Raw genomic sequence first — 57,671 nt, 5'->3', positions numbered from 1 at the left:
TTGGGATTAACCAGTACCTTGAGGGGTTCCTTCCGGAGGAGAACGTCAGGTTCCGCGCATACGCCGTGGCGTTTGAAACCCGGGCGCACACCGCCGCAACCAACCGGGAGGTGCTGCTTGAGTTTCCGGCGATGACCAAACGGTTCGGCCGGTTCTCGCTCACGGTTGAGGGCGGGGAGATCCGCAAAGGGGAGGTCCTGGGAGTGCTCGGGGCAAACGGTATAGGGAAGAGCACGTTTGCAGGGCTCCTGGCCGGGGTGATCGAGCCCGACACCGGGGCGATGGACAAAAGGGTGCGGATATCCTACAAGCCGCAGTACCTGAAGGGGGATACGGAGGCGACGGTCGAGGAGATCCTCCGCCAGACGACGACGAAGTTTGATACATCCTACTACCAGCACGAGATTCTGGAGCCGCTCTCCCTCTCGCAACTGCTCCAGGCGCCGGTGAACACCCTCTCCGGCGGCGAACTCCAGCGGGTGGCGATAGCAGTCTGCCTCTCCCGCGACGCTGACCTATACATACTTGACGAACCGAGCGCCCACCTGGACGTGGAGCAGCGGGTGAGGATCTCCCGGATGATCCGTAAGCACGCCGAGGTCCGGGAGGCGAGCACGCTCGTGATCGATCACGACATCTACGTCATCGATATGATCAGCGACAGGATCCTGGTCTTTGAAGGCAACCCCGGGGCGGAGGGCAGGGCCGCCGGGCCGTTTGATATGGCGCCGGGCATGAACAGGTTCCTTAAGGCGCTCGGGATCACGTTCCGCCGGGATAAGAGCGGGAGGCCGCGGATCAACAAGCCGGGATCGTTCCTTGACCGCGAGCAGGTCGCTGCTGGTGAGTATTACTACACCGAGATATCAAAATAGTGCGTAGAGGGGCGCTCAGGCGTCTCTCGCCAGGATACGGCGGTCTGTGAAGGGGTGCGGCCGGGCGCATTGGGGAATGAGGGAAGGAGTTCTGGATCGAGGATGGAGGGGGATCTACCGATCGGTGATCGCGGGTCTGTAGTTTGTGATTATGACCTCGTTGATCTCCCCGCGCCGGTCAGCATTGGAGTTGATCATGCGCCGGGCGGGCACCCTCTCGATGCAATATCCGGCGTAAAGTTCGTCAAAGAAGTTATCCGAGGGATCCTGATTTTTCGGGTCGGAGTTGCTGAGCATCAGCATCGCCCCCCTGGCGTCCAGGTCACGGAAGAACGCGGCAAGACGCCGCTGTTCATCGTCACCAAACCCGCCTTTTGAGTATGATGTAAAACTCGATGACCGGTTCAGGGGGCGGTACGGCGGGTCGAAGTAGACGAAGGTCTTCTCATCGACAAAGGGGGCACACGATGAGAAGTCGCCATGGTGTATTCCTGTGTTTTCAAGCAGTTCAGAATCGCTTCGCAGCAGTTCCTCGTGCAGTATCTTCGGGTTCCTGTAGCGGCCGGCCGGAACATTGAAGGAGCCTTCTGAGTTGACCCTGAATAGTCCGTTAAAACAGGTTCTGTTGAGGAATATGAGGTCTGCAGCCCTCTGGACCCATGCTTTGCTGTAGTTGTTCAACTGAATTGAGGATCTCTCTTTGTTGTACTCGCGGCGGACGGTGTAATAAAACTCCTCTCGCTTTTTGGCGTCTAAATTCAGGTATGTGGTCTCCATACCCCTCAACACCTCAATCAGGTCGTCAACGTCATTCCTGACAACCGTGTAGGCCAGGATGAGATCCTCGTTGGTATCAAAGATGTGACACTCGTCAAAAGCGTATTTACTGGTGATATGGAAGTAAACGGCCCCTCCGCCTGCAAACGGCTCAACGTATGCAGAGGCGCGGCCCTCTCTCACCGCCCGCGGAAGCCGCGCCTCAAACTCGCCCAGGAGTTGGCCTTTTCCGCCAGCCCACTTCAAAAACGGCCTTGGATCGCAGACCCTCATACTGTTAAGCCTCCGCGGCAGCGCCGAATCCTGACACCGCCTGATTCATCCCTCTATAGTTCTCGGCGTTCAAGGGCTAAAAAGGATACGAAGGTTTTCAGGAGCCGCGGGAGGCAAACGGGATTTTATTTCAATCCACGCACCCGTGAAGGGTGCGACGTCCGGTGTATTGATGCCAGCGATGTTACTGATGAATTTCAATCCACGCACCCGTGAAGGGTGCGACATAATTTGCACACTTCTCTGCGATGTTGATGGTATTTCAATCCACGCACCCGTGAAGGGTGCAACTACAGTGACCAGTCGTCAAGGCACAGGCCTCCTGATTTCAATCCACGCACCCGTGAAGGGTGCGACCTTCCAGGCTCGATTACGTGGAAATTCAAAACTCTATTTCAATCCACGCACCCGTGAAGGGTGCGACCTCGATACCTTGTAATATTGGGGATAGAAATAAAGATTTCAATCCACGCACCCGTGAAGGGTGCGACCCGATTGTTCAACGGAAATTGCCGTTTCACCTAATTTCAATCCACGCACCCGTGAAGGGTGCGACTCTGTGCGACTATTGGTACGCGCCAACCGGAGACAATTTCAATCCACGCACCCGTGAAGGGTGCGACTCTGTGCGACTATTGGTACGCGCCAACCGGAGACAATTTCAATCCACGCACCCGTGAAGGGTGCGACATTGGTAAGCGATAGTGTTCTCGACCTCGTCGATAAATTTCAATCCACGCACCCGTGAAGGGTGCGACTTAACGTGGGTTTCCGGGTGTATTCGTTCATCAAATTTCAATCCACGCACCCGTGAAGGGTGCGACTCTGTGCGACTATTGGTACGCGCCAACCGGAGACAATTTCAATCCACGCACCCGTGAAGGGTGCGACAACTTTGTAATGTCTTGCAGCGATAGTCCATCAAATTTCAATCCACGCACCCGTGAAGGGTGCGACTTGCATGTTGCTGCCGTCCATCCGCCCGTTTTGCAGATTTCAATCCACGCACCCGTGAAGGGTGCGACTGTGATGGTGCTCTTGTACCTTCTACCCAGGCAAATTTCAATCCACGCACCCGTGAAGGGTGCGACTGCCCTTGGGATAGGACATCCCGTGCCGGTAGCGATTTCAATCCACGCACCCGTGAAGGGTGCGACTTATACGCCAGAATTCCTCTGGCTCCAATTCAAAGATTTCAATCCACGCACCCGTGAAGGGTGCGACACAATATTACTTGTTATAAAACTTGTATGTTATTATTTCAATCCACGCACCCGTGAAGGGTGCGACGTGCTCTATATCGCTAATATGTGGCTCTAATGAATTTCAATCCACGCACCCGTGAAGGGTGCGACTGTCTGGTTCAGCAACGATTTTATGCGCTTTAGAATTTCAATCCACGCACCCGTGAAGGGTGCGACGTCCTATACCTCATGAGCGACCACACGGTCATGTTTATTTCAATCCACGCACCCGTGAAGGGTGCGACTTAAAGAAAAAGATAACGACAAGTTTTGGTATAATTTCAATCCACGCACCCGTGAAGGGTGCGACGTTTTCGCTTTGGAATTTTATAATAGAGTTAAAAATTTCAATCCACGCACCCGTGAAGGGTGCGACTATATTAAAGGTAAAATGGCAAAATAACAATTTAATTTCAATCCACGCACCCGTGAAGGGTGCGACTTTATTGAATTGCGCTTTTAAAAATGAGATTAAAATTTCAATCCACGCACCCGTGAAGGGTGCGACTTGGGCGCAAAATGTAGAGAATATCAGATATATAATTTCAATCCACGCACCCGTGAAGGGTGCGACTACCTTGGGAGTTTTTATCCTGGCGGAAATGCTGGGATTTCAATCCACGCACCCGTGAAGGGTGCGACACGTCTACACCATTATAGCCGTAAACATTTTCACAATTTCAATCCACGCACCCGTGAAGGGTGCGACTAATAAAAAAGTAATTAGCGTTCTTTCCATCTTATTTCAATCCACGCACCCGTGAAGGGTGCGACAATGGTTCCTTGTTCAGGTGTCGAAAATGTGGTTTTATTTCAATCCACGCACCCGTGAAGGGTGCGACTTATTGTTATTATCATTTTTACCCCCACCTTGGGATTTCAATCCACGCACCCGTGAAGGGTGCGACTATGTTGTGGGCCCGGGTTCGGTTCATCCGAACGATTTCAATCCACGCACCCGTGAAGGGTGCGACTCCAATTTCAATTCCATCAGGATATAATATAATTGATTTCAATCCACGCACCCGTGAAGGGTGCGACTTTTTCAAGAAAAGACCATAATCTAAAGAGATTTTTATTTCAATCCACGCACCCGTGAAGGGTGCGACGGTCGCCCCGGTAGTGGAGATGTCGATCTCCGGATTTCAATCCACGCACCCGTGAAGGGTGCGACGATGTCGTTCTGATACTGGAGCGCAAACGTTACCATTTCAATCCACGCACCCGTGAAGGGTGCGACTCACGAGATCAGTATCTTTAATTCCTCCTTTTTTAATTTCAATCCACGCACCCGTGAAGGGTGCGACCTACAGGACATTACAAAGTTCCTGGGCGAATTGTCATTTCAATCCACGCACCCGTGAAGGGTGCGACGAATTCTTCGAACCATCCCTCCTGTAGTGGCGGGGATTTCAATCCACGCACCCGTGAAGGGTGCGACGTGATGAGAGATTATCCGCCGTTGTGATATCTGTATTTCAATCCACGCACCCGTGAAGGGTGCGACGGGTATCGTTGAGGCCTGTGTTCGCCGCCAGCGCTATTTCAATCCACGCACCCGTGAAGGGTGCGACTTTCCGCGGCGGCCCAAAGGGTGGCGGCCGTTAGAAATTTCAATCCACGCACCCGTGAAGGGTGCGACGTTGTGCCTGCGTCACGGCGGCGGTCTCACCAGATTTCAATCCACGCACCCGTGAAGGGTGCGACATCCCGAAGGTTGTCTGGAGATGATGAGCCACCGATTTCAATCCACGCACCCGTGAAGGGTGCGACATCCTCCTGGGGTGTCCAGTCCCGACGTATCCCCGATTTCAATCCACGCACCCGTGAAGGGTGCGACGCCGCACCAAAAGGCCGCCTCGGCGTGTTCCTCTGATTTCAATCCACGCACCCGTGAAGGGTGCGACTCGGAACTATCGGCTCGCCCTTCCCCCACAAGACATTTCAATCCACGCACCCGTGAAGGGTGCGACGTTTGCCTGCAATTTCCGACATCCAATATTCGCGATTTCAATCCACGCACCCGTGAAGGGTGCGACTTCAACGTGAAACGGGGGACGGCGGCTCTCTGTGGTATTTCAATCCACGCACCCGTGAAGGGTGCGACATGTGCATACACCTATTATATCATGTAACACTTGATTTCAATCCACGCACCCGTGAAGGGTGCGACCCTGCACGTGCCTGTAAGGTGCATCCACGAGGTCCATTTCAATCCACGCACCCGTGAAGGGTGCGACCAGAGATGCACCGCGTGGCCGGCCGGTCACAATTTATTTCAATCCACGCACCCGTGAAGGGTGCGACTGTGGGTTTTCCTCTGCCCACACGATCTGGTCACGAATTTCAATCCACGCACCCGTGAAGGGTGCGACACTACCCCCGTACGGTGGAGATCTCTCGGGTCACGGCATTTCAATCCACGCACCCGTGAAGGGTGCGACATGCACCGTGTGCTTTGATACATACTTGAAGCCAAGATTTCAATCCACGCACCCGTGAAGGGTGCGACCCAGGTGCCACTACTCACCAAGCAGGAGGTCGGATTTCAATCCACGCACCCGTGAAGGGTGCGACGTTTGGGCTGGTTAAAAACTCGGTAGTGGTAGACGAATTTCAATCCACGCACCCGTGAAGGGTGCGACGCGGCCAGGTTCTCATCGAATCAAAAGACGAAATATTTCAATCCACGCACCCGTGAAGGGTGCGACCCTCGTCGACGATCACAAGGATGTGCACCTCGTGATTTCAATCCACGCACCCGTGAAGGGTGCGACGCAGAGAGAGTCGAACGTTGACGGGTTGGAATTATTTCAATCCACGCACCCGTGAAGGGTGCGACGTGAGGACGGTTTTAACCATTACAACCCTCCACTATTTCAATCCACGCACCCGTGAAGGGTGCGACTTCTTTGAGATTGGTTCACCTTCTCGACTCATGCAAATTTCAATCCACGCACCCGTGAAGGGTGCGACTTATACAAAGTTGGTATGCTAAACCATATGAAAATTTCAATCCACGCACCCGTGAAGGGTGCGACTACTACTCAGAGAGCTCAAATATCATCAAGTCTTGATTTCAATCCACGCACCCGTGAAGGGTGCGACCGAACTGCAAAATATTTTGTAGACAATAATGACGATTTCAATCCACGCACCCGTGAAGGGTGCGACATATGTTCTCTCTCTTAATTATACACCAAAAATTATTTCAATCCACGCACCCGTGAAGGGTGCGACCTGCAAACTGTGCACCGCCCCCAGCAACGTTCCCGATTTCAATCCACGCACCCGTGAAGGGTGCGACTATGACGTTTAAGTTATTTTATATGGCATTACAATTTCAATCCACGCACCCGTGAAGGGTGCGACTTTAGGTAAGGAGATTTTGGGCAGGGAGATTTTAGATTTCAATCCACGCACCCGTGAAGGGTGCGACTTCAAGCACAGCGGTTTTTGGTGGAGAGAAAGAGTAATTTCAATCCACGCACCCGTGAAGGGTGCGACCGAACGTCCCGATGATCATGGGGAGTGCGATCGTGAGATTTCAATCCACGCACCCGTGAAGGGTGCGACCCGTCTATGCCAGAGTGCGATCGCAGTAGGAGCATTTCAATCCACGCACCCGTGAAGGGTGCGACTAGGATCGACGGTCCTCCCTGGTGTGGCGATGCTATTTCAATCCACGCACCCGTGAAGGGTGCGACGTGATTGTTCCAGTATATCGCATTTTTTCACCTCAATTTCAATCCACGCACCCGTGAAGGGTGCGACGTCTCAGTCACAGGGTCGATGATCAGGACGCTCCCAATTTCAATCCACGCACCCGTGAAGGGTGCGACGGGGGGGTCTTTGTGGATCGGCCTGCCTTCCGATTTCAATCCACGCACCCGTGAAGGGTGCGACGATAGTGCCAAAGAGCATCATTCAGGAACGGTTTTATTTCAATCCACGCACCCGTGAAGGGTGCGACTATCGTGGTTGTGACAATATACAACCGGCGCAAGAAATTTCAATCCACGCACCCGTGAAGGGTGCGACATCTCCCTTCCTAAACCTCCGGTGATCTCACTCCCATTTCAATCCACGCACCCGTGAAGGGTGCGACGCCACAACCGATCCATCATTGCAGAGTGCAAGAATTTCAATCCACGCACCCGTGAAGGGTGCGACGCACTGAAAGCAGGCAAGGTCGCAGGTGCAATAGATTTCAATCCACGCACCCGTGAAGGGTGCGACTTTTTGAGACACTTTCATAGAGAGTATTGTATAGAATTTCAATCCACGCACCCGTGAAGGGTGCGACAAAATGAGTGCGTACCTACTGAGTACGGTTACAGATTTCAATCCACGCACCCGTGAAGGGTGCGACGGAGAGTACTATTCCAGGCGGTGAGCAGGTGGTAATTTCAATCCACGCACCCGTGAAGGGTGCGACCATAACAACCGACGCTAATAACGTGCGTATCTGGATTTCAATCCACGCACCCGTGAAGGGTGCGACGGTTTGATGTGCTTGAATACAACCACAGATCTGGAATTTCAATCCACGCACCCGTGAAGGGTGCGACGCAGGCATTGCCTATCTCGTCGGGCGGAGGCGGTATTTCAATCCACGCACCCGTGAAGGGTGCGACAGTGCGTACGGCGGTCGGTACGCGCGGATCTGTGATTTCAATCCACGCACCCGTGAAGGGTGCGACATCTTCATGAGGCTGATATAATCCATCCTTGGGGATTTCAATCCACGCACCCGTGAAGGGTGCGACTTCCGGTACTGGATTCTCAATCGTGATGGTTCCGGATTTCAATCCACGCACCCGTGAAGGGTGCGACCCGCCCGGAATTATCAGATGCCGGATACCCCATCATCAATTTCAATCCACGCACCCGTGAAGGGTGCGACCTTGTTTCGGGCTTTTAGTTCGCTATCCGACCACATATTTCAATCCACGCACCCGTGAAGGGTGCGACACAACAAAATGGTTAGGGATGACATCAGAGCCGATTTCAATCCACGCACCCGTGAAGGGTGCGACACGACCCTGACAACTTCCTTCCCGTTTTTGACTAATTTCAATCCACGCACCCGTGAAGGGTGCGACTATATAATGCTGGCACCGCAGCGTGTGTTTCACATTTCAATCCACGCACCCGTGAAGGGTGCGACCGTTAACGCGGCTGCCTTAAAAAGATGCGCCGTCTATTTCAATCCACGCACCCGTGAAGGGTGCGACAATGCAATTCATTAATCAAATCACCATATCGATTATTTCAATCCACGCACCCGTGAAGGGTGCGACCGGATAATACTACTCACTACTGATATACTACTCATGATTTCAATCCACGCACCCGTGAAGGGTGCGACCTTTACAATTCTTTTTCTAAAATCGTCTAAATTTATTTCAATCCACGCACCCGTGAAGGGTGCGACCGACCGAGCCAGACCACATGGTAATCATCCCTATCGATTTCAATCCACGCACCCGTGAAGGGTGCGACTCGATAAGACCGAGCCGATCCTCGCCTCCCCTCCGATTTCAATCCACGCACCCGTGAAGGGTGCGACATTCGCGATTAATTGTGAGTTTCGCACCTGTGAATTTCAATCCACGCACCCGTGAAGGGTGCGACCATCGGCAAGTTTTCGATTTTGGAGTTCGGCATCTCATTTCAATCCACGCACCCGTGAAGGGTGCGACGCGCCGATAATTGGATATGGCACCTCCACCTCGCCATTTCAATCCACGCACCCGTGAAGGGTGCGACTTGGAAGCCCATATAGAGTACTTGGAGTACCTGCCTATTTCAATCCACGCACCCGTGAAGGGTGCGACTTGGGACTGCAATTGGTGGTGCAGCAATTGCTTCTATTTCAATCCACGCACCCGTGAAGGGTGCGACAAGAGTGGTTTGATCTCTGGGCATGGGCGCACATATTTCAATCCACGCACCCGTGAAGGGTGCGACATAAACTCGTTTCCCAATCAGATGTGAGATGTCTTATTTCAATCCACGCACCCGTGAAGGGTGCGACCCACCTCACCGGTGGTTGACATCGTATCTCTCTGCATTTCAATCCACGCACCCGTGAAGGGTGCGACACCTATTCATCGGCACCTCATGGGACATCCACGATATTTCAATCCACGCACCCGTGAAGGGTGCGACCAGGATCAAAGGTGTTGCGGCCGATACGCCAGGTATTTCAATCCACGCACCCGTGAAGGGTGCGACTCGTCGTGGGTGGTCTGGGTGGCAACACCTGATGATTTCAATCCACGCACCCGTGAAGGGTGCGACGCAGATCTTACATGGAAATTACTCGACAAATGGGAATTTCAATCCACGCACCCGTGAAGGGTGCGACGGGGCACGGTCTACACAGCCCCACCAACTGAAGAGATTTCAATCCACGCACCCGTGAAGGGTGCGACATCGGCACCCGCCGAACCTCTTCCTCGCCCTGGAATTTCAATCCACGCACCCGTGAAGGGTGCGACCAGCCCGGAGCCGGGCACACGCCAAGTCCTTGAGATTTCAATCCACGCACCCGTGAAGGGTGCGACTCGCGGATGGTCGTGAGGAGATCGACCGTCTCGTTATTTCAATCCACGCACCCGTGAAGGGTGCGACTCGAACCCCGCTGTATTGAGGTGGGGGGTGAATGGATTTCAATCCACGCACCCGTGAAGGGTGCGACTGTAGAGGTCGAGCCGCGCCTCGCCTGCGGGGCGATTTCAATCCACGCACCCGTGAAGGGTGCGACGCTCACGTCAGACCAGTCCCGGCTCCTGATGATCGGATTTCAATCCACGCACCCGTGAAGGGTGCGACCGAAGAGCTCCGTCCGCCGCATCCGCACCACCGAATTTCAATCCACGCACCCGTGAAGGGTGCGACATCCCGGCAGACCCGCACCAGCGCAGCGGCCCGGTATTTCAATCCACGCACCCGTGAAGGGTGCGACCCGATGCGGGCCGGGGACCAGAAAGTGGTTTGAATTTCAATCCACGCACCCGTGAAGGGTGCGACGCCCCGATCACCGCGCCGATGCGGGCCGGGGACCAATTTCAATCCACGCACCCGTGAAGGGTGCGACGTGCGGCACCCACTCCCGTGGTATCGCGATCGACTATTTCAATCCACGCACCCGTGAAGGGTGCGACGCGGTGGGCGATCGCGAGGTAGCCATCCCTACCGCAATTTCAATCCACGCACCCGTGAAGGGTGCGACCTCCACGATACATTTTCATATATTCATCAAAACACATTTCAATCCACGCACCCGTGAAGGGTGCGACCGCCGGGCTCGAAGATGCCCCCGCCCGAACCCATCATTTCAATCCACGCACCCGTGAAGGGTGCGACTCGATCGCCGGCTTGTCCCGGGCCTTGACCATAATATTTCAATCCACGCACCCGTGAAGGGTGCGACTCGTGGTTGTGACGATATACAACCGGCGCAAGAAATTTCAATCCACGCACCCGTGAAGGGTGCGACTGCAAACAACCCAGATCAACGTTCAACCATTTCATGGAATATGGTCTGACGCTAGATCATTTGATAATGAATCTAGAGGGTGATAAATGTTGTTCCCGCTAAAATCGGATAGATCAAAATATATCCCTTATTGAAAATATTTATATCGAGATATTACTTGACAGTGCTTCATCAATCAAGATCAAGAACTCACCTCCGACAGGGAAGTGACCACCCCCATAAAGGTAATATAGGACATGAAGGAAAATCCCGCGAACCTCCCGGGGGATCCGCTGTTCACCAGAGGTTCGCAAACTCATGTAATCAATAAGCCTTCCGGATCGTATCCCTCCTTCGCACCGAAGTGCTCCACCCGGTTTTTCCAGTTCTTCCCCAGGTAGTAAAACCGGAGACTATCCTTCTCCATATCAATCAATTCACAGAGAGAACACTTAAGCCTGGCAAACTGTGCGGGGTCAACGAGACACTCAAACACAGAGTTCTGCACACGCTGCCCATAATTCACACATTCTGCCGCCACCTTGCGTAGCCGTTTCTTTCCCTCTGGAGTCTCTGTGTTGACATCATAAGTTACCAGAACCATCATACAGGCACCTCAATTCATAAAGAACGGCGGATAACCATCAATATCACCCCGGAGAAAACGGGCCATCAGCATTGCCTGCACATAAGGGAGCAGACCTATAGGGATCTTCTCGTTCAGGTAAGGATGCGTGATCATATCCTGCTTCCTCTTCTGCCATGCGGCTATCACCGTTTTCCGTCCGTCATCTTTCATAATAACCCCTCCATTCTCTTTTTTATAAAAATCGTCCCCGTTGACCTGATTTAAATTTACAAGATTCAGCGCAAGACGATCTGCCATATACGGCCTCAGTTCCTCCATCATATCCAGCGCCAGCCCGGGCCGCCCGGGACGATCGGTGTGAAAAAATCCAACATATGGATCAAGCCCGACCGTCTCCAGTGCGGACTCAACATCGTGAGCAAGAAGCGTGTACAAAAAAGAGAGGAGTGTGTTCATATTATCCAGTGGCGGCCTCCGATTCCGTTCATGCATGTAAAAAACGTCCTTCTGCCTGAGGATCAGATCATCAAGTGCAACGAAATAGAATTTTGCGCAATTCCCTTCAATCCCACGCAGCGTATCCGCAGAATCGCAATCCTCGATCTTCAGGAGGTTCTCGATCAACAGGGCATCCACCCCCCTGACCCGATCGCAATCGATTACAGCACTGTGATCGCGGATACCCCTTCCGAGGATAGTTCTACAGTTTACGATCTTGCCTATAATAAAAGACTTTGATATCTCCAGCGACTCCAGACGATTGTCCGCCTTCCGGTACTGTGTCCGCCGCAACAGAACGTTGCCGCGGACGCGCCCGCTAACCCGGGCCAGAAACTTCCCGGACGGCGTTAAAAAGGATAGGCCCACATTATTTTCAGAACAAAGCCTCATCAGATGAGGGCTCGCACCCATGTAGCCGAAACACACGACCCCCTCGAGGTTGTGGATCGGAATACGGAATTTCTCCTCGTTACCAACCCTTACCACCAAGTTCTCCCCATCGCGGGCCAGGTAAGCATCCGGTGTTGTCACGTAAAGGGTATTCAGCAACTTCCTCATTTAAAGACCATTCCTGGATACAGAGTTCCTTTCCAGGTAGCGCAGCCCCTGAGACGTCTTAAACAGTCAAACATCCTCCACACAGGCCTCTTTAATGTGTTTGCGCACATATCTGCGAACGGAAAGATTCTTCCTGGTTATTTTTGGCATGCAGACATCCTGGAGAGAACATAGATTACACTTACGAGAGGGATCTGCAGGCGGCGTGACACCCTCTTTGAAGAGAACATGCATCTCTTCTGATAACGAGCAGACCTTGTCCCTCAATTCAGCAGAGAACAAAAGAGGCACTCTTTTCCGGATCTCATTATAGTAAAACTCACCACGGTCGATATAGATCTCAAACATCTCCTCAAGACACATCGCCTGTGCACAGAGTTGAACCTCATCACGCTCATCAATCTTCGGTTTCCCCCGCTTGTACTCCACCGGCCTTATCGCCCAGAGTCCCTCGCGACCAGAAAGAGCAATACCATCCTCAGAACGGACGTACTCAACCACATCCGCCACACCGTACAGACCAAGAACGTATGAAACCAGAGGGAACGCACGTGAAATTACCACATCGCCACGGCTCTCGGCGAAAAATGGATCGTTCACCCGCTTGTGTACCGCCTCCCCTTCCACGGTCCGCAGGTTATCCTCCCACTGGCGCTCGATGTGAATAAGCGCCCACTGTCGGCGACAAAAACAGAAATGCTGAATACCCGACAGCGCCAGCAATTCGTCGTCGGTGTATCGCATCTCCCTCATAAGAACTCGATTACCTCTACGCCAGCAGGCACATCTCTGTCAACGGCGACCTTGTAATCTCCAATGGAGCGTGGAGGTCGATCACCGGAAACTCTCTCCACTTTGACCTTATCAAACAGGATATGGGACTGACAGCATCCAAGCGGGGTATCGTGCTTGAATACGATAAGTTTCCTGGCGGACAACTTTCCCCTTGAGGCCGAATGATCGTGTTCGAACATGTTGACCAGGCTCTCCCAGAAAAGTTTCAGATCGTCCTCCGAGAACCCCGTCGTCTTCTGGGCCAGGTGAGCGGAGATGTACCCCTCAGCACGATACAGGGCGTATGGGACAATCTGTTTCTTCCCCATTGTCTGCCCCTTCTCGGCATCCCTTTCGTTCGCAACCGCCTGCCGGGTAATTGTAACCTCCTGCTGAAATATCGGATCAATGCTTCGGGCGAAGTTCAACTGCACCGGTCCACGAACCTGCCCACAGTTCACGTCTGTGGTCATCACGGCCCCGAACGTCCGAATATCAAAGAAATTATCGCACATAAACTTCGTCAGTCTACTATCCTTCGGCTTTTTGCTGCTTGGTTCGATGCCAAGGTAATCATACGCCTTCTTGTGCTGATCGTTCAGAACCACACCAGATTTGACGTAGATCATATAGCCCGGTGCATCACCCTTTACCATTTCAACGTAATCCCGAACCTTCCTCTTGAGACAGACATCGGTAACGATGCCATGTCCGGTCTGGGGATCGACCCGCGGCATATTCCCCATATCCGGGTCGCCGTTCGGATTACCGTTCTCTACATCGAACAACAGTACAAACTCATACCGATTTTTAATAGGTTCGCTCATATTTACGCCTCCTCGCTCACAACATCCTCTTTTTTGGTGAAACTCGCCTTCCTCTGATGGTAATAACCAAGCATAAACATCCCCTGCTCCTCAAGACTCAGATATGCGGGGAACTCATCCACGCCATCCAACACTTCCTCAATATCCCTGGCGGTCTTGAACCCCCAGTCAGACTTGGCTATATGATGCTGTGCAAGTTTCAGCAGAACCGGGAAGACCACAGCTGGCGTCGTCGACGCACTGCTGAAGTACTTGCTGCTGATCGTGCTCTTTACATCTTTGTTTGCATCAGTCTGTGCCTTCTCGAGTATGGCAAACAGCCGCCCGAGGCGATACGGCACATTCTGATTATCTTTTTTAAGGCTCACGCTAATCAAATCCTCCTTTAAATTCGTCAAACCGGCTCTCGAAAGCCGCAGCAGGTAGGCCTTAATGAAGCCCGCCCTGACAGAGTTGATCGACCGCTCAACCTTCACCCTGCTGAGAATCGCACCATACATCTGAACAGGATACGGTGTACCGTTCAGGATCGACCTCATAACAAGGCCTCCAAGAAGCGGTGCGGGGGTCTTATTCTCAGCACTCTGTGCTACAGTCTCCCGCAGAAGGCGGTACAGCGACACGTATCGTGGATCGCGACCCCCTCTAACGATCTCCATATCAAGGTGATGACGCGCTGCTTTTGTGACGAAATTGCCAAAACTGTCCACATGCCAGAACCGCACTGCAAGTCTCGCATTGTTGGGTGCCAGACCAAGTATGTAGAAATTCGTCTCCGGGTCAGCCCCGATATCATCAAGATTGATCTTCCGACCATTCCTGACCTTATCGAGGATGTCCCGGATCAACTCGATCTTCTGCCAGTCCTGAACCCTCTCCGTGTCCTGATCCTGCCCTCCCGTATCGCCCTCAAAGACATCCGGTGGATCGAAGAGGAGATTGGCAACCTCTTCACAGGCTGTTCCACTCGTCTCCGCCCAGAAAACGACAGTTGTGTCGGCAATTCGTATACGGTAGTCCTGATGTGCAAGCAGGTGGTTAAGAGCGGTGGTGTATTTAAACATCGCCGATTTACTGATAGGAGCGTTAAAACTCTGCTCTTTTCCGTAAGAGCAGAATGAGACATCGTTGAACGTGACGAGCGACGCACCTGCCTGATGCGCACCAACAACTCCAGCGATTTTGTTGTGCACTCGCGCAACAGGAGCAGTCTTGCCGGTTACAAGGCATTGGGTAGTAAAAACCTCATCATCCCCCTCCTGGGTGAGGTGATTCTCCCAGATCTCCATCACGGCTGGTTTCGTGTGCAGAAATACCTCCTCACACTCAAAGACACAATTCCCACCACCAAGGAGTTCGTCCATGTATTCCACAATCTTCGGGTGCCGGGCGAACTCCTCGGGGTTCCAGGTGTCCAGAAAGGTCAGGAGAGCCCTGATACCCCGATCGTCCAGAGAGTCAAACAGCCTGTGATGAAGGTTCTTGAAGGCTTCAAATGAATCGCGTGACCGCTGGTTAACCAGAACCACCTCTTTCTCCGTCTCAGCAAGGATCCTGTAATCAGACGACGCGCCCTTTCCGGAAGACTTCACGAACTTCTTTTCGAACTCACTTCGTTTGAGCTTCTCAACACCAAAGATGTATTTCGCGTTATCGCAGAGAACGTTGGGTGCTATTCCCGCGGAGCGAACCCCCTGCTGGGGGACATCCATAGCCCTTGGCCGCTTTCTCTTGTTGTCATCAATCCTGAGATCGACTATATAAGATAACTCACCCTCCGGGCTGAGGACAAGCGCAAACGACACATTCCCCTTGCTGTACCCCGGCCTGGAGATCCCTGCATCCTCATCCTCCGCCAGAATATCATAATACCGGCAGAGGGACTGTATGATCATGACACGCCTCCATACCCAAGGCACCGCTCCACGTCGATAATGCCGTCCACCATGACCGCCCGGTAAAAAATTGGCTTCATGCCGTTGGAGAAATCGATATCGTACAGCATAAACCCGAGATCTTTCTCTCCGCCGTTCTCTCCGGTGTAGTACGACTTTGGCATCTCCCCTTCAACGAGTTCGAATCTAACGGGGAACTCACGGCAGCCAAAGTAAGGCTGGTAGAAGCATTGACCTTTCCGCATCCTGCGGAGCGCAATGCTGTAGTGCTTCTCGACGCTATCTTCAGGACCTGCCTCGCCGGTCAGTTCAAAATGCGCTTCAATGCCGTAGCAGACATCGCGCAGCACCAGTGACGCCCGTTGGACGGCGTCATCTGACGCATCCTGAAAAAGTCTCACATCCCCGCCGCGGAGCGCAGTCTTAACTTTGGCTGCGGGGATCTTGCCGGATCTCTCGTTTCGGCGGATGTTATCAAACTTGATCGGGTTGAGGACATGAATTTTGTCGATCTTCCACCGGATGGCAGGCTTCCAGTGGATTGCCTCGAGAATCCCACGAGCAGCTGACGGGGTCATGACATCATAGCTCACCCGTTCCGTCTTCATCTCCGGGCGGGTGAAGCAGGCGTAATCGCCCCAGACCTTCAGTCTTACTCCATACCCAATTGCTCTCACCTCCCCTAAACAATCAGTAGTGACCTTTCCTCTTCAATACCTTTTCTGTTTATAAGTCCAATCTCCTCGGAGTATTTGCTCATGTCATTGAGCACATAGAACCTCTCATCCAGCAGATCGATTAGATCTGCCCGTTCAAGTTCCTTGAACTCGTCGGGGTAGATACCGATCGTATACCCCTGGAGACGTCGTGCATACTTCCATGGATTCTCACCGGTCCTGAGGTCATTGAGGAGTGATCTCCCCTCTTCACCGTAGGGGATGATGAGATCCTTTGTAGCCTGTTCGATGATGCTGAACTCCCACCCCACATCCTCAAACGGAAATGCGAGGTCACGAGCCCTCTTCTCAAATGAGAATATTATCTTTTTCTTATCGAGTCCGTCCTCACCCTCATACGAGTAAAGCTTCTGGAAGTATGCCTCAACGGTCTGAAGAGAGAGCGGATCTTCATGGGTGTCGATGACCATCCGGCCAATCTCCGCAGTCAGGCGCTGCCAGCTGGTGGTAGCCTGACCGTAGCGCTCGGTTGACCGGAAGATATAGACATCCCCCCTCTCGTTCTTTCCCTCACGGTTGCACCGGCCGGCTGCCTGGGCAATGGAGTCAACACCGGCTATCGCGCGGTAGACCACTGGAAAATCTATATCCACACCGGCCTCTATCAACTGGGTTGAGACGACACGGCAGTCAGCACCTTCCCTGAGCAGTCTCCTGATCTCGCCGAGCTGCTTTCTCCTGTGAACCGGGCACATCCGGGCGCTCAGGTGGAAACACTTCTCATGTTTCGAGAGTTCAGCATGCAGGTTCTGTGCATGGGCTCTGGTATTGACAATACACAGGACCTGGCGATGCTCTTTCAGCCTCGCGGAGAGTTCTTCGTCGCTCAAGGATCCAAGATCGGTTACACGCACCCGGCGGAAAGCCTCATAGAGTTCTTCAGGCGAATGCATGATCTCAACGGGCCTGAGTTCCCTGTCCAGAAGATCGCCAAGTTTCGGCTGGGTTGCCGTGCAGATGAGAACCGTAGAGCCATAGTTCCGGACGAGTTCGGAGAGAGCCTGCAGGCAGGGCATTAAGTATTCCGTTGGTAACATCTGGGCTTCGTCGAGTATGATGACACTCCGGGCTAAATTGTGGATCTTCCTGCATCTTGACCGCCTGTTAGAGAAAAGAGATTCAAAAAACTGGACGTTTGTAGTTACAACTATTGGCATGTCCCAGTTCTCGGCTGAGAGTTTCAGAAAGTGCTCCACCGAGCCAACATCGTCGTCGACTATCGCCGCGGGGTCGAAGTTGCTGTGATGTTCCAGCACGTTCCGGCCTCCGAAGACCTTCCTGAACGTCGCAGCGTTCTGTTCGATGATGCTGGTATATGGGATTACATAAACGATCCTATCCAAGCCATGATATTTCAGGTGGTCAAGCGCAAACGCCATCGATGAGAGAGTCTTCCCCCCGCCGGTCGGAACGGTCAGGGAAAAGAACTGTGGCGGGAGAGTGGCCATTGCTCTGCACCGTTCATAAATCTCTCTTCTGTACCTGTTGATCGCGGTGTCCTCTGCTTTTGAGTGGAGGGAGACCATGTAGTCATCTAATTTCTTCGAAAGGTTTTCGAACGATTCATACTGCCCACGAGCACGGGCCGACCGGGGATCTGCAAAAGATTCTGTGTCGAGGGAATCTGCATCGACAAGGCACGAGTAAAGCATTCGTGTGAAGAAAGATACCGAAAAGCCCTTCTTTTTCCTGATAGGACGCAATTTGATGCGGAAATTTGTTAGATCAGGGACCGAGATCTCCTCACGGTATGCCGAATAATCCGGCAGATATTTGTTTGCCAGGCGCTCCTCAAGCCCGCTCTCGCTGCTGCCGTAATTTAAGAGCCCTCCGTGGTGCCCCGTGATGATGTACTCCAGTAAACGGCTTAACTGCCAGTTGTACAGCGCCCGGGCCTCCCGCGCACCGGCGGTTGAATGGTCAACCCGAATACTGGCACCCTCCAGACGCCGCTGAAATTCAATCGAATACTTCCCGATGTCGTGCAATAGACCCGCCGCATAGGCGAGATCACCGGCATCGAAACGATCGGCAAACGTCGAGGCGATGTCAGCCACATTCTTGAGGTGAACCCCAAGCAACTGCCAGCATCTCTTGTCGGGGCTGTCCGTAGAGTGTGCATAATACATGACGCTGGTCACTGAATCAAAATGTTCAATGTAGATAAGATAAACATAGCTCTTTTCATCGTATTCCAGAAACTCTCGATCCCCCTTTCCCTTTTGCCACCTTCGCGAACTCAAGCCCTCGAGGGACGCCCCCACCGGGGCCGCAATCCGCAGCCGGCAGACCGCCCATGGCGGCGGCTCCGGCTTAGAGCCGGACGCTTGCGATTGCCGCAGGGCCGGGAAGAGGTTACAGCAGATACAGGATACAGTCCCACACCGCCTTCGGGGCGGGTGAGATACGGGATGTTGCTATGGCATCGATCGCCGACACGATCGGAGGGCTTATGGTCACCCTCATAGAATACCCATGATCAGGCGGGTTGCTCTGAGGTGTGAATATGAAAACAGCAGTTATTGCCCCACTGGGCATGAGCCCTCCGGTTGTCAGCACCTTCATTGACGGATTGGGCGAACCTGTATCGGATCTTGTCCTGCTCACAACAAACAACGCGAGCGTTCGTGCCGGGGCCCGCCTGCTTACAACAGGGCTTGCACGCCGCTACCCTTGGCTGCGGGTTCATACCGAAATGCTCCCCTGGGACGATATCGCAACAAAGGAGCAGAATTTCAAATTTATGTCAATAGCGGCGAAAATTTTCCGGAAAGAACGGGATATCCACCACTGCGATGCCATCTATCTCAACGTCTCCGGCGGACGGAAAAATATGTGCATGACTCTATCGCTCATCGGACAGATCCTGCAGGCAGACGGTGTATACCATATCGTCAACCGTGACATCAGCGTGATAAACGAACGCCTGGAACGGTTCAGGAGCGAGATCATGGGTTTTGCTGACGTGGATGACCCGCAGGAGATCGAGAGACTCTATGAGATGCATGAAGCGGACTTTGACCACCTCCTCTTCCCCGACCGGCGGACGTACGAGATCATCCGTATCCCTACGCTCCCCTACCCGGTGGACTACCTCCAGTACCTTGTCGAGGGGATGCTCGAGCGGGGTGCCGGGCTCACCGCGGAGGACAGGGATCTCCTGGTTCGGCATGGCATCTTTGAGCGAGTCGGCAGTTCTGTGACGCTCACCCCTCACGGAGAGGCGTTGCTGGAGGTGATTCTGGGGCGATGAAGTGCCTCTCGTTTGTCGGGAGCGGCAACCTCCACGAGACCAACTACTGCTGGGAGGGGGAGTGCTGCCGGACAAGCATCGTCCAGGAGGCCCTCTTCCAGTTCTTCCCCGTGGATGAAGTTGTCCTCTTCACCACAGAGGGGGCCGCAGCAACGAACTACCCCATGGTTGCCGGGAGGGTGCCAGGGTGCCGGAAGGTCGGTATCCCGGATGGGAGGGACGAGGAGGAGCTCTGGGAGATCTTCCGGATCATCTGCGACGAGGTTCAGCCCGGTGATGAGATCCTCTTTGATATCACACACGGGTTCAGGTCGCTTCCGTTTGTCGCCTTCCTGACGATGGCGTACCTGAAAGATACGAAAAAGGTGAGGATCTGCAGGGTGGTCTACGGTGCATACGAGGCCAGGGATGAGACCGGCACCCCCATCTTCGACCTGACGGGCTTCGTCAGCATCCTTGACTGGTTTGCGGCTGTTCGGTCGTTTGTTGAGCACGTTGATGCAACCTATCTCCGCGACCTTCTCGCGGGCATCCAGGCAGAGGAACACCGGCAGAGGGGCGATGGGGCGCCGCCAACGCACCTTGCAGGCTGGTCAAAGCGGCTGCAGAACTTCACCGCCGCCGTCAGGCTATCGAGGCCGGTTGATGCCCTGTCTGCCGCGAGAGACATCTTCAGCGGTCTTGATTCTGTCGGGGAGGAGATCGCAGCCTTTGTCCCGGCGCTTGACCCTGTGATGGACCGGATCAGCGATCTGAACCGGCTCGCTGCGGCTCCCCCTGATCCGCAGCGAGGTCCGGACTGGGGCCACGTGGAGCGTCAGCTGCGGTTGATCGAGTACCAGGTGGAGAAGGGTCTCTACCTCCAGGCTGCCACCCTTGCCCGGGAGTGGATGGTGACAACCCTGATCGTCAGGTTCGGTGACGCCGCCGACTGGCTCGATCGGGAGTGCCGTTCTGTTGTTGAGCGGACGCTTGCTGGTGGGGCGAAAAAGCAGCGGATGGAGTGTTTCGAACCGACAGAACTCTCCAGCCGGTTCGAGATGCTGGAGGGGTGGGAGGAGATGGCCGCAACCTGGGACTGGGTAACTGGGCTTCGAAACGATCTCGCTCACTGTGGCATGAGCCGGGAGGCCAGCAGAGTCACAAGTCTCGAACGGCGGGCGAAGGGACTGCCGAAACGCTTACAGAAGTTCTTTACGGCAAACGCCCCGCCTGACCACGGAGCGGAGTGACCTTATAAAGGGATCACGAAAAGTGGCTCACTCTCTTTAAATAGGGATGATCATTGGAGCCATATGGAAAGGTATTTATCGAATCGGAGCAAATTTTCTGCTGTTGCATACGACCTTCCAGCAAAACAAGGACTGCAACGTATCTTTTCGCGTCGGGATACCACAGAGCTTTTCGCAGTTGCATACGACCTTCCAGCAAAACAAGGACTGCAACTCTCTCCTGAGAGGATTTTACCGTTCTGGCTCCATGATGTTGCATACGACCTTCCAGCAAAACAAGGACTGCAACCCATTTTGCTACTGTATTACGAGAGACACCTAACTCTCTGTTGCATACGACCTTCCAGCAAAACAAGGACTGCAACGTCTCGCAGAGGCGGACCGTGTTAGGGCCGAGCAGGATCAGTTGCATACGACCTTCCAGCAAAACAAGGACTGCAACAAAACTGGGGGATAGTCGCTAAACTACCTAAAAAATCGTTGCATACGACCTTCCAGCAAAACAAGGACTGCAACGTTGTAATTTCGCCACTGTGTTTCACCGCCACTGATTCGGGTTGCATACGACCTTCCAGCAAAACAAGGACTGCAACACGGAAACTATCAAAGTGGCAGACGTCGTCGAGATACTGGGTTGCATACGACCTTCCAGCAAAACAAGGACTGCAACCGGACACGGAGCGTCTCCAGCCGGGACCCGGCCATCCCGGCCAGGTTGCATACGACCTTCCAGCAAAACAAGGACTGCAACACCAGGGAGTACCCATTTGTCCGGCTCTTGTCGATCCGTTGCATACGACCTTCCAGCAAAACAAGGACTGCAACGTGAATGTGATCCGGTACTTGATCGCCTCAAACATCATGAAGTTGCATACGACCTTCCAGCAAAACAAGGACTGCAACCTCATTTTCTGAGAACACTTCGTCCGCTGTCATCCACGTTGCATACGACCTTCCAGCAAAACAAGGACTGCAACTCCTCCGCGATTGTGCAGAGCGGTCGCCCGCTTGCGTTGCATACGACCTTCCAGCAAAACAAGGACTGCAACCCGTCCACCCGCACGGCGGACTGTATGGAGCACAATGTTGCATACGACCTTCCAGCAAAACAAGGACTGCAACCATGATACTGGAACAATCTACGATGTAGAGCGGTTATATAGTTGCATACGACCTTCCAGCAAAACAAGGACTGCAACTAATCCTCATAATCCAAGTCAATCATTTCACCATCGCGTTGCATACGACCTTCCAGCAAAACAAGGACTGCAACCGCGTTTGGGGGTATGGAGTTGATTGCAACACACTTAAGTTGCATACGACCTTCCAGCAAAACAAGGACTGCAACGCTTCATGTACCTCTTCCACCTCGTACACAGGGGTTATCCGTTGCATACGACCTCCCAGCAAAACAAGGACTGCAACCGTAGTCTGCTTTGATGTCTAATAATCCGCACCAGAGAGTTGCATACGACCTTCCAGCAAAACAAGGACTGCAACTTGTGCAGAGCGGCCGTCCGGCCGAGCAGACCAGCTCCCGTTGCATACGACCTTCCAGCAAAACAAGGACTGCAACTTTCCTCTAGGTTCTCTACCTTTTCGGCACTCTTACCGTTTCATACGACCTTCCAGCAAAACAAGGACTGCAACAAAATCGCTCCTGAGGAAAAATTTTTTCAAGTCTTTCCGTTGCATACGACCTTCCAGCAAAACAAGGACTGCAACTCCCATTCCCCGTCCTGAGCAGCCTCCGCGTGCTCTTCCGGTTGCATACGACCTTCCAGCAAAACAAGGACTGCAACTCATTCCGGAACTTTCCGTTATCGTGATTTACAACAAGTTGCATACGACCTTCCAGCAAAACAAGGACTGCAACTCATTCCGGAACTTTCCGTTATCGTGATTTACAACAAGTTGCATACGACCTTCCAGCAAAACAAGGACTGCAACTCATTCCGGAACTTTCCGTTATCGTGATTTACAACAAGTTGCATACGACCTTCCAGCAAAACAAGGACTGCAATCAGATAGTAACAAGGTAAAGCGCACTTTAATTAGTGAGTTGCATACAACCCTCCCCCAAAACAGAGCCCTCAGACCAGGTATCAGTGATTCAAAATCCGGGCCAGCCACGTGGATGCTGCACCTGCACCCCCGGCAGAGCAACCCGCACTCGATTACGCCGAAGAACTTCGCGACCGTCTGACTGGAGGGTTATCCCGCCTCAGCCGCGGCGGGCGAAGAGACTGCGGCTGCCACCCCCAGTTCCCGGGGAAAACCGGCCACACCATGGACTAAACCTTGTTTTGCCGCCGTATTAGAGTTAAACTGCACCGTTGATCAACAGCCGCGGAAAAAAATCTTTCAAAAGACATATATAGCAATAGATAAATGTTGCAGTGTGGATGAGACAGAAATTCGTGGGCTGGTGATCGCAGCCCTGCTCCACGACATCGGCAAATTTATGCAGCGAACAGGTGTTCCCCACGACCCGCGATACGACCGCCTGACAGGGGAGGACTACGGCCAGCACGGCGCCCACGCCAAATGGGGAGCCAGTTTTGTCTCTTCATGCCTGCCAGACCCATACATCGAAGACCTCATACTCTACCATCACAACCCCCCACGTTCATCTCACCCCGTCCAGGCAAAGATCATCCAGGACGCAGACCACCTCTCCTCAGCGATGGACAGAAGAACACGCGAATCGAAAGGGAAAGTTGCAGAAGAACCGTTAGAGAGCATCTTCCCGAGCATATCGTTTACCAGGGAAAGGAGCGAGAAAACACCCCCGCCAGAGCGGGTCTACCCGCTGAAACCGCTCAGCATCTCCAGAGATGCGTTCCCCGTCTCACGCCGGGAGATCGACCTCTGGAAACTGACACCTGCCTATCGCACCCTCTGGGAAGACTTCGCGTCCAGCTGCAACCGTCTCGACAACCCCCCGCCGATCGGCACACTGCTTGCGCTGCTGAAGAAGTACACCTCGGCCATACCGTCGGCGGTCTATGTAAACAGGCCCGACATCCCCCTCTACGATCACGCCAAGACCACAGCGGCCATCGCCCACTGTCTCGCCGCCTCAACCGAGGAGAACCCCTTCCTCCTCATCCAGGGCGACCTATCCGGGATCCAGAACTTCATCTACGGAATCGTCACCCCCGAAGACGCCCGAAAACGGATGGCAAAACGGCTCCGGGGGAGATCATACTGGCTCTCGCTGCTGATGGACGCGGTGGCGCAGGAGATCAGCCGCGAATTCGGCCTCTTCGAGCCCTCCGTGCTCTGGAACACCGGTGGGAACTTCGCAATCCTAGCGCCGAACACGCCCACAAACAGGGATAGCGTCGAGACCATCGCACGCCGGGTCAACCAGCGCCTCCTCGAGCGTTACGGGGGAAGGCTCTTCCTCGCCGTCGGTATGCTGACCTGTAGCCGGAGCGAGATCGAGTCGTTCTCGGATACACTCGAGCGGCTCTCCCACAAAACAGGAATAGCAAAAACCCAGAAGTTCATCGACTGCGAGATCTCCTTTGAGCCCCGGGGTGAGAATTGGCCGATCGAGGGTTGCTGCCCCTCCTGCGGAGAGAGGCTTGAACCTGAGACCGGCCGGTGTCAGGTCTGTGACCTCCACGAGAGGATTGGTCAGAAGATCGCCCGTGCACGATACCAGGTTCGGGGCAGCGGGCTGCCGATAGCATTTGAAGACCTCGGCCTGAGAACCAGTTACGACCTGACGCCGGATATCCCCGCCACCCGCGGCCTGACCGCCGCCCTCTCGATCAACAGCACGGACTTCCCCATCGAAGGAGATCTCACGCACGGGTTCATATTCCTCGGAAACACCGTGCCGACGGTGGGCGACCGCGTTCTCTCTTTCGGTGAGATGGCCCGGTTTGCCCGAGGTTCACAGCGTCTCGGCGTGATCAAGGCGGACGTCGACAACCTGGGCCGAATCTTTGCCTTCGGCCTGCCCGAAGAGCAGAGAACCATCTCGAGAATACACACTCTCAGCACAAAACTTGAGTTCTTCTTCTCAGGTTACCTGAACTCCATCTGCCGGGAGTTCCTCCTATACCACGATCTCTGCGCAGGCTGCAGGGAGCGGGCGACCCGCAAGATCAGCGTCACCACGACCGACGACGAAGGGATCGAGAGGAAGGAGACCTACTACGAGATCGAGAGACCCTGTGACGAGTGCGCACGAAAGAGTCTCTCTCCCTTCTACATCACCTACTCCGGAGGAGACGACCTCCTGATAATCGGCCCCTGGGACGCAGCGATCCTCCTCGCGGGACGGATCAACGACGAGTTCCGCCGGTTCACCTGCAACAACCCCGATATCACCCTCTCTGCCGGCGTCGCCGTGGCAACCCCCCGCCTGCCCGTCGGTAGGGCGGTTGCAAAGGCAGACCGGCTTCTCGAGAGAGCCAAAGAGAGCGGCAAGAACCGCATCGTCCTCTTCGACGAATGCCTGATCTGGGACGATACAGGGTATGCCGAGAGGGGTTACAACACCCTGATCACGACCGCCAGGGAGATCGAGCAGGCAACCTCCAGCAAGAAGATCTCAAAGAGTTTCGTCTACACACTCCTCGTCCTCTGGAACCAGACCTTTGACGACCTGAAATCGTGCAGCATCGAGGAGGAAACAAAAGAGCGGATCCGGCGGAAACGCTTCGTGCCGTATCTCAAGTATGTCATGAAACGGCACGCAAAGACCCGTGATGACCTTGAAAGCCTCGAGCGCCTCGTCCAGCCGGTATTCCCCTGGATCAGGTTCCCGGTCTACTGGACAAGCCTGCGGTTGAGAGAAGAGAGACGCTGATCAAAAGGAAAGAACAGGTGAAAATGACCATGGCAAGACCAAATTACTCCCCATCCTCTTATGATGGGACGACCCGGCGGAGAGAGGGTGGCGGAAAAACTCAGGATACTATTAAACAGATCGCTTAGTGAAGGAGAGGGTGTAACATGGATAAAGGTGGCGGAAAAACTCAGGATACTATTAAACAGATCGCGCAGTTGAAAAACCTTGCCGACCTGGATATCGAAGAGATTACAAAGGAAAACGGGATCGCTGAATCGTTTGTTCGGGAGCTAAGTGGCCAGTTAAAACCAACTCAGCTTCGGAAGTTCTTCGATACCATCGTTCGCAACCAGGAACAGATCCGGGAGAAGGGCTGGGTTGCAGCACGGGCCGAGTTCCACATGATCCGGCCAAGCCTTGCATACGCGAAGGGCCGAAAGCTCATCCCAAACGAGTTCTTCGACCTCGTAGACACCTGCATGAAAAAGATCCCGGCGGGGACCGAAGACCAGACAATAAAGAACTACGACCGGTTTGTAGACCTGATGAAAGCGATCGTGGCATACGCAAAATATTACGGAAAAGGATAGGTGGTGATGATGAAATTTGAGCGCAATTACCGTATTTGCGGTGTGATCGAGTGTCTGACCGGGCTGCACATCGGCGGGATTGCTGAGGAACTCAAGATCGGGGGTACCGATTCGCCGGTGATCATGGACGGTGTCCTGAACCTGCCCTACATCCCTGGCTCCTCGCTGAAGGGGAAGATGCGATCGCTCCTTGAGGTTCGTCACTCAGACAAGTGGCTCATGAACGGCGGCGATGTCCACACCTGCAAGGAGCCATCTTGCGACCTCTGTGTCACGTTCGGCAGGTCAGCAGCCGAGAAGATCGAGGGAGGGCCAACACGCATAATCGTCCGCGACTCCTACCCCGACCAGAAGACCCGGGCGCTCTGGGACTCAACCGAGGACATCCTGCACGGGACAGAGGTGAAGGGTGAGAACTTCCTCAACCGGATCACCTCGATGGCAACACCCAGGTTTATCGAGCGTGTCCCTGCCGGGTCTTCCTTCGATCTCGAGATCATATTCTCGCAATACGGTGTGGATGATGGAAGACGCCTGAAACTGGTCCTTGAGGCGATGACCCTCCTTGAGGACAACTACCTTGGAGCCTCGGGCAGCCGTGGATACGGGAAGATACGGTTCACCGATCTCGCTCTGATGGAGAAGACGGTAGAGGATTACCGGAGTGGAGCAGACTGGAGACCCCATGAAAAGACCAATGGGGCGACGACCGCACGCGAGATCCTCGGACTGCTCAGCGCGGAGTGAGCAGACACCATGCGAGCAGTCTATCTCACACCGCATTCGACCTTTCCATCAGTCTTTCCCTCAAACACATTGTTTGGGGCGATCTGCACCGGACTGTTTGACCTTGATTACGATCTCGATGATCTGATCGAGCGTTACCCTGAGGATCCAGCGTTCATTCTCTCCTCCGCCTTCCCGTACCTCAACGCGGGAGGGGCGATCCACCATCTCCTCCCATCACCGCTGCTGCCGCCGCCGAAGATCCGGCTTGAGGAGGACTTTGATAAAGCCAAAGCGTTCAAGAAGGTCAGGTATATCCACGAAGCAGTCTTCCACGACCTGGCCGGCGGCAAACTCCAACGCGAGGACATCATAGGCGATCTAGACAATTACGCCGTCGAAAGCGGGATGCTGGCCAGAAAAAGAGAGTATCTCCCGCTGGACAGGGCCGAGATGGAGATCCCTCACAACCGGATCAACCGCATCACTTCCGAGTCGGAGGAGTTTTACCACACCTATGGCTCGATTTTCAGGAGAGGCGGCAGATACTTCCTGATCCGGTTTTACGACAGGGCCTGGGAGGCTCCGGTTGAAGCGGCCCTCCGGCTCCTGGAGGATCGGGGCGTCGGCCCGAGAACCTCCGGAGGACAGGGGCAGTTCTCGCTCTCGTTCGGCGAGATGGAGATCCCTGAGGATGCGGGAGCACCATACCTGATGAGCCTCTCGCGGTTTGCTCCGGAGTCGCTTGCAGCCTTCGAAGGGCGTGTGTGGTATGATCTGGTCTCTATCCGTGGACGGAGCGGTGACGGCGTCATGAAGAAGAGTGTCAGAATGCTTTCCGAGGGTTCGGTCTTTGCAAACCTGCACCGCCCCTCATACGGCACGATGGCGACAGTCAGGGACTCGCCCAGGGTTGTCGAGTACGGGATGGCGTTTCCCGTCGGGATACGGTGGTCGGGATGAGGATCACGCTGAAAGCGCTCTCGCCGGTACATATCGGAACCGGGATCGAGTACTCGCCGCTTGAGTTTGTTCTGAATACGGATAAGGGTAATAGGGACTGGCTCTGGAGGATCGACCCGTCACGGTTCCTCTCCTCGCTCAGCGAAGAGAGACGAGACCAGTTTGTTGCGGCGGTGAACAACACGAACTTCGATCTCAAAAGGTTTGCGCAGGGCATGGATCTTCGGCCGATGCGCCGTTATATCGTGAGGAACTTCACAGGGAAGTCACACATCCCTGCTGTTAGGGAGTGCATCAAGACGGCCGACCGCGCCTACATCCCGGGGTCGAGCCTGAAAGGGGCTTTCAGGACCGCTCTGCTCTGGTCGGTTGCAAAGGACGATGAGAGGTTTGTAAGCGCCATAAGAGAGGAGGCACGGGTGACGGTGAATAAGGGAACGATCGGGAAGCGTTACGAGGAGTCTGTCTTCAACTGCAGTAATAAAAAATACAACCCGACGTATGACCTTCTCAAGTTCCTGGCTGTATCCGACTTCATGCCGAAAGCCGTTAACAAGATCCGTCTCGACAAGGTGCGGACGCTCTCACTCAGGCGAGATGGGGAGCTGAAGGAGAAAAAGTTTGAGATCTTTGTCGAGGCGGTGAGCGGGTCGTTTGAGGGAACGATCGGGGTCTCTGAACAGATCGCAGCGGCCATCCGTCACCCTGAATACGGGTATCTTGGGCAGAAACTGGCGATCCTCGGGATGGACAGCCCTGACGATACCGACGCGGTCATCCCCCACCTGAAAAAGGTTATGCGGGAGTTCAACCTCCGCTGTTTGGAGAAGGAACGAAGGTTGATCGAAGAGGCCCATGACGAGGGTATCGAAAAGAAGATGAAAGGTATAGAGAATCGACTTGGCAAGAGTGACCTCATCAGGGTTGGGTTCGGCGTCGGGACAACCTACCAGACGCTCTTTGGACTGATCGAGGAGAAGGATCCAGAACTTGCGGCAGAGATCGCGAGCAAAATCGGGCGATACCGGGGGACGGTCAGCCCTGAGGGTTGCCTTGAACCGCCATACCCCAAGACCATCGAGATGACGGCTGCGGGATATTTTCTCGGCTGGCTTGAGTGGCTGAACTCGGACGATTCCAACCTCCACAGTGCATGAAGCGATGAAGGTACGCACGCTTTATATGGTCCTGCAGACCGACAGGCCGATGCAGGAAGACGCGACCAGACTGCGTGGGTATATTGGAAACCGGTTTGCGGGCTACCCCCTCCTTCACCACCATGCCGAAACCCCGCTCTTCACCTATCCCCGGGTGCAGTACAAGGTGCTGGAGGGCACCCCTGCCATCCTGGGTCTTGATGAAGGGGCAGCGCTCCTGAAGGAGATCTCGGACGAGATAACCGAGATTGCCCTGCACACACGCACCTACCGTGTGACCGGAAAGGTGATGTACGAACATATGGTTGAGATTGAGGCGACCCGGAGGCCGCTGCAATACCGGTTTCTCTCCCCCTGGCTTGCCCTGAACTCACGAAACTACGAGGAGTTCCAGTCCATCGCAGACTGGAGCGAGAAGAAGCAATTCCTCAACAACATCCTCATCGGGAACATCCTGAGTCTGGCAAAAGGGCTCGGGATTGTCATCGATCGGCGGTTGTATGTCCATTCACGGCTGGATGCGATGCGGGCACGCTACAAGGGGATCGAGATGACGGGGTTTCTGGGGGAGTTCAGGGTCAACGCCCGTCTGCCGGACTACATCGGGATCGGGAAAGGTGTCTCCCAGGGGTTTGGGACGCTATACCGCGTGAAAAATCCGGATATAGATGTCGAGGAGACCTGAAGGGGATGCCAGAGTGTAATGCCCGGGGCATTCCTCTGAGTCTCCGGCAGGGTCTGGTAGGGTCTGGAGAGAGGCCGCAGCAGTATCGTGTTGCATGTCAACGATGCCGGTGAGTCTCATGGACATCGTCGTCAACGGTTACGGAGCGTCTCTCAGGAAGAAGGGCAATCGTTTTGTTCTCGATCATGGCGGAGAGGTGCAGGAATTTTCCGCAGATATGGTAAGACAGTTCATCCTCTCCGATTCGGTCAGCATAACCAGCGGGGCGATGAAACTCGCTGCAGAGAAGGGGATTGATATCGTTGTCCTCTCGCGCAGCGGGATGCCGGTCTGCAGAGTCTATCCGTGCGAGCCCTGCGGGACCGTTACAACCCGGAAGAATCAGCTCGCTGCAGCGTCGACGGCGGCAGGCTACCTCCTCTCTGCGGCGATGGTCTCTGCAAAGGTCACGAATATGGCAAACCTGCTTGCAGCGCTTGGGAAGAGCCGCAACAACCACGATCTCCGGTCTGCCGCGGAAGAGATCGGGCGCCTTGCGGATGCGATACCACCGGAGGGGACACCTTCGATGCAGGGTGCTCTTATCAGGGGTATAGAGGGGCGGGCATCCCGGGTTTACTTCGCTGCCCTGAGCGCCTGGTCATCCCCCCTGACCTCTACAGGGGCAGGCGCTCGCAGCACCCTGCAGAGGACGTATTCAACGCGTACCTCAACTACTGTTACGGCATCCTCTACAATGAGGTCGAGAGAGCCTGTATCCTGGCCGGGTTAGACCCCTACATCGGTTTTCTGCACGCCGAACGATACGGGAAGAGGTCATTCGTCTACGACGTCATTGAGCAGTTCAGGCAGCCCGTCGTTGACAGGATGGTTATAACGCTGGCGGTCAGGGGCCGGATGCAGAGGGAGGACACGGACGAGCGCTGGTATCTCGTCGGGGAGGGGCGGCGGAAGGCAATTGCCTCGACCCTTCAGCGTCTGGACGAGGAGAGGGTGATTGGCGGCAGGACGACCTCTTTCAGAAGCGCCATCCTTGAGAACGCCCGCAGCATTGTTAACTACCTGAATGAAGGGGCGGTGTTTGAACCGTTTGTCTACAGGTGGGGTTGATGTTCGTCTGGGTCGCCTACGATATCTCCGATAACAACCTGAGAACACGCATCGCCGATCACTGCAAAGACCTCGGGCTTGTCCGTTTCCAGAAGAGCATATTCCTGGGCGAGTCCGATCGGGCCACACTCCAGATGCTTGCATCGCTCATCCGCCGTGAGATGGAAGAGGATGCCAGCGGGGAGGAGGACAGTGTTGCGATTGGCACACTCTGTGGTTCATGCCAGAAGAGTCTCATTACCCTCGGAAAACCGGTCGATGGGAGCAAGTATCGGAGAAGGCCGTTTGTCATCATCGGGTAGACCGGGAGGGATGTCTCCCATCGTGGATCGTGGACGGGCGATGGAGAGGGAGGGTGCACCGCTTCGCCCGTAGCGGAGTGACTTTATAAAGGGATCACGAAAAGTGGCTCACTCTCTTTAAATAGGGGTGATCATTGGAGCCATATGGAAAGGTATTTATCGAATCGGAGCAAATTTTCTGCTGTTGCATACGACCTTCCAGCAAAACAAGGACTGCAACCTTTTTCACGTTCGTTTTCCCAAGCCATCATGATACTGTTGCATACGACCTTCCAGCAAAACAAGGACTGCAACTTGTGGGTTCGACTCGTGCGTCTCACGCCCTGATCGTTGCATACGACCTTCCAGCAAAACAAGGACTGCAACACTATAAAGGTATCGGAAGGTCAGAATGTTCTTCAAGTTGCATACGACCTTCCAGCAAAACAAGGACTGCAACTCTGTCTTATACTCATGTTATAGAGCTCCTCCTTCTCGTTGCATACGACCTTCCAGCAAAACAAGGACTGCAACACCTCTTTTCAATTCTTTCACACCAAACTTCCTAATTCGTTGCATACGACCTTCCAGCAAAACAAGGACTGCAACCTCATCAGACAGTTCTACCAACACGTCTACTACGCGTTGCATACGACCTTCCAGCAAAACAAGGACTGCAACGATTAAAACAGCGCCATCAGTAAAAGCTTCAATTGAGTTGCATACGACCTTCCAGCAAAACAAGGACTGCAACTTCGATCATATCTTGTTGTCATGTTTACTACCTCTTTGATTAGTTGCATACGACCTTCCAGCAAAACAAGGACTGCAACAACATCAATGTATTCCCCGGCCATTGTAGTCCCTTCAGGTTGCATACGACCTTCCAGCAAAACAAGGACTGCAACTCATTGTGGGCGTTCCGTGCCCCTCAACCAATTCAATGTTGCATACGACCTTCCAGCAAAACAAGGACTGCAACTGTGTCAATGCGGTTTGATTATACTCTCCCGCTCAGGTTGCATACGACCTTCCAGCAAAACAAGGACTGCAACTGTGTCAATGCGGTTTGATTATACTCTCCCGCTCAGGTTGCATACGACCTTCCAGCAAAACAAGGACTGCAACACAGGATCCGATCCGGTTGCCTCAGGTCGTGTTTGAGTTGCATACGACCTTCCAGCAAAACAAGGACTGCAACTGCGTTTAGGTTTGGTCTCCTTGATGAGAGTCTCGTTAAGTTGCATACGACCTTCCAGCAAAACAAGGACTGCAACTGGTTTTACCCACACCCTCACCGCCGTGTATCAGGATACGTTGCATACGACCTTCCAGCAAAACAAGGACTGCAACGGTATCACGGCGGCGGAAGACACGCGTACTCAGTGGGTTGCATACGACCTTCCAGCAAAACAAGGACTGCAACATCTGTACATGGTTTAGTACAGTAGTAGTAGTAGGTTGCATACGAACTTCCAGCAAAACAAGGACTGCAACTCTTTCTCAGTTGCAAATCCACATTCGATCATATCCGTTGCATACGACCTTCCAGCAAAACAAGGACTGCAACTTGATCCACCCACCGTTGTAGCGAGTGAAATTTTTCACGTTGCATACGACCTTCCAGCAAAACAAGGACTGCAACCCTCCCAATGCCCCATTTTCGCATACTCTGCATGCTCCTGCGGGAGTTGCATACGACCTTCCAGCAAAACAAGGACTGCAACCCCGCAGTCAGTTCTGTAGAACCATAACTCCCTGAAAGTTCAGGCGCCTACCTACACCAATTCTGGCGTAAATCACTTTCTTTTCAAAAATGCCCCTGTAATGCGTGAACAATCGGTATTATAGATGTAAAGGAGACCAGAAGGGAGGAGGACCTCCGCGTCTTTGAGTGGCAGGTCACTATAAAAAACTACATGATGCCCTTTGGGCCACAAGCATACCCTATTAAAATAGTCGGGTGGCCATTTCTCCTGGGGTAGTGAAAGCTGACCCCTTTTTGGGACCTGAGCCCGTGCAAAAAACTAACCCAGCCATCGTTTCGGAAGCATACCTGCATCAGCGAATGCGTATACGAAAACGCTCCTGAAGTGTTTTGGAGCTACCCCATCTCGTGAGGTATTATGAAGGAACCAACCATAGTATGTGGAATCGATGTTCACAAGATGTTTCTCCAGGTCTGCATTCTCTCACGATCTGGAGAAGCCTCTCAGCATCGCTTCCACAACACTCTCAATGGGATTCTGGCACTAAAAGACCTTGTGCTTGCTGAAGGGTGTGAGATCGTTGCCATGGAATCGACCGGGATCTACTGGTATCGACTCTTCCTGGAACTCGAGTCAGATATTCGAACGATTGTTGCCAACGCGCGTCAGATCAAGAGTATCCCAGGACGCAAGACAGACATGAACGATGCCCGATGGATTGCCGAACTCGCTCTCCACGGGTTGATCCGGCCCTCCCGGATCTTTCCCCGGCGCGATCGTGAGTTCCGGGATCTGACCCGCAACCGGGAGACACTGGTCAGAACCCGGACAACCATCAAGAACCGGATTCATAAGATCCTGGATAGCGCGGGTATCCGCCTGAACCTGGCGCTCAAAGATCTTTTCGGGAAATCAGGTCGTCACCTCCTCTCAGGTCTTGCCGAACAGAAGGACCTGGAGACCACCCTCGCGACTATCCCCTCGCCCCGGATCCTCCGCCGTGCCGATCAACTCCGGGAGATCCTCCAGGGTAGCCCACTCTCCCCCATCCAGTTGCATCTCCTTACGACCCAGTTGCATCTGCTTGAGGAGATCGAGGAGAAGATCGCTCATCTGGATGAGTTGATCCTTGCCTCGCTCGAGGATCCCCAGCTGGAGGCAGTCGCGATCTGTACCTCGGTGCCGGGGATCAGCATCACCGCAGCAACAACAATTCTCGCAGAACTGGGTGATGTCCGGGATTTCTCCACCGCGAGTCATCTGGTTTCTTGGGCTGGGTTGGCACCGTCAGTCTATCAATCTGCTGATACCCAGGTGTGCGGCAAGATCACGAAACAGGGGTCAAAGAGTCTCCGCTGGATCCTGGTGCAGGCGGCCCAGGCGGCCAGCCGGACTACAGGTACTGTCTTCTCCTCCTTCTTCCGGCGGATCGCCTACCGCCGAGGGAGGAATAAGGCAATTGTTGCTCTCGCCCGGAAGATCCTCAGTATCCTGTGGCATCTCCTGGTGAACCGGGAATCCTACGTCGAACCGGGACTCAAGAGGGTGCGGAAACTCCCGGCGCGCATGACCCTGCCGAAGATCTCGATTGATGATGCCGTCGAAACCCTGTTGAGTGCGGGGTACCGAATTTACTCGCCTGAGAACCAAAAGTCAACCGGTAAGGGGGTGAGAGCGGAGAGGGCCACCCACCCCCTTTGACATTTTCATACGAAAAGAGGAGGCGAACTACGGGAAATGCCCACATGCCAGACGTAGCGGGGGCACCCCCTCTTCATCACGGTCCATCTCCCCCCTCCCGCTCACGTTCGCCATCAACCCGGCAACGGTATACCGAACCCGTTCCCCACGGGGAGGACGCTGCTCACCCCCCGCCGACCTCATCCTTCCGGAGTTTCGCCCGCACCGCCGCACCGACGACCCCGGCGGCTGTCCCGAGGATTATGTAGAGATACCCGAGAGCGATCATCACCATCCCCGCAAGCCCGGCGACAAACCCCTCACCATACGATGCCGTCCAGAGGAGCGGGAGCGAGCAGAGCCCTGTCCCGAAGAGCGCCGTCACAAACCCGGCATCGAGGCCGTCCCTCGCCCCTCCCACGACACCGAATCCTGCTATGAAACCGCCGACGATTGGTGCGACGATGAGCAGCGGGCCGGGGGCGGCGATGAAAAAGGCTACGATGAAAAAGGCTACGATGATGATCGTGCCGATCACGACCCCGGCCCACGGCGTTCTGGCCGGGGTGCCGCCTCCCCGGATTCCGTTTCGCACCAGGGTTCCGGCAGCGCCGCCGATGGCGTTGTAGGGGAGCAGGAGTATGATGAGGAAGAGGGCGTAGAAGCCAAACGTCGCCCAGGGCGCCGGATACTCTGGATCGGGCGTTCTCAGGCCCATGATGGCTGTTATAGCGGCCACGATAATGGCCGCAATCACCCCGCAGACAGCACCGCTGATGGCACCCTCCTTCACTGCCCCCTCCGTGAGGAGCCCGGCGATGAGCCCTCCGCCGAAGAGGAAGACCAACATCCCGGCCTGCTCAGGGATGGAGTTCAGCACGCCAGAAAGCGAGACTACACCGATCAGCAGCGCCCCAAGGATAGCCCCCCGCCATCCACTGACACCGGTTGCCATGCAGGGGTCTTCTCCTGTCGAGGTATTTATCTGTTCCGACCCGTGTATACGACAGAGCAGCGGCGAGCAAAACCCTTCAGCACCCCGGATGCAGGTATGATCGAGAGCAGAACGCCCGGCAGCATCATCACCCGCCGCCCCCTCAGTCAGAACTAATACCTCCCGGTGCCATCTATCAGAAGAGTTGATCGATCCCATGCAGTACTCAGAAGGAAAGGTCGGCAGGGTCTTTACCGTCCGGATCGACGACGGGAAAGACTTCCTCCAGGAGATCCAGCGGTTTGTCACGGCGATGGCGATCCAGAGCGGCACCATCCAGTTCCTGGGCGCCGTCCGGTCGGCAAGACTCGTCACCGGGCCAAAAGAGCCGGTCATCCCACCATCCCCCCACGGTGAAGAGATCTTCGGCGGCTGGGAACTCATCGGGTTTGCAACCATCTACCCCGGCGACGACGGCCCCTCCATCCACCTCCACACCGCCGCGGGGAAGGGGATGCGCTCGCTCGCCGGCTGCCTCCGGGATAGGGCAGAGGTCTACCTGGTCATCGAGGCCATCATCACCGAGTTCATCGGCATCACCGCAAAACGGATCCACGACGAGAAGACCGGCGTAAACCTCCCCGTCTTTGACCGGACGCTCCAATGACCGGCCGGCAGCCAGAGTTCCTCCCCATGACCCCGGAGGGGAGAGACCGCTTCGAGATCATCCTCGTCACCGGCGACGCCTACGTCGACCACCCCTCCTTCGGAACCGCCATCATCGGCCGGGTGCTCGTGGACGCCGGCTACACCGTCGGCGTCATCGCCCAGCCAGACTGGCGCGGAGAGACCGATCTCAGGCGTCTCGGCGAGCCCAGCCTCTTCTTCTCCATATCGGCCGGAAACGTCGACTCGATGGTGAACGCATTCACCCCAAACCTCAAACGCCGGCGCTCAGACGTCTACTCCCCCGGCGGCCGACTCCTCCGGCCCGACCGCGCAACCCTGGTCTACACCGACCGCGTCCACGCCCTCTTCCCCGACACCCCCATCATCATCGGCGGGATAGAGGCAAGCCTCCGGCGGTTCGCCCACTACGACTACTGGTCAGACACCGTCCGCCAGTCCATCCTGGCCGACGCCCCAGCCGACCTCCTCGTCTACGGCATGGGCGAACGCCAGGTCGTCGAGATCGCCGGCCGCCTCGCCGCCGGAGAACCCCTCACCGGGATCCCGGGCACCGCCCACCGCCTCGACCTCGCCGCATGGCGGAGCGCCGACCACTCCGGCTGCACCGTCCTCCCCTCCTACGACGATCTCAGATCCGATCGCCACGCCTACGCCAGAGCGTTTGCGATGCATTACGCCGAACAGGACCCCATCCGCGGCCGCCCCGTCGTCCAGCCGCACCCAAAGACCGTCATCGTCCAGAACCCCCCGGCTATGCCGCTCTCGACCGCCGAACTCGACCACGTCTACGAACTCCCATACACCCGGCGGGCACACCCCTCATACACCGAACCCATACCCGCGCTCGACCCCGTCAGGTTCTCCCTCGTCAGCCACCGCGGCTGTTTCGGCGGCTGCTCGTTCTGCGCACTCACCCACCACCAGGGCCGGATCATCCAGAGCCGGAGCATCGACTCTATCGTCCGCGAGGTTGAACGGATGACAGAGATGCCGGAGTTCCGCGGAGTCGTCCAGGACATCGGCGGCCCCACGGCAAACATGTACTCCCTCCGCTGCAGCCGCTGGGAGACCGCCGGCACCTGCCCCGACCGCCGCTGCATCGACTGCCCCTCGCTTGACCGCAGCCACCGGGAACAACTCCGGATGCTCCAGCGGGTCTCCGAGATCCCGGGAGTGAAACGGGTCTTCATCGCCTCAGGCATCCGCTACGACCTGATCCCCCCAGAAGAGGATTACCTTGCCCGGATCTGTGCCCGGCACATATCCGGCCACCTCAAGGTCGCTCCAGAACACATATCTGAACGGGTCTGCGCCTGCATGGGAAAACCCCCCCGCCAGGTCTTTGACGCCTTCCGGGAACGGTTCGAGGCCCTCCAGAAAGGAAGACGGAGACGGCAGTACCTCCTCCCCTACTTCATGTCCGGCCACCCCGGGTGCCGGATCGAGGACATGATCGAACTCGCAGTCTACGTCCGGGAGACCGGGCTATACACCGAGCAGGTCCAGGACTTCACCCCAACCCCGATGAGCATCTCGACAACCATCTACCACACCGGGCTTGACCCCTTCACCATGGAAGAAGTCCATGTCCCGAAAGGCCGGGAGAAGAAGATCCAGCGGGCTCTCCTCCACTACCGCGACCCGAAGAACTACAACCTCGTCCGGGAAGGGCTCCTCGCCGCCGGGAGGGCCGACCTGATCGGGAACGCCTGGAACTGTCTCATCCCGGCAAAGAGAAGGTCGAATAGGTTACGCGCCCCGCCGGATCGACCCGAGAACAAAACCGGCAGCCGCCCGGCTCCACGGGAGGGTTATTGCCGCCAGGTTCTCGGGCGTCCCGGGGGTGAGGGCGGCATCGAGCCGGCGCCGTGACCTGGAAGAGAGCAGCGGCCAGCCTCAACATGCAGGTCATACAGACGGTAGGTGTGCACGGAGGATTATTTATCTTGCGGGGGTGAAGGAGGCAGAGCGGGAAGACCCCACCCTTTCCGTAACCAATTTCAATACGATACGTTTTTCTGTTTATCCATCCAGCAATGCTGTTTCTGTGTTGCGATAACCAAGCAACATGATGCCAGGCGCGGGACGCGCCGTTGGGCCTGTGGACCTGCTCCCGGTGGGGAGGAGGATGAAGCATGAAGCCACGCCCGAGAGGCGCGGGGTAGTTCACCTCCTCTGGTGCATGGCCAGCAGTTCCCTGATCCGGCGCATATGCCTCCGATGACAGGAGGGGCAGAGGGCCTCAACGTTCCCCGGCGTCCGGGAGCCACCGCAGATCACCGGCCGCCGGAGATCAAAATAGGTCAGCCCCGGACGCAGCGGAGCGCCGCACCGGACGCAGCGGCGGCCCTGTCTATCAAGGACTATCCTGACCTCATCAAGCGTTATGTAGACATCGCCCACAGGCACATCCCGGGGATCCACCATCCCCGGTCCCGCGCGCCCGGATCCCATGCGGAGAGATGCCCCTTCCAGACGATAAGCGTTCTGCCGCGCCGGCGGTAAACGCCCTCTCATCGACCACCCCCAGGACCCGGGAATTACCGGTTTGATACCCTCAACAAGACTCCCCCGCAGAGGGGAAAGGATATTCTTCCCCGATTCAATACTCATCAGCATGCACTACGAGATCACAGGAGACAACCTCCAGATGGTGACCATCCGCCTCGCCCCCGGCGAGAGCGTCTGCGCCGAGGCCGGCGCCATGGTCAACATGAGCGGCAACATGAAGATGACCACCAACGTGAAGGGCGGACTCTTCAAGGGGCTCAAGCGGGTGGTGACCGGGGAGAGCCTCTTCATGACCGAGTTCACCCCGGAGAAGGGGGAGGGGTTTGTCGCCTTCGCCGGGAACGTCCCGGGGAAGATCTTCACCCTCGACCTTGACGGGAGAGAGTTCATCGCCCAGAAGGACGCGTTCCTCTGCTCGGAACCTGGGATCGACCTCGATATAGCCTTCACCAAGAAGCTCCGCGCGGGAGCGTTCGGCGGGGAGGGATTCATCCTACAGCGGCTCTCCGGGAGCGGGAAGGCGTTCCTCCACTGCTGCGGCGACATCAAGGAGATGATGCTTGGGGAAGGCGAGGTGATCCGGGTGGAGACAGGGCTTGTTGTCGGGTTCGACAGCACCGTCGACTACAGCATCGCGCTTGCCGGCGGGGTGAAGACCGTCCTCTTCGGGGGCGAGGGGCTCTTCCTGACCACGCTGACCGGCCCCGGCCGGGTCATCCTGCAGTCGATGGATCTCGCAAAACTCGCAAGCGCCCTGAGCCCCTTCCTCCCCACCCAGAACTCCTCGGGACGGTAACCTGATACCCCGCAAAGACCCAATCTCTCCAATGAACGCGGTCATGGTGGTGCATGGCCCCGCGGCCTTCGATGCCGGGGACGTCGAGCGGTTGATGGGGCTCCTCCGCCCGCGGCGGGTGCTCGTCGCCGGGGTGATGGCGAGGACCGCCGCCGAGGAGTCCGGACTCCCGGTCACCTGCACGGACGAGCGCCCGAGCAGGGTGCTTTCAGATCTGCGGGAGCCCGCGTTCCTGCTCAACCGGGGTAAGACCCCGGAGTCCGGGCGGATCTTTGGCGAGATCGTTGCCGGGAGGCTCCCGGGACTCGTCCACGTCGAGACCTCGAGCGGAACCGTCTACTGCTGGAACCGCGGCGATGCCGCTCTCGCAGAGGAGATCGCGCTCCGGACGGGCTGCGACCTGGTTCTCGCGAGGAGCACGGCGAAACCGCAGGACGGGCAGCGGGAGATCCGGGGGTGCATCCCCGGGGAGGCGGTCTTTGTCAACGGGGTGGTCATAGGGACAACAACCGCGGATACGGTCGTCCTCGCGATGGAGAATGGCTCGCTGAAGGCGGTCTCCGGTCTCGACCCCAAACCCCACGGATTTGAGAAACTCCTCCGCTCCGGTCTCCCGGATATCACCAGGGCCTGGTGCAAGAGCGGGCCGGTGCGTTCCGCACCCCCGCGGCAGGGCAGCCGGGTCTGCCGCGGCGGGAGGGTGGCGGTCGTCGACCACTGCGGCCACACCCTCTATACGGCGATCGGGGATGATGTATGCGGAGTGCTTGCCATCGGCGATGACACCACCGCCGTCTGCGGGCACATCTGTTCCCATGCCGGGATCCCCGTCTTCGGCGTGGTCGACGGGGACGCCGACGCCATCGTGGAGCCGGGGTATGCCCCGGGCTCGGTGGTGGTTGAGGTTATCGACGGCCGGGACGACGATCTCGGCCGGGAGATTGCAAAGAGAAGAGACCTCCGGGCTTCGAGGTGGGAGGACTGGGTGGAGGAGACGCTGAACGCCATCGATGGAAGGGTGCGTATACTCCTCGACCTCCGGGAGCGCTGAATGATGCGCTGTGCCGAGTGCAAAGGAAAAGGGCTCTGCGGGCTTGAGAAGTGCCCCGTCATGAGCCGGTTCTACGCCCGGCTCCAGGTCAGGCCGGGCGACCGCTACCAGGGTTCCGCGCCATCGGTCTTTGTGGGGAGTTACGGTTATCCGAATGTTGCGGCGGGGCCGCTTATGATCGACGACACCGACAACCCGCCGGACTGGGTTGCGCGGGGCCTCCAGATCGACGATGTAGTCGGGCTTCGGGCGCGGACGATCCACGGCGCCGGCGAGTCGAAGAGCGTTGCGGGGAGCATCCAGGATATAGCGTTATCGAGCAGACCGCTCGATGTCGAGGCGCAGTTTGTAAAACCCGTCACTTTCGATCTCCGGTTCGACGGGACGATCGCACCCATAGGCCTCACCGGCGCCATCCGGCACCTGGATGTCCTGGACAACCCCCGGGTGGAGAGACCGGTCGACCGGGTGACGTCGGACACCGACCTATCCGCGACCGAGGCGTGCGGCCTCCTCCACTCCTCCGGGACCGATGTCTACCGGATAACCCAGCTCCTCACAGCCGGACTGCTTGGAAGCGATAAGAAACGGCATATAGTCCCGACGCGCTGGGCGATCACGGCGGTCGATGACACCGTCTCAAAACGCCTCAAGAAGAAGATCGCGCGTTACCCGCCGCTCGATGGGATCAGGGTCTTCCCGGCATCGCTGTATGGCAACCATATCGTCTGCATCCTGGTTCCGGGCGACTGGAAGTTCGAGATGATCGAGGTCTGGGGCAGGCAGTCGCTCTGGGGGCAGGGGGATGAGACGATCGCCCGCGACGGCGAGGGTCTGACAAAATCCGGCTACTCGCCGCTTGCGGGGGCCTACTACTCGGCACGTCTGGCGGTGGCGGAGTACCTGGATGGCGTGCAGCGGTCCGCACGGGTTCTGGTCCTCCGGCACGTCACAGGCGAGTACTGGGCGCCGCTCGGCACCTGGGTCGTCCGGGAAGCCGCGAGAAACGCTATGCGTGGCCCCGGGACGCCGTGCGCCAGCCTCGACCAGGCGGTCGACCTGGCCTCAAGGCTGGTCGGGTTCTCCCACTGGCAGGCCTACAGCCACCTCATCCCGGAACTGAGAACGCAGAAGACGCTGTTTGATTTCTGAGTTGCAATGCGGGGCGGCGAGTGGCCCGGAAGGCCGTGCACGGGGAGGGTTTCACCGTAACGGCTCCTCCCGGACACGGCATCGATGGCGAATCGTCCCTGTCTCACCGTCTCACTGACCGCTCTCTTTTCAGGCAGGGATCTGAAAAACACCCCCACAACCCGGGTCTCAACAACGCCGCCCCGCTCAGCACTCCAGTTTGGATATAACGGCATCGGCAAACTGTGCCGCAGCCTCAGGACCGTTCCCGGTTACAATCTGCCTGTCGGCGACGACGGGGACGCTGACGAGGTTTGCCCCCGCCTTCTTCATCTCCCTTATGGCGTCCGGGCTCGGGTAGACCGTCGCCTGCCGCCCGGCCAGGATCCCGGCGCGCGCAAGCACGACCGGCGAGAGACATATGGCAGCGACAATCTTGCCTTGCTCAAAGAACGACCGAACAAGGCTCTGGAGTTTCCGGTTCCCCCAGAGGTGGTCCGGAGAGCCGCTTCCGCCCACCAGAACGATCCCGTCGTAGTTGTCGGGATTGACGTCGTCAAACGTCAGGGACGCCGCCGCTGTGCCGCCGAGCATCCCCCTGCACCTCCCGGTGACCGTTGAGGCGATATCCACATCTATCCCGGCCTCCAGAAACGCCCGTCTCGGGACCTCCAGCTCCTCATCCCTGAACCGTTCCGGTGCAATCACAATCAGGAGTTTCATCAAACCTCACCGATCACTGGATCTGTTCATCCAGTTATTGAGTGTTTGGGAGCCGCAGCAGACCCGGCCGGCATCAGCGGTGCTTCTCAACGTGCTGCCGGAGCATCGTCCCCGGCCGATAGCGGTCGGCGATATCGAGAGCCGTCGCCCGGAGAGCCGCGTGTTCAGCGATACACGACTCCGGCGGCGGCGCCCGCCTGAGGATCCCGGACGTGTTCTCCGTGATCTGGATCAGTTCAGTCGCGATCAGGGCATTGAGCCAGATGAGGTCGCGCAACATATCCTTGAGTTCTTCATCCTGCTGCATCAGTAAGGTTTAGGGACCAGAACCACATCAATCATGCAGAACCGGACAGAAGGGTTGATTCTCCCCACCGGGAAAGTTACTACAGAAGGGATATGGGTATGCAGTTTCTGGAGTTCGCCCGCATCTGCGAACACCTTGAAGGAATCTCCGGACGCCTGGAGATGATCGAAGAGGTCGCCACCGTCCTCCCCGGACTTGACGAGACCGACCTTCCCATCTTCGTCAGGTTCATCATGGGCAGGACCTTCCCCGACTGGAGCACCAGAAAACTCGGCGTGGGTCCAAACCTCCTCTACGACGCCGTGGCCTACGTTGCAGGGGTGAAGCGAGAGACCGTTGTTGAGGCGGTCAACAGGACAGGCGACGTGGGGCTTGCGGTCGAGGAACTCCTGGCAAAGAAAGAACAGACCTCTTTCTTCATCCAGGAACTCGAACTCCTCGATGTCTACCGGGGGTTCGAACGGATGGCGGCCGCCGAAGGGCAGCGATCGCAGCGGGAGAAACTCCGGGTGGCAGAAGGGCTCTTTGGCAACGCCCGCCCGATAGAGGGGCGTTACCTGGCCAGACTTATGCTCGAAGAACTCCGGATAGGCATGGGCGAAGGGAACGTCCGCGACGCCATCGCCCGGGCTTTCGGGGTGGATGTCCACCTGGTTGAGCACGCCCAGCAGGTTATAAACGACCTGGGGGAGGTCGCCCTCCTCGCCCGGAAGAATCCCGAAGAACTCTCCCGCGTCAGGATCAGGCCGTTTCGGCCGGTAAAGATGATGCTTGCGCAGGCTGGCACCATCGCCGACCAGATCGCCGAACACGGCACCGTCGCCGTCGAGTACAAATACGACGGAAGCCGGTTCCAGTTCCACAAGGTTGGCGAGAGGTGCCGGATCTACTCGCGAAAACTCGAAGACGTCACAGAGAGCATTCCCGACGTCGCACGCCACCTCATGGAAGCCACCGGCCATGACGTCATCCTGGACGGCGAGGCGATCGCCGTCCGCGAAGGGAGGCCCATGCCTTTCCAGTACGTGATCCGGCGGTTCCGGCGGAAACACGAGATCGACTCGATGATGGAGCAGATAGAACTCGTCCCCCAGGTCTTCGATATCCTCTACCTTGACGGCGAGTCGCTGGTGGACCGCCCCCTCTCGGAGCGGCGAAGATACCTCGAGGAGACCCTTCACGACCACGTCGCCCCGCAGTTCCAGACCGGCGATCCCGCCCGGGCAGAGGAGATCTACGCCGACGCCCTGAACCTCGGCCACGAAGGGGTTATGGTGAAGGTCCTGGACTCCCCCTACACCCCCGGCGTCCGCGGCCGGCTCTGGGTGAAGGTTAAGCCCGGCGTCGAGACGCTAGATCTCGCCGTGATCGGGGCCGAGTGGGGAGAGGGCCGGAGGGCCGGGATGTTCGGGTCGTTCCTGCTCGCCGTCCAGGACGAGGGCGGCCGGCTCCTCCCGGTCGGGAAGGTGGCGACCGGGATCACAGACGAAGTTCTGGCAGACCTCTACGACCTCTTCAAGGATCGGGTGATTGCCCGATCAGGAAAAGAGGTCACTTTCGAGCCAGGTGTGGTCTTTGAGGTTGGTTACTCCGAGATCCAGACAAGCCCTAACTACGAGAGCGGGTATGCCCTCCGTTTCCCCAGGTTTGTCCGGGTGAGAGACGACAAGAGCCTGGACGAGGTCGAGACTCTGGACTCGCTTGCCGAACGTTACGCCCGGCAGAAGGGTCAGACGGGGTCAGCCTGAATCTTGCCGGGGGGGGCGCTGGCAAACAGACCACCGGGTTTTAAGTTTCGTCCGGGACAGAACTCTCTCTCAGGAGTGCTGGCCACTGTGGTCGAGAAGAATGTCTTTGTCGGGGAGATAACCGGCGGTGTCCCGGTCGACGCACCATTCGTTGTGGATTCGGCAGAGGTCCGGGAGAAGAAGGACGGCGGGAAGTACATCCACCTCACCATATCCGACCGCAGCGGCCGGGGAGCCTGCAAGGTCTGGGGGACGGGGAGCCAGAGCGCCGAAGAGATAGAGGCGTTCTGCCGCGGTATCAGGCAGGGCGAGGTCTACCGCATCACGGGCTACGCGAAGGTCTACAACGGCACGTGCGAGGTCAACGTCAACGAGGGCATCTTCTCCCTGGCAGAACCTCTGCCGCTGGAGGGGATCGAGCCCTCCCTCTTCGTCTACGCCCCCGTAGAGACCGCCGCCGTCCGCCAGGGGCTGGCACGCATGGCCGCGATGATCGGCGACCCCGGCATCTCCTCTCTCGTCGGCCGGGTTCTTGAGGAGACGCCGGGGTTCTTCGAAGCCCCGGCAGCGAAACGGCGCCACCACGCCTGCACCGGCGGGCTTGCCGAGCACACCCTTGAGACCGCGGAGAACGCGGTTGCACTGGCGGGAAGCGTCAGGCGGGCGGCGATGGATACCGATGTCATCCTCGCCGGCGCCCTCCTCCACGATGTCGGGAAAGCCTCCTGTTTCCGGCGCCAGGGGTTCTCGTTCGTCGCTCTCCCCGAATACACCCTGGTCGGGCACACCGCGATCGGGGCCGCCGCGGTCATGCGGCACGCCGACGGCGTCGACCCTGCACGGTTCGCGCACATCCTCCACATCATCATGTCGCACCACGGACCCCACGGTGAGATCCAGCCCCGGACACCGGAGGCCTGGACAGTCCACTTCGCTGACAACGCAAGCGCCGTCCTCCGCGGGATCTGCGACGATACCACCGACCTCGCCCCCGGAGAGGGGCGGCACGGCGGGAGGTTCGGCGGCGCGGTCTACCGGTTCTGATTGCGCCGCCGGAAAGGGATCACAACTTCTTCAGGTAGGCCTCCGGGTCGCGTTCGAAGAGTTTCTTGCACCCCGGGGCGCAGAAGTAGTAGGTCCTGCCTTTGTACTCAGTTTTGAACCTGGCGGCCGCCTCATCGACCTCCATCCCGCATACCGGATCAACTGCCATCTGTATCAATCTCCGATCTCTTCGCCGGGGGTATATAAGTCTTGAGCATCAGGGAGAGCGAGACAACCGTCACCGAGGAGAGCGCCATCGCGAGCGCCGCAAGTTCCGGGCGGAAGGTGATCCCGAAGAAGGGGTAGAGCAGACCCGCGGCAATAGGGATCAGAGCGGCGTTGTAGGCAAACGCCCAGAAGAGGTTCTGCCTGATCCGGGAGATCACCTTCCGGGAGACCTGGATGGCCGCGACCACGTCGGTCAGGTCGTCGCGGATCAGGACGATGTCCCCACTCTCTATCGCTACATCCGTCCCGCTCCCTATGGCGATACCGACGTCCGCCTGCGCAAGCGCGGGGGCGTCGTTGATCCCGTCGCCGACGAAGGCAACAACCTCGCCCCGCTGCTGGAGGGCGCGGACCTCCTCGACCTTCTCCTGCGGCATCAACCCGGCACGTAGGTTCTCTATCCCGACCTCCCGGGCGATCGCGGTTGCTGTCCGCTCGTTGTCGCCGGTGAGCATCATCACGGCAAGCCCCATCCTCTTCAGTTCGGAAACAGCGCTCTTTGTCGTCGGTTTGAGGGTGTCGGCGATGCCGATGACCCCCCCAAGCGTTCCGCCGACGGCGACGAGGACCACTGTCTTCCCCTCGTCCTGGAGGGCGGCGATCCTCTCCGCCGCCTCCGGCGGGAGGGTGACACCGCGCCCGGTGAGGAGGGGCGGGTTCCCGATCAGCACCTCCGCGCCCTCAACAAGGGCGGTCACACCCAGGCCGCCGAATGTCGTGAACCGCTCCGATGGTGGAAGGTCAAGACCCGCGCTCTCCGCCCGGCGCACGATCGCCGTTGCGAGCGGGTGCTGCGAGTTTGACTCGACCGCCGCGGCAATCGATAGAAGCCTCTCCTCCGCAACCCCTAACGGGACGATATCGGTGACGTCCGGTTTCCCGCGGGTGAGCGTCCCGGTCTTGTCAAAGACGACCGTGGTCAACTTCTCCGAGACCTCGAGCGCCTCACCGTTCCTGATGAGGAGCCCGAGTTCTGCGCCCCGGCCGATCCCGACGGTCACAGCGGTCGGGGTGGCAAGACCGAGCGCACAGGGGCAGGCAACCACCAGGACGGAGATCAGCACCGTGAGAGAGAAGAGGAGAGAAGCGTCGAGGACGAGGTACCAGACAAGAAACGCGGCAGTGGCAACTGCAAGAACGGCCGGGATGAAGTAGGTGACCGCGACGTCGGCGATCCGCTCAACAGACGGTTTTGAGCCCTGGGCCTCCCGAACAAGCCTGATGATCTGTGCAAGGACCATCTCCTTCCCCACCCGCTCAGCGCGGATGCGGAGGACGCCGTTCACGTTCAGGGTTCCGCCGACGACCGCGTCGCCCTCCCGCTTCTCGACCGGTATGGGTTCACCGGTGATCATCGACTCATCGACTGAACTCTCCCCGCCAATGACCACCCCGTCCACCGGCATCTTCTCCCCAGGCCGGACAATGATGATCTCGCCTGGGACCACCGCCTCGACCGGGACCTCGACCTCCCGGCCGTCACGGATGACCGTCGCGGTCTTGGGCCGCAGGCCTACAAGGCTCCTGATGGCATCAGACGTCTTCCCCTTTGCCCGGGCCTCGAGGTATCGGCCGAGCATCAGGAACGAGGCCAGCATAACGGCGGTGTCGTAGAAGGCGAACTCCGGGGTGAGGAGAACCTCAAAAGTCCCGAGTATGCTTGCACCGTAGGCGACACCGATGCCCATGGCGTACATAACGTCCATCGTCAGCGCCCGGTGACGGAGCGCCGAAGCGGCCGCCTTAAAGATCGGGGCGCTGACGTAGACGAAGACCGGCAGGGTGATGATGAGCAGGATCAGGTTAAAGGAGAGAGGGAGAGCGAGCATACCGGGTATGCCGAGGAGCATGATTACAAACAGCGGAACGCTCACCGCAAACCCGATGGTGAACCGCCGGAACTTCTCGCGGAGGTCTTCCTCGCGCATCTTCTCCTCGATATCCGCGGGGATCTCCTCCTCGAGCCCCAGGTAGGTGTAACCGGCATCCTCGATGGCGGCGCGGATATCAGCGATCGTGACCAGTTCCGGGTTGTAGACGATATAAGCGTTCTCGGCGGCGAGGTTGACCCGGGCGTCGTAGACGCCTTCGAGACCGGTGAGCGAGGCCTCAACAACGCTGGCGCAGGAGGCACAGACCATCCCGCCGATCCTGACGGTGGCGGTGCTCTTCAGGACGCCGTAACCGGCATCGATGACCGCCTGCTCGATATCGGCGATTGTGGTCTTTGCGGGGTCGTAGTCGACGCTGGCGGTCCCGGTGGCCAGGTTGACACGGGCATCATGGACGCCCTCCCTGGCCGTGAGAGCACGCTCCACGTTGAGGGCGCAGGATGCACACTGCATCCCGGTGACCTTCAGTTCCGCCTTCCGCTTCTCGTCCGGCATTGTGATCACCTCACCACACAGAGATAAAATACATGCAGAACCGGAAAAAACCGGTCATGGAGTGGAATCGCCCCTCAAAGAGAGACCTCCGCTCACCCCTTCCTTCGAACCCGCACCGATTCGGCGTGGGCGTGGAGCCCTTCGGCATCGGCGATCGTCTCCACGACGTCGGCGATGGCTAAAAGCCCCTCGCGGCTGATAACCTGGACGGTCGACCGCCGGCAGAAGTGGTTGAGATCGAGCCCCGAGTATATGGCGGCGTAGCCCGCTGTGGGGAGGACGTGGTTTGTGCCGGAGGCGTAATCGCCGCAGGCCACAGCGGCGTATGGCCCGACAAAGATAGACCCGGCGTTCCTGACGCGGTTTAAGACCGCAAGCGGGTCGGAGACCTGGATCGAGAGGTGCTCGGGAGCGATCGCATCGATCGTCGCCACGCCCTCGTCGAGGTCTGATACCAGGACATAACCCGAGTTCCCAAGCGCTTTCATGATGATCTCGCGGCGTTCTGACCCGGCAACCATCCGTTCCACTTCGGCGCCGACGGCATCGGCGAGACCGGGGCGGGTGGTCACGAGGACGCAGGCGGCGTTGGGGTCGTGCTCGGCCTGGGCCAGGATATCGGCGGCGATGAAGGTCGGGTTGGCCGTTTCGTCGGCGAGGACGGCGATCTCGCTTGGGCCTGCCGGGAAGTCGATCTCTACCTCGTCCCGGAGGAGCATCTTCGCGGCGGTGACGTAGACGTTCCCGGGGCCGACGATCTTCTCCACCCGGGGGACGGTCTCTGTCCCGATTGCCATCGCCGCGATGGCCTGGGCGCCGCCGATACGGTAGACCTCGTCCACCCCGGCTATGTCGAGTGCGACCAGGGTTATCGGGCTGACCGGCGGCGGGGTGCAGCAGCAGATCTCAGAGACGCCGGCGACCTTTGCCGGGACGGTGCACATAAGGGCGGTTGAGGGGTATGCCGCACGCCCGCCGGGGACGTATGCCCCCACACGGGAGAGGGGCGTCGTCCTGACGCCCAGGGTGATCCCTGGCTCCATCTCCTGGAGCCAGAGGTCACGCCCGCGCTGCAACTCGTGAAACGCGCTTATGCGCGCCTCTGCTTCCACCAGGCTCTCAACCAGCCGGGCATCCACGCGGTCGTAGGCCGCCTCCAGTTCCTCTTTCGGTACGGCGATCTCCTCGAGGTCGATGCCGTCAAACTTCTTCGTCAGGTCGAGGAGAGCGGCGTCGCCTTCCGCCCGCACCCTTGCGATGATCTGAGAGACGGGTTCTTTGACCCGGTCGAGGTCAGACCGCCGGCCGGCAATCCAGGCCTCGATATCCAGCGCCTGCCACATGAGAAGAAGGGTCGGCGGGGAGAAGCGTTAAGGTTTCGACACGAGCGGCAAAAAAAAAGGTCGAAAGACCGGGTCACGTCCCAATCGTCCAGGAGTTCATGTAGGCCTCCTGTTCGGGTGTCAGCCGGTCGATAGAGAGACCGAGTGCATCGAGTTTCAGTCGCGCCACCTCCTCGTCGATCTCTGATGGGACATCGTGAACCCCGGGTTTGAGTTCGCGGCCGTGCTTCGCGATGTAGCGGGCGGAGAGAGCCTGGACGGCGAAACTGAGGTCCATCACCTCGATGGGGTGACCCATGCCCTTGGGGGTGGCGAGGTTCACGAGCCTGCCCTCGGCGAGGACGTGAACCGCCTTTCCGTCCAAGATGTAGGTATCGATGCCGTCGCGGCGGACAGTGGAGCCGGCGTGCGAGGCGAGCCAGTCGAGATCGATCTCTACGTTGAAATGCCCGGCGTTTGCAAGGATTGCACCGTCCTTCATCTTCGGGAAGTGGCGTTCCGTTATGATGCTTCTGTTCCCGGTGGTGGTGATGAAGAGGTCGCCGAGCGGCGCTGCCTGATCCATCGTCATGACGTCAAACCCGTCCATGTGCGCCTGGAGCGCCCGCCGGGGATCGACCTCGGTCACGATGACCCTGGCGCCAAGGCTCCTGGCCTTCTGAGCAAGTCCCCGGCCGCAGTAACCGTATCCCGCAACGACGAGACGTTTGCCGGCGATGAGGACGTTTGTGGTGATCATGATCGATGCAAGCGAACTCTCGCCGGTGCCGTGGACGTTGTCGAAGAAACGTTTCATGGGGGTGTCGTTGACGGCGACGACCGGGAACCTGAGCGCTCCATCCCGCGCCATCGCGCGAAGCCTGTGGATGCCGGTCGTGGTCTCCTCGCAGCCGCCGATGACCGTCTCCAGCACCTCCCGGCGTTCCGTGTGGAGGCGATGGATGAGGTCCATGCCGTCGTCGATGGTGATCGCCGGCCGTGCGTCGAGCACCCGGTCGATGGCCGCGTAGTAGTCCTCCACCCCGGCGCCCCGGCGGGCGTAGGAATGGATCCCCTCGCGGGTGTTGAGCGCGGCGGAGACATCGTCCTGGGTTGAGAGGGGGTTGCACCCGGTGATGTGCACCTCGGCGCCGCCTGCCGCCAGCGTCTCGACAAGTACCGCGGTCTTTGCCTCGACGTGCAGCGCCATCCCGATTGTAATGCCGGAGAACGGCTTTTCCTCAACAAAACGGTTCCGGATGGACGAGAGTACCGGCATGTACTGCCGCGCCCATGCTATCTTAAGATCTCCAGACTCCATAAAAACCACCAGACCGGTTAATCCCGCCGGATGCTCCTCCGGTTTGTCTCTAAAAGTATTCTCCCGGAGAACTTAAACGTAGGGGGGTTATTGACGGGGAGGGCTACAGCAGCAGGGAAGGGGAGTGCAGGGTGAGGGAGGGAGACGGTGGGTGGTGATGGGGCTGGAAGCCGTGCAGAGGGGGGGTGTTCAGCGTGACGCCAGAGTTGTCCTCCCCGCCCGCCGCATCCATGGTGGATCGCCCCAACCCGTCTCGGCAAGCCGGTTAAAACCTCTCTCGTCGAGCCACCCTCACCTCCCGGCCGCTCAAGAGGGGGCTGGCGAGTGTCTGGCGACTGACTCGATGGCCGTCTCCAGGGAGGGGGTTCTCACTGACGGCAGAGATCTGCTCGTCCCCCGTGGCACGGTATCGATGGAGAATCGCCCCGTTGGGGTTGGAGAGATCCCCCCCAATACAGCCATGCCGCCCGGAACGTCTGCCATCGATCACCCCCGCAGAACAAAACACTCATCAACTCACGCTAAATAACCAGTACTCATGGTTTTAACGAAGCGGATCATCCCCTGCCTCGACCTCAAAGATGGACGGGTCGTCAAGGGCACGCACTTCGTCGGGCTGCAGGATGCGGGCGACCCCGTGGAACTCGCCCGGCGCTACAACGAGCAGGGCGCCGACGAGGTGGTCTTCCTCGACATCACCGCCACCCGCGAGGACCGGGGCACCATCATCGATGTGGTGCAGCGGGCGGCGGACCACCTCTTCCTTCCCCTCACCGTCGGCGGCGGCATCCGGAGCATCGAAGACATGAAACAGATCCTCCGGGCTGGCGCCGACAAGGTGAGCATCAACTCAAGCGCAGTCAAAGACCCCGACCTCATCACAAAGGGCGCCGGGAGGTTCGGCACCCAGTGCATCGTCGTCGCAATAGACGTCCGGCGCAACTACGATATGGCCGCCGGCAGGACGCCGATCACCCTCGCCGACGGCCGGGAGTGCTGGTACGAGGTCGTGACCCACGGCGGCAGCAGACCCACAGGGCTTGACGCCATCAAATGGGCGATGGAGGCCGAAGAGCGCGGCGCCGGCGAGATCCTGCTCACAAGCATGGAGACCGACGGCACCCGGGAGGGGTTTGATATCCCAATCACCCGCGCTGTCTCGGAATCGGTCGGGATCCCGGTCGTCGCAAGCGGCGGCGTGGGATCGCTCGAACACTTCTACAAAGGGTTCACAGAAGGAAAGGCCGACGCCTGCCTTGCAGCAAGCGTCTTCCACTACGGCGAGTTCACCGTCCGCCAGGTGAAGGAGTACCTGGCGGAGCGGGGTATCCCGGTACGGCTCTGAGATCGAGCGCCAGCGCCGCAACCGGGTGCTCGAGATCGAACGCCCGCAGCACAGCCGGGTGGATCTCCCCGAACACCCCCACAACCCTTCCATCGAGAACTATATCCCCGCGGCGCCCCTCGATGAACGCCGGATCGGCCGACTCCCTGACACTGTAGCCGATCGAGACCTCCCGGCACAGGACGTCCGCCGCCGCGTAGGCCTCCGAGAAGTCTGCCGCCGGGTGGATGCTGACCGCCGCCACCTTCTGGTAGGTCAGACAGTCCTCCACCACATCGCCCACCGCAAATAACCGCTGCGGCAGGTCACGATGCTTGTTTGCAAACAGAGCCTCCATCAACAGCGGTAGCAGGTCGGTTCGCACCACCGTCTGCTCCTCGCTGATCGGGTGGAGCAGCCTCACCGTCCCCGGCGATGGAGACCGCTGCATGTTCGTATACAGCACCCTCTCGTTCGTGAGGGTGAACTGTATCATCTCTATGTAGCCAAGCCCCGTCATCACCGACCGAACCGCCCCCTCTATCGTCTTGACCGGGTGCTCCGCAGCGATGGTTGAGACCGCCGGCAGGGTGGCCTCGAAGTTCTCAAACCCGTAGGCGATTGCCACATCCTCAAATACATCCCAGTCGTGGAGGATGTCCGCCCGGTAACAGGGGATCCGGACCCTGACCCGTGAATCGTCCGCAGGTTCAGCGCCAAACCTCATCCGGCCAAGCAGCCGCGCCATCTCTCCCGGTGTGAGCGGGATCCCGAGGAGAGAAGAACAGTCCTCAACAAAGACCAGTCTTTCCGCCGGTGCAAGGGTGGGCATCTCCTCCCCATCCACGTTGACCGACTCGATGCTCGCCCCCGCCTCCCCTAGCGCCGTGCAGATGATGTTTACCGCCGTCATCACCGCTTTCCGGTCGGTACCGGTGCAGTCGAGAAGGATGTTCCTCGTCGCCGCCGTGACCCGCGTAACCTCGCCGTTGATGATCGGCGGAAACGAGAGCACCCGGTCATCGGCATCGACGATCAGCGGGAATTTCGGGAAGTTCTCCACCAGGTGAGCGTAATCCCGGCCCTTCGGGTGGTCGACCAGGATCTCCTCCATCGTCATCTCCCTCTCAAAGTCCAGCGGGACAAACGACCGATCCCGGGGCGAGGCGATGTAGCGGAATGGCGGCCTGACAGCGTCAAGGTCGTGGACGCCTATCGCCACCTTGCCTCGGCCGCGGCCGACCGCCCAGTGGAGGGCCTCCTGGAGCCCCATAAGCGACTCGATTGACTCTTCATCGAGGTTGACGTTCCGGATCACCGCTGAGCCCAGGCACGGCCGGATATCGGCAAGCCCCGGATCCACCGAGAAGGTTATACCCGATGGGCGGACGCTGTAGACCGGCAGCCCCACCTCTATCCCGAGGAAACCCCGCACCGCACGGGCGACACCCTCCGGCGAGTAGAGGTCAGGCCGGTCGGGGAAGAACTCAACATCCACGTGATCCTCCTCGACCCGCTCGATATCGGCACCGATCATCGGGAGGCGCTCGATGATCGTCTCCCGGTCAACCCCGGTCAGCCGTTCCAGGTACCTGTAGGGGAGCGTTATGATCGCCACTCTCACCGCCCCCCGCCGTAGATGGGCGTCTCCCGGATCCACTCAACATCGCTCCTGTAGAGGTGCCGGAGGTCCCGCAGCCCGAGCCGCAGCATCGCCACCCGGCTTATCCCGAGACCCCAGGCAAGCACCGGGTGCTCGATCCCGAATGGCGCCGTCACCTCTTCACGGAAGATCCCGGCTCCGCCAAGCTCCACCCAGCCCAGACCCTCAACATAGACCTCAGGCTCCACGCTCGGTTCGGTGTAGGGGAAGTAGCCCGGCCTGAACCTGACCCTGTCAAACCCCATCTTCGCGTAGAACTCCTTCAAGAACCCCAGGAGATGACGGAAGTTGACACCCTCGTCCATCACTATACCCTCAAGCTGCTCAAACTCCGCCAGGTGGGTGGGGTCGATGGCCTCCCGCCGGTAGACCCGGCCGATGCAGAACGCCTTGACCGGGGGTTCCCGGTGCTCCGCCAGGTGCTGGATCGAGAGGCTGGTCGTGTGCGTCCGCAGAACACACTGCTGCGCCTTCTCCGCGCTCCACCTCCCTCCCCACCCGGTGGACGAGGTATCGCCGCCGTGCTCGTGCATCTCGCGGACGCGCTCGTAACCCTCGGGAAGAGGCCAGCGCTCGGCCAGGAAGAATGTATCCTGCATCTCCCTGGCCGGGTGGTCCTGGGGCTGGAAGAGGGCGTCAAAGTTCCAGAACGAACTCTGGACTACCCCGCCCGACATCTCGGCAAACCCCATATCAAAGAGGACTCGGCGCATCTCGTCGATGAGGCGCTGATAGGGGTGGGTCTTCCCCGGGTAGACGCGTCGCGGCAGTTTCGTGACGTCGTAGCGCCGGAGGGGGAGGCTCTCCCAGGCGCCGGAGATGATCTGCTCACGTGTGAGCGTCCCCACCTCCTCACGCAGATCGAGCCCGGCGGCCAGGAGGGCTCTGCCGTGGGGTGTTATCGATATGGTGTATGTGACCTCATCCTCTTCCCGGACAAGCCCGCGTTTCACGAGATCGAGAACACCCTCCTCATCAGCGGGGATCTCGCCAGTCTCTCCAACCCGGGCAAACGCAACCTCATCCGGGCCCGGCGGGGCGTTGCCGGTCTTATGCACCACACCGTCGCGGATGGTGATCCAGCCTTTCCTGCGCATCCAGCCGATCCCGATCTTTGCAAGCGGGTGTTTCTGGAGGTCGCGCATAGGGATAGCCTCCCCGAAACTCTCGAACAACTGCCGCTCGGGGAGACCCTTCCCGACATAGGCCAGCCCCTCCTCCGTCGGCCGGTAGCGCCGGGTGACGTCTCTCTCAACCTCAACAAGCCCCCGCTCACGGGCGAGGTTCGCATACTGCACAACCGCCTCCGGGCGGGTGTTCATCTTCTCCGCAAGAGCGGCCGCGTCTGCCGACCCGAGCGGGGCCAGGGCAACCAGGAGTTTCTTCTCGTTCTGCGTCAGTTCCACCGTATCATACCTCCTCGGCAAGGTGCTCAACCGCATCCATCCGATCCCGCAGATCCGCAAGGAACGCCCGCACGCGTTCCAGCGTCTCTTTCTTGCACTGCCCGCAGGTGAGTTCGCCGCTCTCGCAGCGGCGGCGCAGGTCGGCAAGCTCGATATCGTCATCAAGCATGTGAAAGAGGTTCAGGAGATAGACCGGACAGGAGTCCGGATCGCCGCCAAGACGCCTCTGCTCCTCAAGCGTCATCCGCCCGCCGGTAAGCGCCGCCATGACCTTCTTCTTTACCGAGGAGTCGGGCTCGTAGAACCCGAACTGGCTCGCGGGCACGCTGCTTGACATCTTCCCGCCCTGGAGCCCAGGCATGAAGATGTGGTAGGTCGAGGAAGGGAGGTAGAACCCAAACCCGCCGTGATCGATCTCGATCCTCCGGACGGTCTCCTCCACGCGGTTCTGCGCAAGACCCGGTATGTCCACGTGAGCCGCATACCTCTTCGAGCCCGGGAACGCGCGATAGACCGTCTCAATGGCCTCTTCAGAGGCGTTCTTTGACCGGACGCTGATGTACTCGCCGCGGTCCTCGACCGTGAACATCCGGAGTTTGTAGGCCACGTCCCGGGTTAGCCGGAGGTGCGGGTCCTGGTCAAGGCCAACCGGGACGATCGTGGGCGCCGGACCGGCATCCACCTGCGGGAAGAGGATGTCGGCCACCTGGGTGATGACGCTCATGGCGTGAGAGAGCGACGTATCCGGGCCAAACCCGTAGATTGCATTGAGTTCCGAGAAGTTCACCCGCGTTGACGCCTCGAAGGCCAGATCCTTCAAACGCTCGTTTCGGCTCTGGTAGTAGGTCGTGCCCTCGAACCCGAGGGCGTAGAGGGCTTTGAGGTACTCCTTCCCGTAGTCCCGGCACTTCTCCCAGGATATGCCGCGGACGGCGTGCGCCTCCCGGTCGGCGATGGCGACGTAGCCCGTCCCGCCCTGCTGCACGTGCCAGACAACCTCTTTCATGACCATCAGGTGCCCGAGGTGCGGGAGACCGGAGGGCATGAACCCGGTAAGGACATGAAACGGCGTTCTGTTCCGGATAGCGTCGGCGATCAGGTTATAATCCCGATGCCCGACGACGATGCCGCGGCGTATGAACGGCGGTATCTCTGGAAGGTTTCGTGCCACCTCACCAATAGGCTCGATACCAAACTCGGAGAAGAGTCGATCCAGATCGACGGTCTGGTTGTTTGACCAGGGGGTTAGCTCGGAATTCATGTAATGACGCTCACAGTTTTATTCTGCCAAATTCGACGTACCTGATACCGCTGTTACGTACGCAGGCAAACAACATCTTCTTTTTGACGCTGTGAGCGAGCCTGACGGAGCGGGAGACGGCGCTCATCGGCATGGAAGTTCCTGCAGGAACGGCGTGGACCAGCATCTCGGAGTGGCTCTTCTTCCCGGAGTAGACACGGAAGTGGTGGCCGAACTTGTAGCCGGTCCTGGGGATGTAACCTTTGTCCCGGAGGTCGGAAAAGACCCGCTCCTTCTCGCGGATCTCGATATCAACCTCCGCAACCGCGTCAAGGAGGGTCTCTGCGGTCATCGGCCCGCCGTCGTGATGGACTTCGAGACAGCATCTGCGAATCAGGTAGATCGACTCGACGGGGCGAAAGAGGAGGCGTTCGGCATCGAGCCTCTTGCCGTACCACTCCTCCTCAAGCCGGTTTCCCGGCGGCAGGTGGGCAAGCGCGTATGTTCCAAGGAGCCCCGCCCCCACAGGCGCCTCACAGGCCGGCGGCTCGCCGATGGGGGGGAGATCCTGCAGCCGTACCTCGTAGTAGGTCAGTTCGTCCTCGTCATCGACGACCGCCAGGAGGTACTGTTTTCGCATGTTGACCGCAGTAAGCACATCCTGATCCAGGCGGTCGAAATCGACGAGATCGCGTTCCGAGAGAACCCGGACCAGGTATCGCGACTTACCGGACCCGGGTTTGTGGCCGCGGCGAAACACGCGGAAATCGTGCGGGCCAGGCTGAATCACGTAGCCCCGCTCGCGGATGTCGCGATAGACCATGTACCTGCGGATGAAGTTTGACCGGTCGGCGAAGAGGCCGAGCAGGGCATCAAAGTCAAGGTCCTTCACCTCGATCTTGTTTCGCTCCATGAGGTAGAGAGCTTCTTCGGGGGATAGGCAAAGACCGTCTTTCTCCGGTCTCCCATAACCGCCCTGGTCGTAGAGCGTGCGCCCTTCGCTCTTCAGGTGCACCCAGGTTCCGTCGAATGTCGCCAGCACGTGCTAATGTATTGGGAGTCCACGTTCATTAAGGGATTGCCGGCGGCGAACCACTACGCTTTTTGCGCTTC

At 57.8% G+C, this 57,671-nt stretch carries 40 protein-coding genes, 1 pseudogene and 3 CRISPR repeat arrays (1 of these 44 cut by a window edge); of the genes and pseudogenes, 21 read left to right on the top strand and 20 right to left on the bottom strand.

Annotation, left to right across the window (positions count from 1 at the left end; all coding sequences use genetic code 11):
* On the top strand, positions 1-875 hold the end of the coding sequence (locus R6Y96_RS04370; protein ID WP_318622310.1) for a ribosome biogenesis/translation initiation ATPase RLI. The gene continues 895 nt to the left of window position 1, outside the view; only the last 875 of its 1,770 coding nucleotides appear in the window; the start codon falls outside the window, past its left edge; its stop codon occupies positions 873-875.
* Between the two features lie 114 nt (positions 876-989).
* On the opposite strand, the gene R6Y96_RS04365 is transcribed toward R6Y96_RS04370, so the two are convergent.
* From R6Y96_RS04365 to cas3, 8 genes are all read right to left on the bottom strand, one after another.
* Positions 990-1,925, bottom strand: a complete 936-nt coding sequence (locus tag R6Y96_RS04365; protein WP_318622309.1) for a DNA adenine methylase — start codon at positions 1,923-1,925, stop codon at positions 990-992.
* Positions 1,926-2,052: 127 nt separating this feature from the next.
* Positions 2,053-10,676: a CRISPR direct-repeat array (repeat unit 32 nt; unit sequence ATTTCAATCCACGCACCCGTGAAGGGTGCGAC).
* A gap of 295 nt (positions 10,677-10,971) precedes the next feature.
* Entirely contained in the window at positions 10,972-11,262 is a 291-nt protein-coding gene (gene cas2 / locus R6Y96_RS04360; protein ID WP_318622308.1) for a CRISPR-associated endonuclease Cas2, read from the bottom strand.
* A 9-nt stretch (positions 11,263-11,271) separates the two neighbouring features.
* The gene (cas1c, locus tag R6Y96_RS04355; protein WP_318622307.1) at positions 11,272-12,303 is read right to left on the bottom strand and encodes a type I-C CRISPR-associated endonuclease Cas1c; all 1,032 of its coding nucleotides are present in this window, start codon (positions 12,301-12,303) and stop codon (positions 11,272-11,274) included.
* 66 nt (positions 12,304-12,369) lie between these two features.
* Complete coding sequence (gene cas4 / locus R6Y96_RS04350; protein WP_318622306.1) at positions 12,370-13,056, bottom strand: CRISPR-associated protein Cas4; 687 nt, start codon at positions 13,054-13,056, stop codon at positions 12,370-12,372.
* Positions 13,053-13,904, bottom strand: a complete 852-nt coding sequence (gene cas7c, locus R6Y96_RS04345; RefSeq protein WP_318622305.1) for a type I-C CRISPR-associated protein Cas7/Csd2 — start codon at positions 13,902-13,904, stop codon at positions 13,053-13,055. Before cas7c ends, cas4 begins: the two co-directional genes overlap by 4 nt.
* 2 nt (positions 13,905-13,906) lie before the next feature.
* Positions 13,907-15,799: a type I-C CRISPR-associated protein Cas8c/Csd1 gene (gene cas8c, locus R6Y96_RS04340; RefSeq protein ID WP_318622304.1), complete on the bottom strand. Its 1,893-nt coding sequence runs from the start codon at positions 15,797-15,799 to the stop codon at positions 13,907-13,909.
* Positions 15,796-16,476, bottom strand: coding sequence for a type I-C CRISPR-associated protein Cas5c (gene cas5c, locus R6Y96_RS04335; protein ID WP_318622303.1), 681 nt, complete (start codon positions 16,474-16,476; stop codon positions 15,796-15,798). Before cas5c ends, cas8c begins: the two co-directional genes overlap by 4 nt.
* Before the next feature lie 5 nt (positions 16,477-16,481).
* Positions 16,482-18,800: a CRISPR-associated helicase Cas3' gene (gene cas3 / locus R6Y96_RS04330; protein ID WP_318622302.1), complete on the bottom strand. Its 2,319-nt coding sequence runs from the start codon at positions 18,798-18,800 to the stop codon at positions 16,482-16,484.
* A 272-nt stretch (positions 18,801-19,072) separates the two neighbouring features.
* On the opposite strand from cas3, the gene R6Y96_RS04325 reads away from it, so the two are divergent.
* The 12 genes and pseudogenes from R6Y96_RS04325 (at position 19,073) to R6Y96_RS04270 (ending at position 34,753) form a co-directional block, all read left to right on the top strand.
* Positions 19,073-19,789 (top strand): CRISPR-associated protein Csx14, encoded by a 717-nt coding sequence (locus R6Y96_RS04325; protein WP_318622301.1) that lies wholly within the window; start codon positions 19,073-19,075, stop codon positions 19,787-19,789.
* Complete coding sequence (gene csx2, locus R6Y96_RS04320; RefSeq protein WP_318622300.1) at positions 19,786-21,021, top strand: TIGR02221 family CRISPR-associated protein; 1,236 nt, start codon at positions 19,786-19,788, stop codon at positions 21,019-21,021. The genes R6Y96_RS04325 and csx2 overlap by 4 nt, the downstream gene beginning before the upstream one ends.
* A 102-nt stretch (positions 21,022-21,123) precedes the next feature.
* Positions 21,124-23,045: direct repeats of the CRISPR family, unit length 37 nt; unit sequence GTTGCATACGACCTTCCAGCAAAACAAGGACTGCAAC.
* Positions 23,046-23,422: 377 nt separating this feature from the next.
* Complete coding sequence (gene cas10 / locus R6Y96_RS04315; RefSeq protein WP_318622299.1) at positions 23,423-25,849, top strand: type III-A CRISPR-associated protein Cas10/Csm1; 2,427 nt, start codon at positions 23,423-23,425, stop codon at positions 25,847-25,849.
* Between the two features lie 146 nt (positions 25,850-25,995).
* Entirely contained in the window at positions 25,996-26,421 is a 426-nt protein-coding gene (csm2, locus tag R6Y96_RS04310) for a type III-A CRISPR-associated protein Csm2 (RefSeq protein ID WP_318622298.1), read from the top strand.
* A gap of 6 nt (positions 26,422-26,427) precedes the next feature.
* Positions 26,428-27,168, top strand: a complete 741-nt coding sequence (gene csm3 / locus R6Y96_RS04305) for a type III-A CRISPR-associated RAMP protein Csm3 (RefSeq protein ID WP_318622297.1) — start codon at positions 26,428-26,430, stop codon at positions 27,166-27,168.
* Positions 27,169-27,177: 9 nt separating this feature from the next.
* Complete coding sequence (gene csm4 / locus R6Y96_RS04300) at positions 27,178-28,110, top strand: type III-A CRISPR-associated RAMP protein Csm4 (RefSeq protein ID WP_318622295.1); 933 nt, start codon at positions 27,178-27,180, stop codon at positions 28,108-28,110.
* Positions 28,107-29,267 (top strand): type III-A CRISPR-associated RAMP protein Csm5, encoded by a 1,161-nt coding sequence (gene csm5 / locus R6Y96_RS04295; protein WP_318622294.1) that lies wholly within the window; start codon positions 28,107-28,109, stop codon positions 29,265-29,267. The genes csm4 and csm5 overlap by 4 nt, the downstream gene beginning before the upstream one ends.
* Before the next feature lie 4 nt (positions 29,268-29,271).
* Positions 29,272-29,952 carry a CRISPR-associated endonuclease Cas6 gene (locus R6Y96_RS04290; RefSeq protein WP_318622293.1) on the top strand — a complete coding sequence of 227 codons (681 nt, stop codon included), beginning with the start codon at positions 29,272-29,274 and terminating at the stop codon, positions 29,950-29,952.
* A gap of 94 nt (positions 29,953-30,046) precedes the next feature.
* Positions 30,047-30,580, top strand: a pseudogene (cas1, locus tag R6Y96_RS04285) (CRISPR-associated endonuclease Cas1); the annotation flags it as partial.
* Positions 30,559-31,062 carry a CRISPR-associated endonuclease Cas1 gene (gene cas1 / locus R6Y96_RS04280; protein WP_318622484.1) on the top strand — a complete coding sequence of 168 codons (504 nt, stop codon included), beginning with the start codon at positions 30,559-30,561 and terminating at the stop codon, positions 31,060-31,062. The pseudogene cas1 (R6Y96_RS04285) and the gene cas1 (R6Y96_RS04280), both read left to right, overlap by 22 nt.
* Complete coding sequence (cas2, locus tag R6Y96_RS04275; RefSeq protein WP_318622292.1) at positions 31,062-31,364, top strand: CRISPR-associated endonuclease Cas2; 303 nt, start codon at positions 31,062-31,064, stop codon at positions 31,362-31,364. Before cas1 (R6Y96_RS04280) ends, cas2 (R6Y96_RS04275) begins: the two co-directional genes overlap by 1 nt.
* 183 nt (positions 31,365-31,547) lie before the next feature.
* Positions 31,548-33,070: direct repeats of the CRISPR family, unit length 37 nt; unit sequence GTTGCATACGACCTTCCAGCAAAACAAGGACTGCAAC.
* A gap of 399 nt (positions 33,071-33,469) precedes the next feature.
* Entirely contained in the window at positions 33,470-34,753 is a 1,284-nt protein-coding gene (locus R6Y96_RS04270) for an IS110 family RNA-guided transposase (protein WP_318622291.1), read from the top strand.
* Positions 34,754-34,916: 163 nt separating this feature from the next.
* Here R6Y96_RS04270 and R6Y96_RS04265 read toward each other — a convergent pair whose 3' ends face one another.
* On the bottom strand, positions 34,917-35,687 hold the full coding sequence (locus R6Y96_RS04265; protein WP_318622290.1) for a DUF5518 domain-containing protein: 771 nt from the start codon (positions 35,685-35,687) through the stop codon (positions 34,917-34,919).
* A 184-nt stretch (positions 35,688-35,871) separates the two neighbouring features.
* Between R6Y96_RS04265 and R6Y96_RS04260 the strand changes: the two genes are divergently transcribed.
* A complete protein-coding gene (locus R6Y96_RS04260) occupies positions 35,872-36,333 on the top strand; it encodes a PPC domain-containing DNA-binding protein (RefSeq protein ID WP_318622289.1) in 462 nt (153 codons plus the stop codon).
* Positions 36,330-38,228 carry a YgiQ family radical SAM protein gene (locus R6Y96_RS04255; protein ID WP_318622287.1) on the top strand — a complete coding sequence of 633 codons (1,899 nt, stop codon included), beginning with the start codon at positions 36,330-36,332 and terminating at the stop codon, positions 38,226-38,228. Before R6Y96_RS04260 ends, R6Y96_RS04255 begins: the two co-directional genes overlap by 4 nt.
* Positions 38,229-38,522: 294 nt before the next feature.
* Here R6Y96_RS04255 and R6Y96_RS04250 read toward each other — a convergent pair whose 3' ends face one another.
* A complete protein-coding gene (locus R6Y96_RS04250) occupies positions 38,523-38,810 on the bottom strand; it encodes an HNH endonuclease (RefSeq protein ID WP_318622285.1) in 288 nt (95 codons plus the stop codon).
* A gap of 163 nt (positions 38,811-38,973) precedes the next feature.
* Between R6Y96_RS04250 and R6Y96_RS04245 the strand changes: the two genes are divergently transcribed.
* From R6Y96_RS04245 to R6Y96_RS04235, 3 genes are read left to right on the top strand one after another with little or no spacing between them, the layout of a single operon-like run.
* The gene (locus R6Y96_RS04245; protein ID WP_318622284.1) at positions 38,974-39,663 is read left to right on the top strand and encodes a TIGR00266 family protein; all 690 of its coding nucleotides are present in this window, start codon (positions 38,974-38,976) and stop codon (positions 39,661-39,663) included.
* A 31-nt stretch (positions 39,664-39,694) separates the two neighbouring features.
* Positions 39,695-40,714, top strand: coding sequence for a DUF2117 domain-containing protein (locus tag R6Y96_RS04240; protein ID WP_318622282.1), 1,020 nt, complete (start codon positions 39,695-39,697; stop codon positions 40,712-40,714).
* A gap of 3 nt (positions 40,715-40,717) precedes the next feature.
* Complete coding sequence (locus tag R6Y96_RS04235) at positions 40,718-41,866, top strand: hypothetical protein (protein WP_318622483.1); 1,149 nt, start codon at positions 40,718-40,720, stop codon at positions 41,864-41,866.
* 186 nt (positions 41,867-42,052) lie between these two features.
* On the opposite strand, the gene R6Y96_RS04230 is transcribed toward R6Y96_RS04235, so the two are convergent.
* Complete coding sequence (locus R6Y96_RS04230) at positions 42,053-42,568, bottom strand: DJ-1/PfpI/YhbO family deglycase/protease (protein ID WP_318622280.1); 516 nt, start codon at positions 42,566-42,568, stop codon at positions 42,053-42,055.
* A gap of 73 nt (positions 42,569-42,641) precedes the next feature.
* Positions 42,642-42,875 (bottom strand): hypothetical protein, encoded by a 234-nt coding sequence (locus R6Y96_RS04225; protein WP_214022506.1) that lies wholly within the window; start codon positions 42,873-42,875, stop codon positions 42,642-42,644.
* A gap of 98 nt (positions 42,876-42,973) precedes the next feature.
* Between R6Y96_RS04225 and R6Y96_RS04220 the strand changes: the two genes are divergently transcribed.
* Positions 42,974-44,623 carry an ATP-dependent DNA ligase gene (locus tag R6Y96_RS04220; RefSeq protein WP_318622278.1) on the top strand — a complete coding sequence of 550 codons (1,650 nt, stop codon included), beginning with the start codon at positions 42,974-42,976 and terminating at the stop codon, positions 44,621-44,623.
* Positions 44,624-44,698: 75 nt separating this feature from the next.
* Positions 44,699-45,667, top strand: coding sequence for an HD domain-containing protein (locus tag R6Y96_RS04215; protein WP_318622276.1), 969 nt, complete (start codon positions 44,699-44,701; stop codon positions 45,665-45,667).
* A gap of 19 nt (positions 45,668-45,686) precedes the next feature.
* Here the strand turns inward: R6Y96_RS04215 and R6Y96_RS04210 are convergent, their stop codons facing one another.
* The 4 genes from R6Y96_RS04210 to R6Y96_RS04195 all read right to left on the bottom strand — a co-directional run bounded on the left by R6Y96_RS04210 (position 45,687) and on the right by R6Y96_RS04195 (position 50,925).
* Entirely contained in the window at positions 45,687-45,836 is a 150-nt protein-coding gene (locus R6Y96_RS04210) for a YHS domain-containing protein (protein ID WP_214022503.1), read from the bottom strand.
* The gene (locus R6Y96_RS04205) at positions 45,826-48,282 is read right to left on the bottom strand and encodes a heavy metal translocating P-type ATPase (RefSeq protein WP_318622272.1); all 2,457 of its coding nucleotides are present in this window, start codon (positions 48,280-48,282) and stop codon (positions 45,826-45,828) included. Before R6Y96_RS04205 ends, R6Y96_RS04210 begins: the two co-directional genes overlap by 11 nt.
* 92 nt (positions 48,283-48,374) lie before the next feature.
* The gene (gene hisD, locus R6Y96_RS04200) at positions 48,375-49,625 is read right to left on the bottom strand and encodes a histidinol dehydrogenase (protein WP_318622270.1); all 1,251 of its coding nucleotides are present in this window, start codon (positions 49,623-49,625) and stop codon (positions 48,375-48,377) included.
* Positions 49,626-49,698: 73 nt separating this feature from the next.
* Entirely contained in the window at positions 49,699-50,925 is a 1,227-nt protein-coding gene (locus R6Y96_RS04195; RefSeq protein WP_318622268.1) for an adenosylhomocysteinase, read from the bottom strand.
* A gap of 538 nt (positions 50,926-51,463) precedes the next feature.
* On the opposite strand from R6Y96_RS04195, the gene hisF reads away from it, so the two are divergent.
* Entirely contained in the window at positions 51,464-52,270 is an 807-nt protein-coding gene (hisF, locus tag R6Y96_RS04190) for an imidazole glycerol phosphate synthase subunit HisF (RefSeq protein ID WP_318622266.1), read from the top strand.
* On the opposite strand, the gene pheT is transcribed toward hisF, so the two are convergent.
* The 4 genes from pheT to endA are packed head-to-tail and all read right to left on the bottom strand — an operon-like array spanning position 52,212 to position 57,600.
* Positions 52,212-53,867 (bottom strand): phenylalanine--tRNA ligase subunit beta, encoded by a 1,656-nt coding sequence (gene pheT, locus R6Y96_RS04185; protein ID WP_318622264.1) that lies wholly within the window; start codon positions 53,865-53,867, stop codon positions 52,212-52,214. The two genes, hisF and pheT, sit on opposite strands and share 59 nt — an antisense overlap.
* A 2-nt stretch (positions 53,868-53,869) precedes the next feature.
* Positions 53,870-55,318 carry a phenylalanine--tRNA ligase subunit alpha gene (pheS, locus tag R6Y96_RS04180; protein WP_318622262.1) on the bottom strand — a complete coding sequence of 483 codons (1,449 nt, stop codon included), beginning with the start codon at positions 55,316-55,318 and terminating at the stop codon, positions 53,870-53,872.
* Positions 55,319-55,322: 4 nt separating this feature from the next.
* Positions 55,323-56,579 carry a tryptophan--tRNA ligase gene (locus tag R6Y96_RS04175; protein WP_318622260.1) on the bottom strand — a complete coding sequence of 419 codons (1,257 nt, stop codon included), beginning with the start codon at positions 56,577-56,579 and terminating at the stop codon, positions 55,323-55,325.
* A gap of 10 nt (positions 56,580-56,589) precedes the next feature.
* Positions 56,590-57,600: a tRNA-intron lyase gene (gene endA, locus R6Y96_RS04170; RefSeq protein ID WP_318622258.1), complete on the bottom strand. Its 1,011-nt coding sequence runs from the start codon at positions 57,598-57,600 to the stop codon at positions 56,590-56,592.
* Between the last annotated feature and the right edge of the window lie 71 nt (positions 57,601-57,671).

Source organism: Methanoculleus receptaculi (assembly GCF_033472595.1).
GTDB classification, from domain to species: domain Archaea; phylum Halobacteriota; class Methanomicrobia; order Methanomicrobiales; family Methanoculleaceae; genus Methanoculleus; species Methanoculleus receptaculi.
This window is presented reverse-complemented; position numbering and strand designations above follow the sequence as displayed.

Excerpts from the sequence above, each read along its gene's own strand:
- R6Y96_RS04365 (WP_318622309.1), bottom strand. The coding sequence starts at position 1,925 with ATGAGGGTCTGCGATCCAAGGCCGTTTTTGAAGTGGGCTGGCGGAAAA.
- cas2 (WP_318622308.1), bottom strand. The coding sequence starts at position 11,262 with ATGATGGTTCTGGTAACTTATGATGTCAACACAGAGACTCCAGAGGGA.
- cas1c (WP_318622307.1), bottom strand. The coding sequence starts at position 12,303 with ATGAGGAAGTTGCTGAATACCCTTTACGTGACAACACCGGATGCTTAC.
- cas4 (WP_318622306.1), bottom strand. The coding sequence starts at position 13,056 with ATGAGGGAGATGCGATACACCGACGACGAATTGCTGGCGCTGTCGGGT.
- cas7c (WP_318622305.1), bottom strand. The coding sequence starts at position 13,904 with ATGAGCGAACCTATTAAAAATCGGTATGAGTTTGTACTGTTGTTCGAT.
- cas8c (WP_318622304.1), bottom strand. The coding sequence starts at position 15,799 with ATGATCATACAGTCCCTCTGCCGGTATTATGATATTCTGGCGGAGGAT.
- R6Y96_RS04325 (WP_318622301.1), top strand. The coding sequence starts at position 19,073 with ATGAGCCCTCCGGTTGTCAGCACCTTCATTGACGGATTGGGCGAACCT.
- csx2 (WP_318622300.1), top strand. The coding sequence starts at position 19,786 with ATGAAGTGCCTCTCGTTTGTCGGGAGCGGCAACCTCCACGAGACCAAC.
- csm2 (WP_318622298.1), top strand. The coding sequence starts at position 25,996 with ATGGATAAAGGTGGCGGAAAAACTCAGGATACTATTAAACAGATCGCG.
- csm3 (WP_318622297.1), top strand. The coding sequence starts at position 26,428 with ATGATGAAATTTGAGCGCAATTACCGTATTTGCGGTGTGATCGAGTGT.
- csm4 (WP_318622295.1), top strand. The coding sequence starts at position 27,178 with ATGCGAGCAGTCTATCTCACACCGCATTCGACCTTTCCATCAGTCTTT.
- csm5 (WP_318622294.1), top strand. The coding sequence starts at position 28,107 with ATGAGGATCACGCTGAAAGCGCTCTCGCCGGTACATATCGGAACCGGG.
- R6Y96_RS04290 (WP_318622293.1), top strand. The coding sequence starts at position 29,272 with ATGAAGGTACGCACGCTTTATATGGTCCTGCAGACCGACAGGCCGATG.
- cas2 (WP_318622292.1), top strand. The coding sequence starts at position 31,062 with ATGTTCGTCTGGGTCGCCTACGATATCTCCGATAACAACCTGAGAACA.
- R6Y96_RS04270 (WP_318622291.1), top strand. The coding sequence starts at position 33,470 with ATGAAGGAACCAACCATAGTATGTGGAATCGATGTTCACAAGATGTTT.
- R6Y96_RS04265 (WP_318622290.1), bottom strand. The coding sequence starts at position 35,687 with ATGGCAACCGGTGTCAGTGGATGGCGGGGGGCTATCCTTGGGGCGCTG.
- R6Y96_RS04255 (WP_318622287.1), top strand. The coding sequence starts at position 36,330 with ATGACCGGCCGGCAGCCAGAGTTCCTCCCCATGACCCCGGAGGGGAGA.
- R6Y96_RS04250 (WP_318622285.1), bottom strand. The coding sequence starts at position 38,810 with ATGGGATCCGGGCGCGCGGGACCGGGGATGGTGGATCCCCGGGATGTG.
- R6Y96_RS04245 (WP_318622284.1), top strand. The coding sequence starts at position 38,974 with ATGCACTACGAGATCACAGGAGACAACCTCCAGATGGTGACCATCCGC.
- R6Y96_RS04240 (WP_318622282.1), top strand. The coding sequence starts at position 39,695 with ATGAACGCGGTCATGGTGGTGCATGGCCCCGCGGCCTTCGATGCCGGG.
- R6Y96_RS04235 (WP_318622483.1), top strand. The coding sequence starts at position 40,718 with ATGCGCTGTGCCGAGTGCAAAGGAAAAGGGCTCTGCGGGCTTGAGAAG.
- R6Y96_RS04230 (WP_318622280.1), bottom strand. The coding sequence starts at position 42,568 with ATGAAACTCCTGATTGTGATTGCACCGGAACGGTTCAGGGATGAGGAG.
- R6Y96_RS04225 (WP_214022506.1), bottom strand. The coding sequence starts at position 42,875 with ATGCAGCAGGATGAAGAACTCAAGGATATGTTGCGCGACCTCATCTGG.
- R6Y96_RS04220 (WP_318622278.1), top strand. The coding sequence starts at position 42,974 with ATGCAGTTTCTGGAGTTCGCCCGCATCTGCGAACACCTTGAAGGAATC.
- R6Y96_RS04210 (WP_214022503.1), bottom strand. The coding sequence starts at position 45,836 with ATGGCAGTTGATCCGGTATGCGGGATGGAGGTCGATGAGGCGGCCGCC.
- R6Y96_RS04205 (WP_318622272.1), bottom strand. The coding sequence starts at position 48,282 with ATGCCGGACGAGAAGCGGAAGGCGGAACTGAAGGTCACCGGGATGCAG.
- hisD (WP_318622270.1), bottom strand. The coding sequence starts at position 49,625 with ATGTGGCAGGCGCTGGATATCGAGGCCTGGATTGCCGGCCGGCGGTCT.
- R6Y96_RS04195 (WP_318622268.1), bottom strand. The coding sequence starts at position 50,925 with ATGGAGTCTGGAGATCTTAAGATAGCATGGGCGCGGCAGTACATGCCG.
- hisF (WP_318622266.1), top strand. The coding sequence starts at position 51,464 with ATGGTTTTAACGAAGCGGATCATCCCCTGCCTCGACCTCAAAGATGGA.
- R6Y96_RS04175 (WP_318622260.1), bottom strand. The coding sequence starts at position 56,579 with ATGAATTCCGAGCTAACCCCCTGGTCAAACAACCAGACCGTCGATCTG.